The sequence below is a fragment of the Paracoccus simplex genome, from assembly GCF_042648325.1.
In the GTDB taxonomy this organism is placed as follows: domain Bacteria; phylum Pseudomonadota; class Alphaproteobacteria; order Rhodobacterales; family Rhodobacteraceae; genus Paracoccus; species Paracoccus simplex.
The window spans coordinates 54,816-112,486 of record NZ_JBHRXE010000013.1; the positions used below are offsets into that span (position 1 = coordinate 54,816).

General features: G+C 69.7%; 44 protein-coding genes (2 of these 44 cut by a window edge). 20 read left to right on the forward strand and 24 right to left on the reverse strand.

Features of this window, described 5'->3' with window-relative positions:
- Window positions 1–640: the 5' portion of a DMT family transporter gene (locus ACFOMP_RS06415; RefSeq protein ID WP_379028664.1), read on the reverse strand. It extends 221 nt beyond the left edge of the window; 640 of the gene's 861 nt are visible here — the first part of the coding sequence; its start codon is at window positions 638–640; its stop codon lies off the left edge, out of view.
- Between the two features lie 123 nt (window positions 641–763).
- On the opposite strand from ACFOMP_RS06415, the gene ACFOMP_RS06420 reads away from it, so the two are divergent.
- Window positions 764–2,161: an aminotransferase-like domain-containing protein gene (locus tag ACFOMP_RS06420; protein WP_379028666.1), complete on the forward strand. Its 1,398-nt coding sequence runs from the start codon at window positions 764–766 to the stop codon at window positions 2,159–2,161.
- Window positions 2,162–2,357: 196 nt separating this feature from the next.
- On the opposite strand, the gene ACFOMP_RS06425 is transcribed toward ACFOMP_RS06420, so the two are convergent.
- Window positions 2,358–4,136, reverse strand: a complete 1,779-nt coding sequence (locus ACFOMP_RS06425) for an amidohydrolase (RefSeq protein WP_379028668.1) — start codon at window positions 4,134–4,136, stop codon at window positions 2,358–2,360.
- 574 nt (window positions 4,137–4,710) lie between these two features.
- Window positions 4,711–5,391, reverse strand: a complete 681-nt coding sequence (locus ACFOMP_RS06430; protein ID WP_379028670.1) for a TetR/AcrR family transcriptional regulator — start codon at window positions 5,389–5,391, stop codon at window positions 4,711–4,713.
- Between the two features lie 227 nt (window positions 5,392–5,618).
- Here ACFOMP_RS06430 and ACFOMP_RS06435 point away from each other — a divergent pair, with 227 nt between their 5' ends.
- Together ACFOMP_RS06435 and ACFOMP_RS06440 are read left to right on the forward strand one after the other, a co-directional pair.
- Window positions 5,619–6,839, forward strand: a complete 1,221-nt coding sequence (locus ACFOMP_RS06435; RefSeq protein WP_289896055.1) for an HlyD family secretion protein — start codon at window positions 5,619–5,621, stop codon at window positions 6,837–6,839.
- Between the two features lie 3 nt (window positions 6,840–6,842).
- Window positions 6,843–8,438, forward strand: a complete 1,596-nt coding sequence (locus ACFOMP_RS06440; protein ID WP_379028672.1) for a DHA2 family efflux MFS transporter permease subunit — start codon at window positions 6,843–6,845, stop codon at window positions 8,436–8,438.
- 3 nt (window positions 8,439–8,441) lie between these two features.
- On the opposite strand, the gene ACFOMP_RS06445 is transcribed toward ACFOMP_RS06440, so the two are convergent.
- The 3 genes from ACFOMP_RS06445 to ACFOMP_RS06455 are packed head-to-tail and all read right to left on the reverse strand — an operon-like array spanning window position 8,442 to window position 19,260.
- Window positions 8,442–9,707 (reverse strand): MgtC/SapB family protein, encoded by a 1,266-nt coding sequence (locus ACFOMP_RS06445; RefSeq protein ID WP_379028674.1) that lies wholly within the window; start codon window positions 9,705–9,707, stop codon window positions 8,442–8,444.
- Between the two features lie 55 nt (window positions 9,708–9,762).
- Window positions 9,763–10,893 (reverse strand): DJ-1/PfpI family protein, encoded by a 1,131-nt coding sequence (locus ACFOMP_RS06450; RefSeq protein ID WP_379028676.1) that lies wholly within the window; start codon window positions 10,891–10,893, stop codon window positions 9,763–9,765.
- Window positions 10,894–10,917: 24 nt separating this feature from the next.
- Complete coding sequence (locus ACFOMP_RS06455; protein ID WP_379028678.1) at window positions 10,918–19,260, reverse strand: GH36-type glycosyl hydrolase domain-containing protein; 8,343 nt, start codon at window positions 19,258–19,260, stop codon at window positions 10,918–10,920.
- A gap of 528 nt (window positions 19,261–19,788) precedes the next feature.
- On the opposite strand from ACFOMP_RS06455, the gene rnk reads away from it, so the two are divergent.
- The 5 genes from rnk to ACFOMP_RS06480 all read left to right on the forward strand — a co-directional run bounded on the left by rnk (window position 19,789) and on the right by ACFOMP_RS06480 (window position 26,203).
- Complete coding sequence (gene rnk, locus ACFOMP_RS06460; protein WP_289896060.1) at window positions 19,789–20,202, forward strand: nucleoside diphosphate kinase regulator; 414 nt, start codon at window positions 19,789–19,791, stop codon at window positions 20,200–20,202.
- 231 nt (window positions 20,203–20,433) lie between these two features.
- Entirely contained in the window at window positions 20,434–21,156 is a 723-nt protein-coding gene (locus ACFOMP_RS06465; RefSeq protein WP_379028680.1) for a spermidine synthase, read from the forward strand.
- Between the two features lie 132 nt (window positions 21,157–21,288).
- Window positions 21,289–22,359, forward strand: a complete 1,071-nt coding sequence (locus ACFOMP_RS06470; protein ID WP_379028682.1) for an HlyD family secretion protein — start codon at window positions 21,289–21,291, stop codon at window positions 22,357–22,359.
- A complete protein-coding gene (rbbA, locus tag ACFOMP_RS06475; RefSeq protein WP_379028684.1) occupies window positions 22,356–25,094 on the forward strand; it encodes a ribosome-associated ATPase/putative transporter RbbA in 2,739 nt (912 codons plus the stop codon). Before ACFOMP_RS06470 ends, rbbA begins: the two co-directional genes overlap by 4 nt.
- A complete protein-coding gene (locus ACFOMP_RS06480) occupies window positions 25,091–26,203 on the forward strand; it encodes an ABC transporter permease (protein WP_379028686.1) in 1,113 nt (370 codons plus the stop codon). Before rbbA ends, ACFOMP_RS06480 begins: the two co-directional genes overlap by 4 nt.
- 22 nt (window positions 26,204–26,225) lie before the next feature.
- Here ACFOMP_RS06480 and ACFOMP_RS06485 read toward each other — a convergent pair whose 3' ends face one another.
- Window positions 26,226–26,828, reverse strand: coding sequence for a YdeI/OmpD-associated family protein (locus ACFOMP_RS06485; protein WP_379028688.1), 603 nt, complete (start codon window positions 26,826–26,828; stop codon window positions 26,226–26,228).
- Window positions 26,829–26,983: 155 nt separating this feature from the next.
- Here ACFOMP_RS06485 and ACFOMP_RS06490 point away from each other — a divergent pair, with 155 nt between their 5' ends.
- Entirely contained in the window at window positions 26,984–27,193 is a 210-nt protein-coding gene (locus tag ACFOMP_RS06490; RefSeq protein ID WP_289896066.1) for a hypervirulence associated TUDOR domain-containing protein, read from the forward strand.
- A gap of 71 nt (window positions 27,194–27,264) precedes the next feature.
- On the opposite strand, the gene ACFOMP_RS06495 is transcribed toward ACFOMP_RS06490, so the two are convergent.
- Genes ACFOMP_RS06495 through ACFOMP_RS06515 form a run of 5 tightly spaced genes read right to left on the reverse strand, consistent with a single transcriptional unit; the run spans window position 27,265 to window position 32,939 of the window.
- A complete protein-coding gene (locus ACFOMP_RS06495; protein WP_379028690.1) occupies window positions 27,265–28,200 on the reverse strand; it encodes an ABC transporter substrate-binding protein in 936 nt (311 codons plus the stop codon).
- Window positions 28,201–28,227: 27 nt separating this feature from the next.
- Window positions 28,228–29,235, reverse strand: a complete 1,008-nt coding sequence (locus ACFOMP_RS06500) for an ABC transporter permease (protein WP_379028692.1) — start codon at window positions 29,233–29,235, stop codon at window positions 28,228–28,230.
- Window positions 29,232–30,743 carry a sugar ABC transporter ATP-binding protein gene (locus ACFOMP_RS06505; protein ID WP_379028694.1) on the reverse strand — a complete coding sequence of 504 codons (1,512 nt, stop codon included), beginning with the start codon at window positions 30,741–30,743 and terminating at the stop codon, window positions 29,232–29,234. Before ACFOMP_RS06505 ends, ACFOMP_RS06500 begins: the two co-directional genes overlap by 4 nt.
- A complete protein-coding gene (locus ACFOMP_RS06510; protein WP_379028696.1) occupies window positions 30,740–31,879 on the reverse strand; it encodes a Gfo/Idh/MocA family protein in 1,140 nt (379 codons plus the stop codon). Before ACFOMP_RS06510 ends, ACFOMP_RS06505 begins: the two co-directional genes overlap by 4 nt.
- A gap of 1 nt (window position 31,880) precedes the next feature.
- On the reverse strand, window positions 31,881–32,939 hold the full coding sequence (locus tag ACFOMP_RS06515; protein ID WP_289896071.1) for a sugar phosphate isomerase/epimerase family protein: 1,059 nt from the start codon (window positions 32,937–32,939) through the stop codon (window positions 31,881–31,883).
- A 135-nt stretch (window positions 32,940–33,074) separates the two neighbouring features.
- Between ACFOMP_RS06515 and ACFOMP_RS06520 the strand changes: the two genes are divergently transcribed.
- Entirely contained in the window at window positions 33,075–34,094 is a 1,020-nt protein-coding gene (locus ACFOMP_RS06520; RefSeq protein WP_379028698.1) for a LacI family DNA-binding transcriptional regulator, read from the forward strand.
- Window positions 34,095–34,156: 62 nt separating this feature from the next.
- Here ACFOMP_RS06520 and ACFOMP_RS06525 read toward each other — a convergent pair whose 3' ends face one another.
- The 5 genes from ACFOMP_RS06525 to ACFOMP_RS06545 form a co-directional block, all read right to left on the reverse strand.
- Window positions 34,157–34,894, reverse strand: a complete 738-nt coding sequence (locus tag ACFOMP_RS06525) for a calcium-binding protein (RefSeq protein ID WP_379028700.1) — start codon at window positions 34,892–34,894, stop codon at window positions 34,157–34,159.
- Between the two features lie 108 nt (window positions 34,895–35,002).
- Window positions 35,003–36,172 (reverse strand): glycerate kinase family protein, encoded by a 1,170-nt coding sequence (locus ACFOMP_RS06530; RefSeq protein WP_289896074.1) that lies wholly within the window; start codon window positions 36,170–36,172, stop codon window positions 35,003–35,005.
- Window positions 36,173–36,304: 132 nt separating this feature from the next.
- On the reverse strand, window positions 36,305–38,011 hold the full coding sequence (locus ACFOMP_RS06535; protein WP_379028702.1) for an SLC13 family permease: 1,707 nt from the start codon (window positions 38,009–38,011) through the stop codon (window positions 36,305–36,307).
- Window positions 38,012–38,062: 51 nt separating this feature from the next.
- Window positions 38,063–38,779, reverse strand: coding sequence for a hypothetical protein (locus ACFOMP_RS06540; protein WP_379028704.1), 717 nt, complete (start codon window positions 38,777–38,779; stop codon window positions 38,063–38,065).
- Between the two features lie 43 nt (window positions 38,780–38,822).
- Entirely contained in the window at window positions 38,823–39,314 is a 492-nt protein-coding gene (locus ACFOMP_RS06545; protein WP_379028706.1) for an RNA polymerase sigma factor, read from the reverse strand.
- Window positions 39,315–39,407: 93 nt separating this feature from the next.
- Here ACFOMP_RS06545 and ACFOMP_RS06550 point away from each other — a divergent pair, with 93 nt between their 5' ends.
- Window positions 39,408–40,703, forward strand: coding sequence for a S8 family serine peptidase (locus tag ACFOMP_RS06550; protein ID WP_379028708.1), 1,296 nt, complete (start codon window positions 39,408–39,410; stop codon window positions 40,701–40,703).
- A gap of 69 nt (window positions 40,704–40,772) precedes the next feature.
- Here ACFOMP_RS06550 and ACFOMP_RS06555 read toward each other — a convergent pair whose 3' ends face one another.
- From ACFOMP_RS06555 to ACFOMP_RS06580, 6 genes are all read right to left on the reverse strand, one after another.
- A complete protein-coding gene (locus tag ACFOMP_RS06555) occupies window positions 40,773–41,744 on the reverse strand; it encodes a Bug family tripartite tricarboxylate transporter substrate binding protein (protein WP_289896079.1) in 972 nt (323 codons plus the stop codon).
- Window positions 41,745–41,762: 18 nt separating this feature from the next.
- Complete coding sequence (locus ACFOMP_RS06560; RefSeq protein ID WP_379028709.1) at window positions 41,763–43,271, reverse strand: tripartite tricarboxylate transporter permease; 1,509 nt, start codon at window positions 43,269–43,271, stop codon at window positions 41,763–41,765.
- Between the two features lie 7 nt (window positions 43,272–43,278).
- Window positions 43,279–43,743 carry a tripartite tricarboxylate transporter TctB family protein gene (locus tag ACFOMP_RS06565; protein WP_289896081.1) on the reverse strand — a complete coding sequence of 155 codons (465 nt, stop codon included), beginning with the start codon at window positions 43,741–43,743 and terminating at the stop codon, window positions 43,279–43,281.
- 55 nt (window positions 43,744–43,798) lie between these two features.
- A complete protein-coding gene (locus ACFOMP_RS06570) occupies window positions 43,799–44,773 on the reverse strand; it encodes a tripartite tricarboxylate transporter substrate-binding protein (RefSeq protein WP_379028711.1) in 975 nt (324 codons plus the stop codon).
- Window positions 44,774–44,966: 193 nt separating this feature from the next.
- On the reverse strand, window positions 44,967–46,310 hold the full coding sequence (locus ACFOMP_RS06575) for a sigma-54-dependent transcriptional regulator (RefSeq protein ID WP_379028713.1): 1,344 nt from the start codon (window positions 46,308–46,310) through the stop codon (window positions 44,967–44,969).
- Entirely contained in the window at window positions 46,307–48,160 is a 1,854-nt protein-coding gene (locus tag ACFOMP_RS06580) for a sensor histidine kinase (protein WP_289896084.1), read from the reverse strand. The genes ACFOMP_RS06575 and ACFOMP_RS06580 overlap by 4 nt, the downstream gene beginning before the upstream one ends.
- Before the next feature lie 114 nt (window positions 48,161–48,274).
- On the opposite strand from ACFOMP_RS06580, the gene ACFOMP_RS06585 reads away from it, so the two are divergent.
- Complete coding sequence (locus ACFOMP_RS06585; RefSeq protein ID WP_289896085.1) at window positions 48,275–49,741, forward strand: aldehyde dehydrogenase family protein; 1,467 nt, start codon at window positions 48,275–48,277, stop codon at window positions 49,739–49,741.
- A 19-nt stretch (window positions 49,742–49,760) separates the two neighbouring features.
- Here ACFOMP_RS06585 and ACFOMP_RS06590 read toward each other — a convergent pair whose 3' ends face one another.
- Window positions 49,761–50,276 (reverse strand): PQQ-dependent catabolism-associated CXXCW motif protein, encoded by a 516-nt coding sequence (locus ACFOMP_RS06590; protein ID WP_379028715.1) that lies wholly within the window; start codon window positions 50,274–50,276, stop codon window positions 49,761–49,763.
- Between the two features lie 176 nt (window positions 50,277–50,452).
- Here ACFOMP_RS06590 and pedF point away from each other — a divergent pair, with 176 nt between their 5' ends.
- From pedF to ACFOMP_RS06630, 8 genes are all read left to right on the forward strand, one after another.
- Window positions 50,453–51,139, forward strand: coding sequence for a cytochrome c-550 PedF (gene pedF, locus ACFOMP_RS06595; protein ID WP_289896087.1), 687 nt, complete (start codon window positions 50,453–50,455; stop codon window positions 51,137–51,139).
- Between the two features lie 4 nt (window positions 51,140–51,143).
- Window positions 51,144–51,923: a quinoprotein dehydrogenase-associated SoxYZ-like carrier gene (locus ACFOMP_RS06600; RefSeq protein ID WP_379028717.1), complete on the forward strand. Its 780-nt coding sequence runs from the start codon at window positions 51,144–51,146 to the stop codon at window positions 51,921–51,923.
- Window positions 51,920–52,867: a quinoprotein relay system zinc metallohydrolase 1 gene (locus tag ACFOMP_RS06605; protein WP_379028719.1), complete on the forward strand. Its 948-nt coding sequence runs from the start codon at window positions 51,920–51,922 to the stop codon at window positions 52,865–52,867. The genes ACFOMP_RS06600 and ACFOMP_RS06605 overlap by 4 nt, the downstream gene beginning before the upstream one ends.
- Window positions 52,868–52,931: 64 nt before the next feature.
- On the forward strand, window positions 52,932–54,782 hold the full coding sequence (locus ACFOMP_RS06610; RefSeq protein WP_379028721.1) for a PQQ-dependent methanol/ethanol family dehydrogenase: 1,851 nt from the start codon (window positions 52,932–52,934) through the stop codon (window positions 54,780–54,782).
- A 70-nt stretch (window positions 54,783–54,852) separates the two neighbouring features.
- Entirely contained in the window at window positions 54,853–55,473 is a 621-nt protein-coding gene (locus ACFOMP_RS06615; RefSeq protein ID WP_289896090.1) for a pentapeptide repeat-containing protein, read from the forward strand.
- On the forward strand, window positions 55,455–55,862 hold the full coding sequence (locus ACFOMP_RS06620; RefSeq protein ID WP_379028723.1) for a hypothetical protein: 408 nt from the start codon (window positions 55,455–55,457) through the stop codon (window positions 55,860–55,862). The genes ACFOMP_RS06615 and ACFOMP_RS06620 overlap by 19 nt, the downstream gene beginning before the upstream one ends.
- Before the next feature lie 87 nt (window positions 55,863–55,949).
- Window positions 55,950–56,684: a response regulator gene (locus ACFOMP_RS06625; protein WP_379028725.1), complete on the forward strand. Its 735-nt coding sequence runs from the start codon at window positions 55,950–55,952 to the stop codon at window positions 56,682–56,684.
- Between the two features lie 42 nt (window positions 56,685–56,726).
- Window positions 56,727–57,671 carry the 5' portion of an FIST signal transduction protein gene (locus tag ACFOMP_RS06630; protein WP_379028727.1) on the forward strand. It continues 210 nt past the right edge of the window, so 945 of the gene's 1,155 nt are visible here — the first part of the coding sequence; its start codon is at window positions 56,727–56,729; the stop codon falls past the right edge of the window.

The following is a 57,671-nucleotide window of genomic DNA, read 5'->3' on the forward strand; positions in this document are numbered from 1 at the left end:
GGCCGATCCAGGCCGGCGCGGTGATCGGGGACCAGGCGCCGGGCAAGGTGAACAGCGCGATCGCCGCCATGACCGGCAGGGACAGCAGCAAGGCCCAGGAGATGACCTGCCAGCCGCCGAGTCGGCGCGACAGCGCGGCGCCCTCGGCATAGCCAAGGCCGCAGGCCAGGATCGCGGCGATCATCAGCAGGTCGCCCGCCGGCGTGCCGCCGCCGCTGCCATGAAGCGCGAAGCCCGCGACCGCCACTGCGCCGATCACCGCGAAGACCCAGAAGGCGGGCTCGGGCCGCTCGCCACCCCGCAGAACGCCGAAGATTGAGGTCGCCAGCGGCAGCATTCCGACGAAGACGATGGAATGCGCCGCGGTGATGTGCTGCAGCGCCAGCGCGGTCAGCAGCGGAAAGCCCAGAACGACGCCGAAGGCGACCAGCGCCAGCGAAAGAAGGTCGCGGCGTTCCGGCAGCGGCTGACGGAACGCGGCCAGCAAGGCCGCCCCCAGCAGCGCGGCGATCACCGCACGGGCCGAGGTCAGGAAGATCGGCGAGAAATCCGCCACGGCGACGCGGGTGGCCGGCAACGACCCGCTGAAGATGATGACGCCCAAGAGGCCGCTGCCCCAACCCGCCGTTCCGCGTTCCATGTGATCCCCTTGCTTTTTCAGTGTCGTGCATAGCGATCCGGTGCTGGCCAAGACAGGAACAGCACAATACAATTCATGAAAACCGTATAGGCGGCATGACCGATACAGTTGGGGGCAAGGCGGATGGCGAAGGATCGGGGACTTACGCGGACCGAGGCGCTGATGGATGCCGTCCGCGCGCGGATCGCGAACCGGGCTCTGGCGCCCGGTGATCGCCTGCCCTCGGTCCGGGGCTTCGCGAGGACCATGGGCGTGTCGCCCTTTACCGTGGTCGAGGCTTACGGCCGGCTAGAGGCCGAGGGGATCATCCGCGCCCGGCGCGGCTCGGGCTTTTATGTGACCGGGGCCGACCTGCCGCCGATGGCCCTGGCCGGGATGGGGCCGACCCGCGAACGCGACGTCGATCCCTTCTGGGTCTCGCGTCAGTCGCTGGACGCCGACGCCTCGGTCCTGAAGCCGGGCTGCGGCTGGCTGCCGGCGGACTGGATGCCGCAGGGCGCGATCCGCAAGGGGTTGCGGGCGTTGGCCCGCACCGATGACGCCGCGCTGGCTGATTATGGCAGCACGCGCGGCGCGCCCGCCTTGCGGCGGTTGCTGTTGGGCCGCTTCGCCGACGAGGGCATCGCCGCCACGATGGATCATGTCCTGCTGACCGGCTCGGGGACGCAGGCCATCGACCTGATCTGCCGGCTGCTCTTGCGGCCCGGTGATACGGTGCTGGTCGACGATCCCTGCTATTTCAATTTCCAGGCTCTGCTGCGCGCGCATCAGGCGCGGGTGGTCGGCGTCCCCTTCACGCCCTCGGGGCCCGACGTTTCCGCCTTCGAACACGCTCTCGTCCGCGAAAATCCGCGCCTCTACATCACCAATTCGGCACTGCACAACCCGACCGGCGCCAGCCTTTCGCCGCAGACCGCGCATCGGGTGCTCAGCGCGGCCTCGGCCCACGGGCTGACCATCGTCGAGGACGACATCTTCGCGGATTTCGAGCCGGCGCCGTCGCCGCGTCTTGCGGTGCTGGATGGGCTGAACCGCGTCACCAGGATCGGCAGCTTCTCGAAGACGCTGTCGGCTTCCGTGCGCTGCGGCTATATCGCGGCGCGGCCGGACTGGATCGAGGGGCTGGCCGATTTGCAGGTCGCAACCAGTTTCGGCGGTCCCAGCCCGGTTGCGACCGAACTGATCGCGGGCGTCCTGGCCGGCGGCACCTATCGCAAGCATATGGACGAGTTGCGCCAGCGGCTGGCCCGCGCCCGGAAGGATGCGGCGGACCGGCTGCAACCGCTGGGCCTGGTGCCCTGGACCATGCCGCGCGGCGGCTTCTACCTGTGGTGCCGCCTGCCCGGCGGCCATGATTCCGCCGCCATCGCGCGGCGTTGCATGGCGGAAGGCGTCGTGCTGGCGCCGGGAAATGTGTTCAGCGTCTCGCAATCGGCCGGCGGCTTCCTGCGCTTCAACGTCGCGCAATTGGACGCCGCGCGGATTTTCTCAGTGCTTCAGGCGGCTATCAGCGAAAAATGACACGAGGGCGGTGAAGAAACCTCGTCCGCGATGCCTGGGGTCAGGGCCCATTGATCTGTCATATCCAGAAGATGACGGTTGCAGCGAGGGCTGAAGTCGACGGATCCTGACCCCAGGCGCGCGGAACGGCCTGTGGGCCGGCGCGGCGACAATTCCGGGGATGGCCCCGGTTGTTGCCGCCGTGCCGGGTGGGCCGTCAAAGATGCGAATGGGACACCGTCAGGGCGTGCTCCAGTGCCGCGCGCATGAAGGCCGTATCGTCGGCGGGCCGCATGTTCCGCTGTGGCATCAGTGAGGCCCGTTTTTCCGGCTGCCCGGCGGGCAGCACTCGGCCTTCCATCACCGTGCCCCAGACGCCGATGTCCCTGAGGGCCTTCGGCTCGACCTCCAGCGGGTTCGCGTCGAGGATCGTCAGGTTCGCGCGCTTGCCGGGGACGATGCTGCCGATCTCGTCCTCCATCTTCAGCGAATAGGCTGCTTCGATGGTCACGCCACGCAGCGCATCCTCGACCGAAACGACTTGCTCGGGTGCTGCGACGCGCCCCGAAGCGGTGATGCGGTTGACCGCGCACCACATCAGGAACAGCGGGTCGCAGGGCGCCATGGGCATATCGGAATGAAGCGACCACCGGATGCCGGCTTTGGTCAGGTCGCCCAGACGAACCATGGAATCCGCCCGCTCGGGGCCAAGGCCCACCTTGGAATACTGGTCCGACAGCGCGGTGACGTAATAGGGATTGCCGCTGACGATGGCGCCCAATGCCTTGATCCGCTGCACCTGATCCGGGGCGCTGACCGCGAAATGCACGATGACCGTGCGGTGGTCGTAACGCGGGTTGCGGCGCAGGTTCGCCTCAAGCGTGTCGAGCACCCGGTCAAGCCCGGCATCGCCATTGACATGGACATGGATCTGATAGCCCGCGTCCCAGAAGATCCGGAAGGCGCGATTGAACAGATCCTCATCCATCATCCATTCGCCATGATGGTCGTCGAGATAGGGATCGCGCACCTGCATGAGCTGCGAATAGATCGCGCCGTCGGCGAACAGCTTGGCCTGCCGGGGCGCCAGGCTGGTCATGCCGCCATACCAGGGCGCCATCGCCTCGGCCGCCGCGACGACCTCGGCATCGTCCTCATGCGCGGCGGTGACGGTCTTGGCATCGACGATGAAGGACCAGCGGAACGGCATGTCGGGGCTGGAGAAGATCGCGTTCACGCCGTCCTGAACCGCTTTCGAGACGATCCCGCCCGGCTCGTTGCCGAAGGTGATCCCCTTGCCGTGCATGTAGTCGCGCGAGATTTCCAGCCCCGCCTGCAGCCGCTCGGGCGAGGCGGCAAACGAGGCGATGTTCGGCAGGACGGCGAACACGCCCTGTTCCCAGAAATGCCCTTCCTCGAAATTGGACTGCTTGCGTGCGGATTCGGCGAAGCCATCGACCAGTTCCTGGGTTACGCCGCCCTCCTCGAGGGCCGCGCTGTTCATGAACATCTCGTGGCAGGACCGTCCCCAGACGAAGATCGGGCGGTCCTTGCTGATCGCGTCAAGCTCGGCCCTGGTGAGCGGTCCGTAGAAAGCCGGATGATAGCCCCAGCTCAGCACCGGCTCCTTGGGATCGGTGCGTGCGTTCACCGCCTTCGTCAGCCGGTCGACGAAATCCTGCTTGTCCTTCACGGCCGGGACGGTGCCAGAGGGCAAAGCCCAGTCCTCGATCGAGAGGATTTCCGACGACATCGTCAGAGCGGCAAGGACGGGATGGTCATGCTGGGCGATGAAGCCGGGGACGATGACCTTGTCGGCAAAGCGGTCATCGACCCGATGAGGCCGATCTCCGACGGTCTGTTGGACCTCGTCCAAAGAGCCGACGGCAAGGATACGGCCGCCCACCACGGCGATGGCCTTTGCGCTGGGACGGTCTGGGTCGAGGGTGACGATCTCACGCGCCTGGTAGATCGTCGCCTCGGGCGCGGAGTTCATGAGGAGCCCCACATCCGTCAGAGATTTTGTCTGACCGAAGGCTCGGGCGACAGGGCCCAGCAATGCAATGCCAGCGACGCCCCCCAACAGGATGCTTCTACGCGTAACGAGGGTCATACTGATGCTCCTTCTCGCACCCTAAATGCGGCGAGCGTAACACAGGCTTTAACCGAATCAACGATTGTGCGCGGCCCTCCAAGCGGTCCCAAGAAACCTGCTGAGCGCTCGCTGGCCTGGAAAGGCCAGCCAACGATCCTGCCCGGCAGTTTCGCTGGTCCGTCTCCGATCTTGGAGACAGGTGCTGGGAGGACGCAGACCGCATTTGCGGGGACGGTCGGCAGTAATATGCCTTGCAGAGCTGCACCGAATGACGGGTTCGACCGCATGGCTGCCCCCGGGCTGCTTGCGCCGCCGTCCCCATCCCCGTCCCTGGGGCCCTTCGAATGGAAAGCGGGGCGGCTCAGCGCCTGGTGCGACCGCCCTGCCCCAAGACGACATTTCCAGATGGTTCCGGGGTCGTCATTTTATACTGGTGACACCATGCGCCGCCGGCGTCGCCAGCGGATTCGCGGATTCACTGCCGGGGTTCGGGCGCCGTGGCATTCGGCGCGTACACGGCCAGGAAGCGCGCCACCCGACGGCGCACGAAGGCGTCGGTCCCGGCATCGGAAAGCGGCGGCATCATCAGCAGCGCCCGGCGCTGCAGCCCGGCCAGCACCAGATCGACGAATTCGGCACCCGCCTCGCGGCAGTCCTGCATCGCCAGGTCGCCCCGGGTGACGCGCAGCGCGAAATACTCGGCCAAGGTCTCGATCGAGCGCATGGGCCCGGCCTCGTAGATCTTCCGGGCCAGGTCGGGGAATTTTTCGCCGGCACCGATCATCATCCGCATCGCTGCCATCACCTCGTCCTGCAGCAGCGTGTCGATCATGCTGCGGGCGATCTGGCGCAGCTCGTGTTCCACCCCCTCCACCCCGGCGCCAAGCTGGCGGATGGTCCGCTGCAGCCGGCCGCATTCGGTCAGCACCAGCGCCTCGAACATCGCCTCCTTGCTGTCGAAATAGACGTAGAGCGTGCCCTTGGACACCCCGGCCGCCCGCGCCACGTCCTGCATCGAGGCGCCCTCGAAGCCCTGGGCCAGGAACATGCGCCGCGCGCCGTCCAGGATCTGCCGGCGCTTCGGGTTGTCCTCGGGTTCGGGCGGGCCGCATCCGCCCGGGTCGCGGGATGCGCGCTGGCTGCTGGGATCGCTCAACTGGGCCTCCTGTCGCTGTGCCCTCGAGGTTATGCCGCATGCGGCCGACGGGTCCATCCCCGACCTGCCGCCCGTCCCTGCGCCCGTTCGCTGAATGGCATCAGAATATATTGACCGAACGGTTCGGTCAATACTATAAGCAGGACAAACCCCCTTTCCGACTCGCGCCCGGCTGTGCTGCGGCTCCGGCCGCCTGCCCCGGCAGCCCCATATCGAAAGGCCTGAACATGGCATCGACCGGCAAAGATGCGTCCGCGGCACCGGCGCAGAAATCCGGCTCCGGCAAGGCCAAGCGCATCCTGGCCGGGCTGGCATTGGTGGCGCTGGCGGCGATCGGCTACCAGGGCTGGCACTGGTTCAGCTTCGGCCGGTTCCACGAGGAAACCGACGATGCCTATCTGCAGGCCGATCTGGTGCAGCTGCAGGCCCGCGACACCGGCTATATCGCCGAGATCCTGGTGGCGCCGAACGCCCCAGTAACCAAGGACCAGGTGATCGCCCGCATCGACCCCGAGGATTACCGGCTGGCGCTGGAAACCGCCCGGAACGGGCTGGCCGCCGCCGAAAGCGCGGCCCGCCAGCTCGAGGCGCAGATCACCGCCGGCGAGGCGGCGATCCAGCAGGCCCAGGCGGCGCAGGTCGCGGCCGAGGCGACGAATGACGGCGCGCAGAAGGCGTTTCGCCGCGCGCGCGAGCTGCGGACCAGCTCGGCCGGCACCCAGGCCGCGGTGGACGCGGCCGAGGCCAGCGCGAAATCCGCCGCCGCCCAGGTTCAAAGCGCCAAGGCGGCGCTGGCCGAGGCGCGGGCGCAGCTGGTCGTGCTGAAGGCGCGGCTCGACAGCGCCCGGCTGGATGTGCAATCCGCCCATACCGATATGCGCAAGGCGCAGCGCGACCTGGACTTCACCCAGATCCGCGCCCCCTTCGACGGCATCCTGACCGAGCGGCAGGTCGAGATCGGCTCCTATGTCGCGCCGGGCAGCCGCATCGGCACGCTGGTGCCGGTCGGGAACCTGTATGTCGGGGCCAATTTCAAGGAAACCCAGATCGCCGGTATCCGGCCCGGCGCCCGCGTCTCGATCCGCATCGACGCCTGGCCGGACGAGATGCTGCACGGCACGGTGGAAAGCCTGACCGCCGGCACCGGGCAGGTGTTCAGCCTGCTGCCGGCCTCGAACGCCACCGGCAATTTCACCAAGGTGGTGCAGCGTGTGCCGGTGCGCATCGAGATCGACGCGCAGGACCGCGCCCGCCTGCCCCTGCGCCCCGGCATGTCGGTCATCGCCGAGGTCGATACCCGCACCGGCGAGGACCGGCCGCTGATGCCGGCGCCCGCGCCCACACAAAGCGCCCCGGCCCCGGCGGCCGATCCCGGCGCGGCCGCGACCAGCGCGCTGGACGGCACGGCCGCCGAAGGCATCCGGCAGGCCGCGCGGAACGGGGGCTGAACCATGCCCGCCGACAGCGCGGCGGCGCTGGCCCCGGCATCGGCAGCGCCCGATCAGGACCGCATCGACCCGCGCCGCCTGATCACCTTCCTGCTGATGGTGCTGGGCATGTTCATGGCGATCCTGGACATCCAGATCGTCTCGGCCTCGCTGTCCGAGATCCAGGCCGGACTCGCGGCTTCCAGCGACGAGATCCCGTGGATCCAGACCTCTTACCTGATCGCCGAGGTCATCATGATCCCGCTGTCGGGCTATCTGTCGCGGATGCTGTCGACACGCTGGCTCTTCACCATCTCCTCGGGCGGCTTCACGGTGATGAGCCTGCTCTGCGGATTGTCGAACTCGATGTCCGAGATGATCGTCTGGCGGGCATTGCAGGGCTTCATCGGCGGGGCGATGATCCCGACGGTCTTTGCCTGCGCCTTCACCATCTTCCCGCGCTCGAAGATGCATATCGTCTCGCCGATGATCGGGCTGGTGGCGACGCTGGCGCCGACGGTCGGGCCGACGCTGGGCGGCTACCTGACGGAATACATGAGCTGGCACTGGCTGTTCTTCATCAACGTCATTCCCGGCATCATCGTCACCAGCGCGGCCTTCCTGCTGATCGATTTCGACAAGCCGGACCTGAGCCTGTTCCAGCGCTTCGACTGGTGGGGCTTCCTGGGGCTGGCCTTGTTGCTGGGGGCGATGGAATACGTGCTGGAAGAAGGCGCGGGCGACGACTGGTTCGCCGATGGGCTGATCGTGGCGATGACCGGGGTGATGATCGCCGGCGGCTTCCTGTTCTTCTGGCGCGCCTTCACCGCCGAGGAGCCCATCGTGCGGCTGGACGCCTTTGCCGACCGCAACTTCACCATGGGCTCGGTGTTTTCGTTCGGCCTGGGCATCGGGCTTTACGGGCTGATCTACATCTTCCCGCTCTACCTGTCGGGGATCCGCGGCTACAATTCGCTGCAGATCGGCGAGGCGATGATGGTTTCGGGCATCTCGATGTTCCTGACCGCCCCCATCGCCGGGCGGCTGTCGCAAAGCGTCGATCCGCGGCTGATGATGGGCGCGGGCTTCGCGGTCTTCGCGCTCAGCTGCTGGATGATGACCGGGTTGACCGAAGACTGGGACTATTGGCAGATCTTCCTGCCGCAGATCCTGCGCGGCGTGTCGCTGATGATCTGCATGGTGCCGGTGTCGAACATCGCCCTGGGGATGCTGCCGCCGGAAAAGGTCAAGAACGCCTCGGGCCTGTTCAACCTGACCCGCAACCTGGGCGGCGCGGTCGGGTTGGCGCTGATCAACACCGTTCTGACCAATCGCGAGGATGTCCACTATGCCCGCATCGCCGAAAGCGTGACCGGCGGCAACGACGCGGCGGGACAGGCATTGGGGATGCTGGAACAGGCCTATTCCGGTCTGGGCGATGCGGCCGGCACCGCGGCATTGGCCACGCTGACCAACATGGCGCGGCTGCAGGCGGTGGTCATGTCGCTTGCGGACATCTTCGTGCTGCTGACCGGGCTTTTCGCCGCGCTCGCTTTGCTGCTGTTCTTCGTGCAGAAGCCGGCGCCCGGGGCGGGCGGCGGCGGCGGCGGCGGGCACTGAGCTTCAAGGCAGCAGCGCCCGCGACAGGGCCATCGCCAGCCCGGCCGCGCCGATCCCCAGCCCGCTGACGGCGCCGACGATCAGCCCCAGCCTGGGCCCACCGACCCAGGCTGCAAGAACCGCCTTGGACACGGTGTTGACCGCGACCGCGATCAGGATCGCCTGGGCCGCGGTATCCAGCGCCAGCGTCCCGCCGCCCATCCGCGCCATCGAGATCGAGACCGCATCGACATCGGCGAGGCCCGAGATCGCCGCCACGATCAGCACGCCGATATCGCCCAGCCATTGGCGCAACCCCGCCGCGGCCAGCATCACCACGGCGATGAACCCCGCCAGTTTCAGCGCCGTTCCCACGGCCAGCGGATTGTCGATGGCGAGGACCGGCCGCGCCTCGCGCCGGGCGCGCCGCATCAAAAGCGCGGCGCCGCAGGCGGTCACCGCCGCCATCGCCGCCAGCGGCGGCGCCAGCCCGGCCAGCAGCGCCGGCTGCAACCCGATGGCGATCACGCCCACCCGCAAGACCATCACCACCCCGGCCAGCAGGATCCCCGCGCTCAGCAGCCGGGCCGAGTCCGGGCGATCCTTGCCCAGCCGCGCAAAGGCCAGCGTGGTCGCGGTCGAGGAGGCAAGCCCGCCGGCCGCCGCCATCACCATGATGCCGCGCCGTTCTCCGAACGCCCTGACCGCCATGTAGCCGGCGAAGGAAATCGCCGCGATCAGGATGGCCAGCAGCCAGATCCGATAGGGGTTGACCGCGCCCCAGGGGTCGATGGTGCGGTCGGGGATGACCGGCAGCAGCAGGAAGGACATCGCCGCCAGGGTCAGCCCGGCGCGGATCTCGATCCAGCTCAGCATGGCGACCCAGCGGTGCAGATGCTCGCGCAGCGCCAGCAGCAGGGTCATCGCCACCGCCGCCGCCACGGCCGGCCCCAGCTCTCCGCTGACGGCCAGCGCGCCGAGCAGGAAGACCAGCATCCCGGCCACGCAGGAGGTGGCGCTGACATCCTGGTCGAGCCGCGATTCGAGCCATTGGAAGGCGGCGAAGACCGCCGAGAAGGCGCAGAATACCAGCCCGATCAGCAGCCCGCCGAACTGCGCCGCCAATGCCCCGGTCACCCCGCCCAACAGCCCGGTCAGCGCAAAGGTCCGCAGCCCGGCGGCGCGACGATGGTCCCCTTCCGCGCGGCTCTGCCAGCCGCGTTCCAGCCCGACGAGCAGGCCGATGGCCAGCGACACGGCAAGGCGGGTCAGGATGTCGGTCTGCTCCATGCCGCCACTTTGCCACCGGCCCGGCCCTTGGGCCAGAGGCCAGCGCCGCGGCGGTTCAGCGCGGATATTCCAGTTGCATGGCGACGATCCGCGCGGTCCGTTCGCCATGGCGCGCGGCGATGGCCCGCAGGGCCTGGTCCAGCGCCACGGCCGGGCTTTGGCCGGCAAGGTCGTAACGCCACCGCTTCTGCGGCCATTCGGCCGCGGTGGTCTCGGGCAGCAGGCGGATGCCGTTCCGGCCTTCGACCGCCGCCGTCGAGGCCGCGAAGGTCACGGCCCGCGACCGATAGGTTCGCGACCAGGCATCGGCGACCAGCGCCAGCGCCACCTCGTCCATGCCGGGGCGAAGCTCCAGCCCCACCCGCTCGCGCTTCCAGAAGGCCAGCCGGTTGCCCAGCACCGTCGCGGCAAAGGGCCGGGTCAGGCCGAAGGCGGCGCTGGCATGGCGGGCATCCCAATGCGCCAGCCCCAGATCGCGGGCCACCGCCTCGGCCTTGGCGCGGCCGGAAATGGCCTCGACCAGCACCAGCATCGTCGGCATCGAGGCGGTGATGCCGGTGGTGGTGGCGACGCGGCCGTCGATCACCATGCGCCGGTCGGGCACATAGGCGATCGAGGGGCTGCGGTCGAGCAGCTGCTGCCGGTAATACCAATGCGTCGTCGCCCGCTTGCCGTCCAGCAGGCCGGCGGCGGCGACCACCTTAGCGCCGGCGCAGATGCCGATGATGATCGCCCCGCCTGCGGCCTGCTGCCGCAGCCAGCCGATGACCGCCGGGTCGTCGTCGCGGCTCATGGCCGGAACGATGACGTAATCCGCGCCCGCGGGGTGGCGGGCGTCGAATTCCGCCAGCGTCGCGTCGGGCAGCGCCGCCAGCGCCGGGTAAAGCCGCACCGGGCCGGGCCCGGTCGCCAGCATGGCCACATCGCCGATCCCGGCGCGGCGCAGGATGCCGGCGGGTATCAGGTAGTCGGTGGTTTCGGTGGCGTCGTTCAGGCCGACGATCGCAATCAGCGGCCGCTCGCGTTTCGGAGGCTTCAGCGCCGCCAGCATCGCCCTGGCCTCGGCCTGCGGCACCGGCGGGGGCTGCAGGGCGGCCGGGCCCGGCGGCAGGCTGTAGAGCCAGGCGCCAAGGCCCGCGAGGGGCAGCGCCAGAAACACCAGGATGCCGATCATCAAGCGCCGCATGGGCCGCCCTCCCCTGCCTCGTCGTCAGCCGGACCGGATCTGCAGCGCGCCGGCCTTGTCGCGCGTCACCTCGACCTCGTGCCGGCGGTTGCCGATCATCACGCTGGCGCGGAAGCCCGGCCAGTGCGCGGGCAAGGCGGGCTCCACCTCCAGCCTGTCGCCGCCCTTGATGCGCAGGCCCAGGATATGCTCGACCGCGACCCGGTGCAGCCAGCCGGCCGAGCCGGTATACCAGGTCCAGCCGGCGCGGCCGGTCTTTTCCTCGGCGCCGTAGACATCGGCAGCGACGACATAGGGTTCGCCGCGATAGACCTGCAGCGTGGCCGCGTCGCTGGCATGGGTGATCGGGTTCAGCAGCCGGAACACCCGCCAGGCATCGTCGGCGCGGCCGGCCATGCACAGCGCCTGCACCATCCAGATCGCGGCATGGGTATATTGCCCGCCATTCTCGCGCACGCCGGGCGGATAGCCCTTGATATAGCCGGGATCCTGCGGCGCATCGGCAAAGGGCGGGGTGAACAGCCGCAGCAACATGCCGTTTTCGTCCAGCAGATGCCCCAGCGCCGCGTCCAGCGCCGGGTTGCGCCGCGCCGGCCGCCCGGCACCCGAGATCACCGACCAGCTTTGCGCGATGGAATCGATGCGGCATTCCTGCGACTGGGCCGAGCCCAGCGGCGTGCCGTCGTCATAGAGCCCGCGCAGATACCAGCCGCCGTCCCAGCCGTGCCGGTCCAGCGTCCGCGACAGCCGCGCGGCATGGGTGCGCCAGCGTTTGGCGCGCTCGGCCTCGCCCCGCGCCTCAGCCAGCGGCGCCAGCATGGCGATGGTGCGGGCCAGGAACCAGCCCATCCAGATCGACTGGCCGCGCCCGGCCTCGCCCACCCGGTTCATGCCGTCGTTCCAGTCGCCGCCCAGGAACAGCGGCAACCCCTCGGCCCCGGTGCGGGTGATGGCCAGCTCCAGCGCCAGCGCGGCATGTTCGTAAAGCGTCGCCCGGCGGTCGCTGATCTCGGGCCGGTAGAAGGCATCATGCTCGCCCGGCTCCAGGGCCCGGCCGAGGATGAAGGGCAAGGGCTCGTCAAGGATGCTGCGGTCGCCCGTCACCTCGACATAGCGGGCCAGCGCATGGCCCAGCCAAACCACGTCGTCGGCGATCATGGTGCGCACGCCGGCGCCGGTGCCGGGCAGCCACCAGTGCTGCACATCGCCTTCGGGGAACTGGCGCGAGCCGGCTTCCAGCAACTGGTCGCGGGCCAGCGCCGGGTCATAGACCAGCATGGCCGAGGTGTCCTGCAACTGGTCGCGGAAGCCATAGGCGCCCGAGGCCTGATAGAAGGCCGAGCGCGCCCTGATCCGGCAGGCGATGGCCTGATAGGGCAGCCAGCGGTTCACCATCAGGTCGAAGGCCGGGTCGGGGGTTTCCACCTGCAGCCGGCCGAAGACATGCTGCCAATGGTCGGTCTGGGCGGTGGCGGCCTGCCGGGCGGTCTCGGTCCGGGCCAGCAGCGGCCGGGCGGTTTCGCCGGGCGCGGCGGCCAGCCGGAAGGTGACGGTGCGGCTTTCGCCCGGCTCGATCTCGATCCGGGTCTCCAGCATCATCACCGGGTCGCCGTCATGGCGATGCACGAAACGGTGGCTGAGCGTGGAATCGAACCAGGCCGGCAGGCCGGCATCGCGGTTGCGGCCCTGCCAGATCGGCCGCGACAGGCACAGGCCCGTCACCTCGCTGTCCACCGACAGGACCATGCGCTGGCCGGCATAGTCGATGGAATAGGGATTGTCGCATTGCAGGGCCCGGGCCTCGGGCAGGTAGCGCAGCTGCAGATAGGGCGCGGTCTTGGCGCGCGCGCCGCCCATCACCGGCTCCAGGAACTGCGCCACGTCCAGCGTCAGCCGCCGCGTGCCGCGATTGACCAGCCGCAGCCCGATCACCCGCAGGGGCGCGTCGGGAAGCAGGCTGTGCAGGGCGGTGATCTCCAGCTCGCCCGACCAGGCGGCGAATTCGGAAAAGCCGGCGCCGTGGCGGCATTGGTAAAGCGCCTCGCGCTGGCTCGACAGCGCCGCATAGGGGGTATGGATGGCGCCGGTGCCGACATCGCGGATCAGGATCCCCTCGCCCGGCGGATTGCTGACCGCGTCGTTCGACCAGGGCGTCAGCTGGTGGTCGCGCGAATTGGCCGACCAGGAAAAGCCCGCGCCCTCGGCCGAGATGTGGAAGCCGAAATCGCTGCGGGCCACGACATTGATCCAGGGATTCGGCGTCGCCTCGCCATGGCGCAGGCGCACGACATAATTGCCCTGCGCGTCGAAGCCGCCGGTGCCGTTCCAGAACTGCAACTCCTCGGCCGGGAAGTCGGGATGCAGCGCCGGGCGCTGCAGCGGGCGCGAGGGCGGGCGGGTGATGCCGCGCCGCAGTTCGGCCGGTTCGAGCCGCTGGACCTGCTCGGCCAGGTTGCCGTTCTGGGCATAGATCACCACGCGGGCCACGGCCAGCAGCGTGTCGCGGGTCTCGGGCGACAACCCGTTGGCATCGACGGCAAAGACCGAGGGGCGCGAATGCAGCAGCTGCATGCTGTGACACAGGTTGTTCAGCGCCTCGTGCAGATGCGCGGCGTAGCTGACGCGCTGCTCGTTCAGGATCACCAGGTCGCAGTCGAGGCCGTGCATCCGCAGGTATTCCTGCATGCGGATCGCCTGACGGGCCACCGGCAGCAGGTCGGGATCGTTGATGCGCAGCACCATGATCGGATTGTCGCCCGAGACCGACATCGGCCACAGCGCCGATTGCGAGCCCATGGCATGCTCGGTCTGCGAACTCAGCGCCTCGTTGGGATAGACCAGCAGCGCGGCATAGCGGCGGAACAGCGCCGCCTCCTCGGGGGTGATGTCGGCGTGATGCAGCTGCACCTGGCTGCGGGTCCAGGCCATCTGGTGCTCGTTCTCATAGGCGGATTCGTCGCTCAGCCGGGCATGCGCCTCCTCCAGCGCCGCGCGGCTGGCGGCGGCCGCGGTCCAGAAGGTCACCACCGCCTCCTTGCCCGGGTCGATGGTCAGCCGCCGGGTCAGCGAGAAGATCGGGTCGAGCGTGTAGCTTTCCCCCGGCGCCAGCCCGGCCAGGACGCCCGGATCGTCCAGCGCCTGCGGGGCGCGGATCGTGCGGCCGCGGCCGACGAACAGCCGCCGGTCGGTGGCGGCGCCCGCGGGCACGCCGGCGCCGGTCGCCATGTGCATCAGGTGGCGGTCGGGATCCTGCGGGTTGCGCTTGTTGCGCCGGGCGAAGATGCGGCCCTGGTCCGGCTGCGCCTCGGTGGCGACGAACATGCGCGAAAACGCGGTATGGGCGCGGTCGGCATCGTTGTTGTCCAGCACGATCTCGCCATAGCTGGTCAGTTCGATCTGGCGCGGCCGGTCCGAGCTGTTGCGCAGCTTCACCCGGGCGCCGCGCGCGTCCAGGTCGTCGGACAGGATCACCTCGGTTTCGCAGAAGATGCCCTCGCCGCTGGCGATGAAATTGGCCTTGTAATCGAACAGGCGCGCGGAATAGGCGATGCCGGGGTCGAAGCCGGGCGCCGCCGTCGCCGACCACCAGCGCCCCGAACCGGCATCGCGGATGAACAGGAACTCGCCCCAGGCATCCGCCGCCGGGTCGGGCCGCCAGCGGGTGATGGCGGTGCCGTCCAGCCGCAGCCGGCCGGCACCGCTGGCATCGAGCAGCATCGACAGCCGGCCGTTCGACATGACCGCGACGGTATGCGGGGCCGAGGCGGCATCCGCGACCTCGACGATCTCGGTCTGGCCCAGCTCGGACGGGCCGGGCAGCCGCCGCCGCACCGTCTCGCGCCGCAGGGGCGAGACCTCGCGCGGGGTCTTCTGCTGCAAGAGCGTCGAGACGCTTTCGATCACCGGGTCGGCGTTGAAGCGGTCGCGGTGCAGCCCGTCCATCAGGCAATTGGCGATGGCCAGCAGGCTCATGCCCTGGTGATGCGCCATGACGCTGCGCACCACGGCGGATCTGCGTCCCTCGGGCAGCCGCGAGGGGGTGAAGTCCACCGCGTCGAAAAAGCCGTATGCGCCGCGCGCGCCCAGCCGCGCCAGCCGGCGCAGGTTCTTCAGCGCGCTGCGCGGGCGGAAAGCGGCGGCGATGAAGCTGGCATAGGGCGCCACCACCTGATCGTCGCGCAGCCAGCGCCGCAGCGCCAGTTCCGGCACGCCGAAGGCGTAATACTGATAGTTCATCTGCGCGTCGCGGGCGTTGTAGGCGCTTTCCGACACGCCCCAGGGCCGGCCGGCACGCCAGCCGTCGCGGATCTGCGCCTCGACCGCCACATCGCAGGAGCTGTAGAGGATCGAGCCCGGCGGCTCGTCCATGATCAGCGGCGCCATCAGGTATTCGAACATCGAACCCGACCAGCTGACCAGGGTCGAGCCATAGGGCATGGCGGTCATCGGCCGGCCGAGCCGGTTCCAGTGCTCGGTCGGCAGGTCGCCCTTGGCGATGGCGAAAAGCGAGGCCAGCCGCGCCTCGGAAGCCAGCAGGTCGTAGAAGGACTGGTCCAGCGCGCCCTCGGCGCAGTTGTAGCCGATGGCGAGCAGCTGGCGCTCGGGGTCGTAGAGGAAAGCGAAATCCATCTGGAAGGCGACGGCCCGGGCGCGCTCGGCCAGCGCCGCCATGCGCCGGGCCGAGACGGCCACCTCGTCGGGGTCGATGCGGCCCAAGCTCTCCATCTCGTCGCAGGTGCCGACCAGCCGGCTGGCCCACCAATCCAGCTCGCGCGCGGCGTCGGTCGGCACCTCGGTCACCAGGCCCTGGATCAGCACCTGCAGGTTGGCGGCGGCGCGGGCATAGCTTTGCACATGCAGCGGTGCCAGATGCGGTGCGTCGGCGCAGGCCATGCTGCGCCACAGGCCGGTGATGCGCTCGTCGATGCGGTCGCGCAGCGGGTTCAGGCTGCGCCGCTCGCGCGGGATCGCCGCATGCAGCCGGCGCATCACGGAGAGGATGTCGACGGCGCCCGACAGTTCGGGCAGCAGATACAGCGCCGGGCTGCGCGCCCATTCCTTCAGCGTCGAGGACAGGGTGATCAGCTGCCCGGCCAGGTTGCCGCTGTCCACCGCCGAGATGTAGCGCGTGCCCAGCGGCTCCAGCGTGTCGGTCGCATACCAGTTATAGAGATGGCCGTGGTGCCGCTCCAGCCGCTCGACGGTCGAAAGCGTCGCCTCGATGCGGTCCAGCGCCTCGCCCAGGGTAATCCAGCGGAATTCATGCGCGGTGACGGTCGAGAGCAGGTAGAGCCCGATATTGGTCGGCGAGGTGCGCTCGGCCAGTTTGGGCTGCGGATCGTCCTGATAGTTGTCGGGCGGCAGGTGGTGGGTGCGCCCGGTCACGAAGGTCTCGAAGAAGCGCCAGATCAGCCGCGCCTCGGCCCGCCATTCCAGTTGCTCGTCGCCGGTCAGGGCGCGCGCGCCCTCGTGCTTGATCGGGCGGGCGCTGACCCAGGCGATCAGCGGCGCCCCCAGCCACAGGACGCCGAGCGCCAGGGCCGGCGCCAGGTTCTCGGGGCGCAGCAGCGCCACCAGCGCCACGAAGCCCAGCCCCAGGACCAGCCCGCCGCGCATCAGCGCCAGATAGCCCAGCGGCGTCTCGTGCCCGCGGCTGGCCACGGCATCGGTGGTGGTCCATTCCAGCAGGCCGCGCCGCGACAGATAGACCCGGCACAGGCTGCGCACCGTGGCGTCCACCATGCTGAAGGCCATCTGGGGCAAGAGCGTCAGCCGCATCATGAAGGCCATGACCTGGTCGATCAGCTCGTTGCCGATGACCAGCATGTGGCGCAGCGGCGCCACCCCGGACTGGCGCGGCATCAGCCCCATCAGCCAGCCCAGAAGCTGCGACAGGCCGGCCGAGACGCCCAGCAGCCCCAGCCAGAACATCGCGTCGGCATGCGGCAGGCCGATCAGCGCCACCAGCGCCGCCAGCATCAGCCCCACCGGCAAGAGGCTGCGGCGCAGGTTGTCGACGATGCGGAACCGCGCCAGCGCGTCCAGCCCGTTGCGCAGATCCAGAAGATAGGGCAGCAGCTGCCAGTCGCCGCGCGCCCAGCGGTGCTGGCGCGACAGGTCCACGTCGAAGCGCTTGGGATAGTCCTCGATGAAGTTCACGTCGGTGGCCAGCGCCGCGCGCAGCCAGGCCCCCTCGATCAGGTCGTGGCTCAGCACCGAGTTCTCGCGGATGCCGTCCTGCGCGGCGGCGATGAAGGCATCGACGTCATAGATGCCCTTGCCGGTATAGGTGCCCTGGTCGAACAGATCCTGATACAGGTCCGAGACGGTAAAGACATAGGGGTCCAGCCCCTTGTCCTGCGACAGGATGCGCTGGAAGGGCGAGGTCTGGCTGCCGTGTTTCAGAAGCGAGGTCACGCGCGGCTGGATCAGCCCGTGGCCGCGGGCGATGCGCTGCCGCGCCGGGTCATAGACCGGCCGATTGACCGGATGCGCCATCATGCCCACCAGCATCCGCACGGTGTCGCGCGGCATCCGGGTGTCGGCGTCCAGCGTCACCACATAGCGGATGGCCTCGGGCGGGCGCGGGCCGGTATCGACGAAGCTGGTGTCGTGGCTGCCGCGCAGCAGCGCGTTCAGCTCGACCAGCTTGCCGCGCTTGCGCTCCCAGCCCATCCAGATGCCCTCGGCCTCGTTCCATTGCCGGCGGCGGTGCAGCAGGTAGAAGCGCTGCCCGGTATGGGCATATCGCTCGGACAGCGCGGCGATGCCCTGGCGGGCATAGGCCAGCAGTTCGGCGTCGCGCGGCGTCGTTTCCTCGGCCGCGTCGGTGAAATCCGCCAGCAGCGCGAAGCTCAGCGTCGGGTCCGGGTTGGCCAGGTAATGCACCTCGAGATTGCTGAGCAGGTCGTCGATGGTGTCCAGGCTGGTCAGCAGGCAGGGCACGGCCACCAGCGTCGCATGTTCGGGCGGGATGCCGTCCTTGAACCCATAGGCGGGCAGTTGCGACGGCGCGATCAGCCGGCTGGCGACGAAGCGCAACAGCGCCAGCGATGCGTCGAGGAACGGCGCCAGCGACAGCAGGATCAGCGCGGCGGCCAGAAAGCCCCCGGTCTGCGAGGGCACATAGGCCAGGCACAGCCCCAGGGCCAGCGCCATCAGCGCCGCCAGGGGCACCACCAGGGCAAGGACGCCCTGGTGGCGCAGCAGCCGGGCCAGCCGCTCGCGCCAGACCGGGCGATAGCCGCATTCGGCCTCGAAGCGGGCCGCGTCGTCGCCCAGCAGCACGACCGAGGCCGGGATGCCGCGCCGCGCCGCCGCCGCCAGCGCCCGCTCGGCCACCTCGGGTTCGGACAGCTCCGAATGGCGCGCGATCATCTCGATGCGGTTGCGGGTGGCGTTGCGGCTCTGCGGGGCCAGCCGCCGGTGGTCGGGATCCTCGCGCAGGATCGCCTCGGTGCGGCTGGTGGCCTCGAACCATTCGCGCCAGTTGATCTCGTCCAGCCGCTTCAGCGCCCGGATGACATGCGCGGCGGTGACGTTGTTGGCGGTCTGGCGCAGCTGCTCGCCGGTCATCATCTGCTCGGCGGTTTGGCCCTGCGCCTCGAGCCGCCGGGCCAGTTCGGCGGTGATGGCATGGGTGCGGTCCAGCCCGGCATGGATGCGATAAATCACATGCGCCACGAAGGCCGGATTCTGCAGCGAGGCGCCGGGCACCACCAGGTCGAAATCCGCCGGGCCGGGATCGTCCTTGGCCATCAGCCGGTCCATGGCGGCATTGGCCTCGCGCCGGCCACGGCGGGCCTGCTCGGCCTCCTCGCTCAGCCGCAGCATCCGCAAGAGCAGCGCATAGCGCAGCATCGAGGGCAGCGACCACAGCTCGCCGATGGTCAGCCATTCGACCTGCTGCGCGCCGGCGATGAAATCGGCGAAGCTGCGCTCGCGCAGGTCGCCGTCGGTCATCGCGACATAATCCCAGGCCAGCGCCAGCACCCGCGGAATCGGCTCGGCCGCCGGCCGGAAGCGGCCGCGCGGCAGCGAGCGCAGGAAATCCGGACGCAGGTCGCGATGCAGGTGGCGATAGGTCTCGGCGATGGTGTGGTAATTGTCGAGCAGCCAGCGCGTCGCGGTGGTGATGTGCTCGTCCTCGGCCTCGGCCCGCAGCGCGGCCTGGTAAAGCATGCGCTGGTCGCTGTCGACCTGTTTCAGGTCGAAGCGCGCGGCGCGTTCGTCGAAATGCGCCGCCTGCAGCGCCCCCCGCCGCAGCACCTCGCGGCCCGCGGCCTCGAAAACCGAGGCGGCGGTCATGCCGGTCCGGCCGCCTTCCGCGATGCCACCCCCGTCGGGCGCGCCCCCGTCTGGCTGCATGGTTTCGCTCTCCCCTTGCCGGGCCCCCTTCATGAAAAGGCTGCGGCCGGGCAGAGGTTCCCAAAAACTCGCGCCGTCTCTTTCGCCGGTTTCCGGGCGCCGGCCTGTCGGGTCTGGGTCTGGGCCGCGGTCAGGCCCCGCGTGGCCGGCCGATCCGCGGGGGACGGCCTGGTGTTCATCCTTTCTCCCCTGGCTCCTCCGCGCGGCCGGGGCGGGCCGACCCTGCCGCCGGGCCGGATGCTCCAGCTTTTGCCGCGCGTCGGACCCATGGCGGTGTCGGGATGCGCGGGCATGGACGCCGCCCTCGACTCGTCCCGCCCCGACGGCTAGACTGCCGCCATGACCAGTTGCTTCCCCCCGCGCAGGAGCCGGTGCCATACCGGTGTGCTGCTGACGCGCCTTCTGCCCCGGGCAGAGGCGTTGCCGCGCTGACCTCGCGCCCGGGGTTCCCCCATCCAGCCCCCCCCCCTTGCCCGAACGGCCGCATTCCGGCCGGGGCGCCGCATGAGATTGCCTGAAGGAGCCGACATGGCCAAAACATCGCGACCGCCGGTCATCATCGCCAGCGAAACGCTCGACCGGCTGGAACGCCTTGCCGAGGCGGCAATGGCGCGCAACCCCGAGCTTGCCGACCGGCTGCTGACCGAACTGGCCCGCGCCCGCACCCTGCCGCAGGCGCGGATGCCCGAGGACGCGGCCGGCATCGGCAGCGCCGTCACCTTTCGCGACGAAAGCACCGGGCGCGAGCAGACGGTGGTGCTGGCATGGCCCGAGGATGCCGACATCGCCGCCGGCCGCGCCTCGGTGCTGACGCCCATCGGGGTGGCGCTGATCGGGCTGCGCACCGGCGCGCGCTTCACCTGGGACACCCGCGCGGGCGAAACGCGCGAGTTGACGGTGCTGGCCGTCGATCCGGCCGCGCCGGCAAGCCCCGCCGCGTGACGGAGCCGGCAGGATGCGACGGAACCCCAGGTTTTCGCTTCCGGACCACGGCCCCGCGCCGCGACCGGCGCTGCCGCATCCTTCGGCGATCTTTCCCCTGCTGATCGGTTTCAGGGCCAACAATGTGCCGGGGTTGTCCGCGCGCTGACGCCGGGCAACCCGAGGCCATCTTCCGAAACCGTCACGCAATCGCCGGGCGGCCGCCGGCCGGCCCGCTGTCAGGGAACGATCATGCCCCTCTGGAATACTCTGGCCCGCGCCGCGACGGCGGCGGGCGACGAAATCCTGCTGCGCCAACGCGGCGCCCTTTACGAGATCCGCTTCAACGGGCTGGAGCTGATGTCGAATCTCAACCACCAGTCCGAGACCGTGCTGGCCGAGCGCAGCCTGCGCCTGCATGGCCGCCCCGAGGCGCGCGTGCTGATCGGCGGGCTGGGCATGGGCTTCACCCTGCGCGCCGCGCTGGAGCTGCTCGGGCCGGCGGCGCGGGTCACGGTCTGCGAGCTGATCCCCGAGGTCGCCGCCTGGAACCGCGATCGCATCGGCCACCTGGCCGGCGATCCGCTGCGCGACCCGCGCGTCGATCTGCGGGTCGCGGATGTGATGGAGGTGCTGCTGGAGCATCGCGCCGGTTTCGACGTGATCCTGATGGACACCGACAACGGCCCGGATTTCACCGTGCGGCCGGCGAATGGCCGGCTTTACGGCGATAGCGGCCTTGCGGTGTTGCGCCGGGCGCTGCGGCCCGATGGCCTCGCCGCCTTCTGGTCCGCCACCGCCTCGGAGCCGTTCGAGCGGGTGTTGGACGCCCAGCCCTGGCATTGGCGGCGCGACGACATCCAGCTGATCGGCGGCCGGGTGGATGCCTTCCACCACATCTACCTGGCCAGCGCCGTGCCGGAACGGGTGGACGCGCGTCGGGCGGCGCCCGTGCCTGCGCTGGCCGCGCCCTGACCGCATAGGCGGGGCGCGCGGGTGCGCTGCCCCGCGGCATGCGGCATTTTCGTCGCGGCGCCCCGCCGGCATGGCGGCTATGGTGGTGCTGCGCATCGATTCGCGCCGCCGTTCCCATCGCGGAGGTCGTCCATGGCAAGCAAGGCAGGATCCTGGTGGGGCATCGCCGCCGCGGCGGCGGTGCTGGCCGTCATCGGCTGGCTGGCCTGGCAGGGCTTCGCGCGCGAGGATCGGCTGGTCGGCATCGCCTCGGGCAACGGCCGGATCGAGGCGACCGAGATCGACATCTCGGCCCTGTCCGCCGGGCGCATCGCCCGCATCCATGCCGCCGAGGGCCAGGTGGTGCGCAAGGGCGAAATGCTGGTGCAGATGGACACGCTGCAGCTCGACGCGCAGAAGCGCCAGGCCGAGGCGCAGTTGCGCCGCGCCCGCATCGGGGTCGAGACCGCGCAGAGCCTGGTGACCCAGGCCGAGGCGCAGCACCGGGCGGCCGAGGCTGCGGTCGAGCAGGCGCGGGCGGCGGCGGATGCGGCCTCGGGCCGGCTGGCGCGCACCGAAAGCCTGGCGCGCAGCAATGTCGCTTCGCAGCAGGCGCTGGACGACGTGCGGGCCTCGGGGCGCGAGACGCAGGCGGCGCTGGCCTCGGCCGAGGCCAATCTGGCCGCCGCCGAGGCCGGGATCGGCACCGCCCGCGCCCAGGTCGTCGATGCCAAGGCGGCGGTGGACGCGGCCCGGGCGGCGATCGAGGCCATCGAGGTGCAGATCGGCGACGCCACCCTGGAATCGCCGCGTGACGGCCGCGTGCAATACCTGATCGCGCAAGAGGGCGAGATCGTCGCCGCGGGCGGGCGCATCCTGAACCTGATTGATCTGGAGGATGTCTACATGACCTTCTTCCTGCCCACCTCGCAGGCCGGTCGCGTCGAGGTCGGGGCCGAGGCGCGGCTGGTCATGGACGCCGCCCCGCAATCCGTGATTCCGGCGCGCATCTCGTACGTCGCGGATGTGGCGCAGTTCACGCCCAAGACCGTCGAGACCGCCGAGGAGCGCGAAAAGCTGATGTTCCGCGTCCGCGCCCAGGTCGATCCGGGGCTGCTGCGCAAATACAGCAATTACGTCAAGACCGGCCTGCCCGGCACCGCCTATCTCCGCATCGACGCCGAGGCGGGCTGGCCCGACAGCCTGTCCAACCTTGTGGAATGACCGCCCTGCCCGACCTTGCCGACGACCCGCCGGTGGCCGAGATCGCCGGCGTCTCGCTGCGCTATCGCCAGGCGGTGGCGCTGGACGGGGTGACGCTGGCCGTGCCCGCCGGCCGCATGGTCGGGCTGATCGGGCCGGACGGGGTCGGCAAGTCCAGCCTGCTGTCGCTGGTCGCCGGGGCGCGGGTGATCCAGCAGGGGCAGGTCCGGGTGCTGGGCGGCGACATGGCCGACGGCCGCCACCGCGCCCGTCTCTGCCCGCGCATCGCCTATATGCCGCAGGGGCTGGGCCGGAACCTTTATCCCACGCTTTCGGTGGCCGAGAACCTGGATTTCTTCGGCCGGCTTTTCGGCCACGGCCCGGCCGAGCGCGCGCGCCGCATCGACACGCTGCTGGCCGCGACCGGCATGTCGCCGTTTCGCGACCGCCCCGCCGCCAAGCTCTCGGGCGGGATGAAGCAGAAGCTGGGCCTGTGCTGCGCGCTGATCCACGATCCGGACCTGCTGATCCTGGACGAGCCGACCACCGGCGTCGATCCGCTGTCCCGCCGCCAGTTCTGGGAGCTGATCGGCCGCATCCGCCGCGACCGCCCGGGCATGAGCGTGATCGTCGCCACCGCCTATATGGAGGAAGCCGCCGGTTTCGACTGGCTGGTGGCGATGGATGCGGGCCGGGTGCTGGCCACCGGCAGCCCGGCCGAGCTGCTGGAGCGCACGGGGGCCGAGGATCTCGACCGCGCCTTCATCGCGCTGTTGCCCGACAGCGAAAGGCGGGGGCATGAGCCGGTCCGGATCCCGCCGCGCCGGGCCGACGACGGCGAGACCGCCATCGAGGCGCGGCACCTGACCATGCGCTTCGGCGATTTCACCGCCGTCGATGACGTCAGTTTCCGCATCGGCAAGGGCGAGATCTTCGGCTTTCTCGGCTCGAACGGCTGCGGCAAGACCACGACGATGAAGATGCTGACCGGCCTTCTGCAGCCCAGCGAGGGCACGGCGCAGCTGTTCGGAATGGAGGTCGATCCGTCCGACATGGCGGTGCGGCGCCGGGTCGGCTTCATGAGCCAGTCCTTCTCGCTTTATGCCGAGCTGACGGTGCGGCAGAACCTCGACCTGCACGCACGGCTGTTCGGCATGGCGGCCGGGGCGATCCCGGATCGTGCCCGGCAGATGATCGAGCGGTTCGGGCTGGCGGGCGTCGCGGACGAATTGCCCGACGCCCTGCCCCTGGGCATCCGTCAGCGCCTGTCTCTGGCCGTGGCGATGATCCACGGTCCCGAGATCCTGATCCTGGACGAGCCGACCTCGGGCGTCGATCCGGTGGCCCGCGACGCCTTCTGGCGCGTCCTGGGCGAGCTGTCGCGCCAGGACGGGGTGACGATCTTCGTCTCGACCCATTTCATGAACGAGGCCGAGTGGTGCGACCGCATCTCGCTGATGCATGCCGGCCGGGTGCTGGTCAGCGACACGGCCGGGGCGATCAAGCGGGTCAAGGGCGCGGCGACGCTGGACGACGCCTTCGTCGCCTATCTGCAGGAGGCGATCGGCGACGAGCCCGCGCCCGCCCCGCTTGCCGATGCGGCCGAGACGGCGGCCCCGACCGGTGGCTGGTTCAGCCTGCGGCGGATGCTCAGCTATTCCCGGCTGGAATCGTTGCAACTCGGGCGCGATCCGATCCGGCTGACGCTGGCGCTGGTCGGCAGCCTGATCCTGATGTTCGTCATCGGCTACGGCATCAACATGGATGTCGAGGATCTGAGCTTCGCCGTGCTCGACCGCGACCAGACCGCGACCTCGCGCGACTATGTTCTGGACATCGCCGGCTCGCGCTATTTCACCGAAACCGAGCCGCTGGCGGATTACGACCAGATGGACGCGCGGATGCGCGGCGGCAACCTGGCACTGGCCATCGAGATCCCATCCGGCTTCGCCCGCGACCTGGCGCGGGGCGGCGCGGTGCAGGTCGGCGCCTGGATCGACGGCGCCAACCCGACCCGGGCCGAGACGGTGCGTGGCTATGTGCAGGGCATGCATGCCGACTGGATCATGCGCAAGACCCGCGAGGCGCAGGGCGATGCCGCCGTGCAGGGCAGTTTCGAGCTGGTGACGCGGTTCCGCTATAACCCGGACGTGAAAAGCCTGGTCGCCATGGTGCCGGCGGTGATTCCGCTGCTTCTGCTGCTGATCCCGGCGGTGCTGACCACGCTCAGCGTGGTACGCGAGAAGGAGCTGGGCTCGATCATCAATTTCTACGTCACGCCCGTCACCCGGCTGGAATTCCTGATCGGCAAGCAGCTACCCTATGTGGCGTTGGCGATGCTGAACTTCGCGCTGATGACGGCTTTCGCGGTCTTCGCCTTCCGGGTGCCGCTGACCGGCAGCCTGCCGGCGCTGACGCTGGCGGCGGCGCTTTACGTCACCGCCACCACGGCGATGGGGCTGCTGATTTCGTCCTTCATGCGCAGCCAGGCGGCGGCGCTGTTCGCGACCGTGCTGCTGACCATGATTCCCGGCGCGCAATTTTCGGGGCTGCTGGACCCGGTCTCCTCGCTGCAGGGCGTCGGCCGCGCCATCGGCGAGGTCTATCCGACCGCGCATTTCATCACCGCCTCGCGCGGGGCCTTTTCCAAAGGGCTGGGTTTCGGCGACCTGGGCATGGCCTTCGCGGCGCTGGCGGCGGCGGGGCCGCTGATCCTGGGGGTGAGCGCGCTGTTGCTGAGGAAACAGGCGAAATGAGGCTGCGCAACGTCTGGAACCTGGGCATCAAGGAGCTGCGCGGGCTGTGGCGCGACCCGGCCATGCTGCTGCTCATCGTCTATGCCTTCTCGCTGTCGATCTATACCGAGTCGAAGGCGATGCCGGAAAGCCTGTCCAACGCCGCCATCGCCGTGGTGGACGAGGACCGCTCGGCTCTGTCCGGGCGCATCATCGGCGCCTTTGCCCCGCCCTATTTCGGCACGCCGCGCCTGATCACCACCACCGAGATGGACCGCCGCATGGATAAGGGGCTGGACACTTTCGCGCTGGACATCCCGCCCGATTTCCAGCGCGATCTGCTGGCCGGCCGCCATCCGGCGATCCAGCTGAACGTCGACGCCACCCGCATGAGCCAGGCCTTCACCGGCAGCGGCTATGTCCAGCGGATCGTCGGCGCCGAGGTGGCCGAGTTCCTGGCCGGCCACCGCGCGGAAACCGCCCCGCCGGTCGAGCTGGCGCTGCGGGCGCGCTACAATCCGGCGCTGGACGCAGGCTGGTTCGGCGCGATCAACAGCGTCATCGACGCCGTGACCATGCTGTCGATCATCCTGACCGGCGCCGCGCTGATCCGCGAAAAGGAACATGGCACCGTCGAGCACCTGCTGGTCATGCCGGTGACGGCGGCCGAGATCATGCTGTCCAAGATCTGGTCCATGGGCCTGGTGGTGCTGCTGGCGTCCAGTTTTGCGATCACCGTGGTGGTGCAGATGGCCTTGCAGGTGCCGGTGGCGGGCTCGGTGCCGCTGTTCATCGCCGCGGCGGCGCTGATGCTGTTCGCCACCACCTCGATGGGCATCTTCCTGGCCACGGTGGCCGGGTCGATGCCGCAATTCGGCCTGCTGCTGATGCTGGTGCTGTTCCCGCTGCAGGTGCTGTCCGGCGGCATGACCCCGCGCGAGAACATGCCCGACATCATCCAGGCGCTGATGGCGCTGGCGCCCAACACGCATTTCGTCATCCTGTCGCAGGGCATCCTGTTCCGCGGCGCCGGGCTGGGCGTGGTCTGGCCGCAATTCCTGGCGCTGGCGGTGATCGGCAGCGCGCTGTTCTGGCTGGCGCTGCGGCAGTTCCGCCGCTTCCTTGCCTGAAAGCGGGCTTGCCGGAAACGCCTCAGCGGTCCTGCATGCCCTTGCCGGCCAGGATGCGCGGCGCGGCCTTTTCGATGCGCGCGGCCCGGGTCGCCGATTGCTTGGCCTGCGAGAAATGCAGCACCCAGCCGCGCCTGCGGCCCGGCGTCAGCGCCTCGAACGCCGCCTTGAACCCGGAATCGCCGTCCAGCCGCTGGACCAGTTCCTCGGGATAGTCCAGGTCGTCCTTGGGGAAATCGACCTTCAGCCCGGCCTTCTCGATCTCGATGGCCTCGTCGATATAGGCGCGCAGCACCGGCGCCAGCTTCCTGACCCGCGCCGGATCGGTGAAGTCGATGGTGCGGGACGAGCGCGAGTTCTCGCCCGGCGGCTCCAGGACGCCCTCGGGATCCTTCAGCAGCACGCCCTTGAAGAAGCCCAGCGTCGCGCGGTCCTTGAAGCCCCAGATGATCGCGACATTGTGGCCGTGCCAGGTATAGACCGGCGAACGCCACTTGAATTCCTCGGTCAGCGGGCTGGCCAGAAGGATCGCCCGCAGGGCCTCCAGCTCCTCGCGCCAGTCGGTGAGTTCGTCGAACAGCGCATCGACCTCGGGGTGCCTGGCGGCGGTCTGCTTGTCGGGCATCGTCGGCTTTGCCTTGCTGGTCCGGTCGGCGGCGATTGTGGCGCGGTTCGGCCCGGCTGTCGAGGGGGTGGGGCACCCCGCCCAAGGGCCGGGGCGACGGCGCCGGCGGACTGGGCTATGATGGCTGCCGATGCAACCAACCAGGAGAGCGGAAGATGTCCAGGAAATTCGCGATCGGCGATCATGTCCGCTGGAATTCCGAGGCCGGCCGCGTCTCGGGCACCATCATCGCCATCCATACCAGCGATTTCGACTACAAGGGGTACCGTCACCGCGCCTCTGAGGACGACCCGCAATACGAGATCAAGAGCGACAAGACCGATCACATCGCCGCCCACAAGGGCAGCGCGCTGGATCCTGCCTGAACACGCCAGCGGCAAAGGCCGCGGCCTGAAACCGGCGGCGCGACACGGCCGCGCCGCCCGGGGTCAGCCGATCAATAAGGGCTGTCCTCGAAATAGAACTTATCGGCGTTCTCGGGGGTGATGAGCTCCGAGGTCAGGATGAACTCGCCGCTCATCGGCGCCGCGCCGGTCAGGCCAAGCGCGGTCATCTCGATCGCGGTCGAGATCATCGAGGGCGGATAGGTCACGTTCACCGGCACCGCCTTGTCGCCATTGCGGATGCGGTCGACCATCTCCTTCATGCCGGCGCCGCCGACGACGATCATCTCGCCCTCGCGCCCGGCCTGCTCGATGGCGGCCAGCGCGCCGACCGCCTGGTCGTCGTCAGCCGCCCAGACCGCGTCGATTTCCGGGAAGCGCGACAGGTAGTCCTGCATCAGGTTGAAGGCGTTGTCGCGGTTCCAGTTGGCGTGATCCATCGCCAGCACCTCGATGCCCGAACCCTCCAGCGCCGCCTGGAAGCCCGCCACCCGCTCGTTGTCCACGGTCGAGGCGATGCCGCGCATCACCACCACCTTGGCGCCCTCCTCCAGCGTGTCGGCGAAATACTTGCCGGCGGTGCGGCCGAAGCTGTCATTGTCGCCGGCGACATACAGGTTCTCGATGCCCTCCTGGCTCAGGCCGCGGTCCACCACCGTCACCCAGACGCCGCTTTCGGCGATGCGCTGCACCGGCGCGGTCAGCGGTTCGGATTCGAAGGGCAGCACCACCAGCGCGTCGATGTTGCGCGTGGCCACCATGTCCTCGAGGTCCGAGACCTGCTGGCCCGGGTCCGAGGTGGTGGTCAGCACGAAGTCGAGGTCGGGATTGGCGGCCTTGAGCCGCTCGACCGTGCGCTCGGCATGGAAGTTCAGCGCCCCCGCCCAGCCATGCGTCGCGGCCGGGATCGAGATGCCGATGGTCTCGGCCAGCGCCGGCCCGGCGCACAGGCCGATCAGCGCCGTGGTGGCGATCAGGGTTTTCTTCATGATGGTTATCCCTCCCTCAGGTTAAGTTCAGCGGGCCGCGCCGGTATTGCGCTGCAGCACGACCGCAAGGATGATGACGACGCCCTGGATGGCCCCGTTCAGATAGGGGCTGACGAAATCGGTCAGGTTCAGCAGGTTGCCGATCAGCGACAGGATCAGCACGCCGACCACCGTGCCCCAGACCCGGCCGAAGCCGCCCTTCAGCAATGTGCCGCCGATGATGACCGCGGCGATGGCCTCCAGTTCCCACAACAGGCCGGTGGTGGCCGAGGCCGAGCCGAGCCGCGGCACATACATCACCACCGCGATGCCGACCAGCAGGCCCAGGATCGCATAGGTGGCGAGCTTCACCCGCGCCACCGCGACCGAGGAATAGCGCGCCACCTTCTCGTTCGAGCCGATGGCGGCGCAATGCCGGCCGAAGGCGGTGTGGCGCATCACCACCTCGCCCAGCACCGCCAGCAGGGCGAAGACGATGATCGGCCAGCTGATGCCGAACAGCCCGCCGTAATAGACCGGGCGGTAAAGCTCGCGCAGCTGATAGCCCAGCGACAGCGTGCCGCCATCGGCCAGCCAGGTGACCAGGCTGCGATAGATGCCCATGGTGCCCAGCGTCAGGATGAAGGCCTCGATCCCCGCCCGGGTGATCAGGACGCCGTTGATGAACCCGGCCGCCAGCCCGGCCAGCAGCGCCAGCGCGACGCCCAGCAGCAGCACCGCCAGCCCGTCGCCCATGCTGCCGGCCAGCAGGTTCATCACCAGGATCATCAGCCCGGCGACGAAGGCCGCCATCGAGCCCACCGACAGGTCGAGCCCGCCCGCCGTGATCACGAAGGTCATGCCGATGGCGATGATGCCGATGAAGGCCGAACGCGCCAGCACGTTGGTGATGTTGGCATAGCTGAGGAAATTCGGGTTCAACGCCATGCCGATCAGCACCAGCACCACCAGCGCCACCAGCGGGCCGATGACCCGCAGGTCCGGTCGGCGGGCGCCCCTCGCCCGGTTTTTCGAGATGCTGGCGGTGCCGCTCATGCCGCATTGTCCTTTGCTGTCTGCTCCATGCCCATCGCCAGGCGGACGATGCCGCCTTCGGTCACCGCCTCGCCGGCCAGCTCGCCCGCCTTGCGGCCGGCATGCATGACCACCACCCGGCTGGCGAGGCCGATGAGTTCCGGCATCTCGGACGAGATGACGATGATGCTGCGGCCCTCGGCCGCCAGCCCGGCGATCAGGCCGTAGATCTGCTGCTTGGTGCCGATGTCGATGCCGCGCGTCGGCTCGTCGATGATGATGACGTCCGGGTCGCTCAGCAGGGTCTTGGCCAGCAGCAGCTTCTGCTGGTTGCCGCCCGACAGGTTGCCCACCGCCATGCCGCGTTCCGGGGCGCGGATGGCGAAATCGGCGATGGCGCGGTCCAGCGCCGCCTCTTCGCGCCTGCGGTCGATCAGCGGCCAGCCGAAGCGTTCCAGCAAGGGCAGGGTCAGGTTCTCGCGCAGGGATTTTTCCAGCAGCAGGCCGGCGCCCTTGCGGTCCTCGGTCAGGTAGACCAGCCCGGCCCGCATCGCCTCGGCCACGCGCTCGGGCGCCAGCTCGCGGCCCTTCAGCCGCACCGTGCCGCTGCGCGGACGCAAGCCGGCAATGGCCTCGGCCAGCTCGGTCCGGCCCGAGCCGACCAGCCCGCCGATGCCCAGAACCTCGCCGCGGTGCAGGGTCAGGCCGACCCCCTCGACCAGGCCGGGCACGGCCAGATCCTCGACCTCCAGCACCGGCTCGGCGCCGGCGCCGCCGGCGGCCTTGGCGGGGTAAAGGTCCGCAAGCTCGCGTCCGACCATGGCGGCGGCCATGTCGTCCTGGGTCAGGTTGGCGGCCAGATCGGATCGCACCATGGTCCCGTCGCGCAGCACCGTCACCCGGTCGGCGATGCGGCTGACCTCGCCCAGCTTGTGCGAGGTGTAAAGGATCGCCACGCCCTCGGCCCGCAACCGCTCGATCTGCTTGAACAGCACCTCGGTCTCGCGCTCGGTCAGCACGGCGGTCGGCTCGTCCATGATCAGCACCCGCGCCTGGCGCGACAGCGCCTTGGCGATCTCGACCATCTGCTTGTCGGGGACCGAGATGCGCCAGACCGGCTCGGCCGGATCGACGCGGCATTCCAGACTGGCCAGCAGCTCGGCGGTGCGGGCGCGCATGGCCTTGTGGTCCAGCAGCCAGCCCCGCTTCAGCTCGCGGCCCAGAAAGACGTTCTGATTGACGGCAAGATGCTCGGCCAGGTTGAATTCCTGGTGGATCATGATGATGCCCAGATCCTCGGCCTGGTCCGAGCCGGCAAAGCGGATCGGCTTTCCGTCCAGCAGCACCTCGCCCCCGGTCGGGTCGAGATAGCCCGAAAGAATCTTCATGGCGGTGGACTTGCCGGCGCCGTTCTCGCCGATCAGGGCATGGACCTCGCCGGGATGCAGGGCGAAATCGACGCCGTGCAGCACCTCGATGGGGCCGAAGGACTTGGTCACGCCGCGCAGGGCCAGGATCGGGGCGGTCACGGCATCACCTCGACGAAGGCCGCGTCCCGGGCGTGCGAGCGCAGGCAGGCGTCGATGAAGCAAAGCCCCTCCAGCCCGTCCTCGATCCCCGGCAGCGCCAGATGCCCGGGCAGCGGCCGGCCGGCCTGCCGGGCGCGGATCGCCTCGGCCGCCTCGGCATAGAGATTGCCGAAACCCTCCAGATAGCCTTCGGGATGGCCGGGCGGCACGCGGCTGAGGCGGTCGAGCCCGGACGCGGTACCCGGCCCGGCGCGGCGCAGCTTCTGCGCCGGCTGGCCGAAGCGGGTGAACCACAGCGTCTCGGGCGTCTCATGTGCCCATTCCAGGCCGGCCTTGTCGCCGTAGACGCGCAGCTTCAGCCCGTTTTCGGTCCCCGGCGCTACCTGAGAAACCCACAGCATCCCCTTGGCGCCGTTGGCATAACGCATCAGGACATGCGCATTGTCGTCCAGCCGGCGACCGGGCACGAAGCTGGACAGGTCGGCCGCGATGCGCTCGGGCCGCATGCCGGTGACGAAGCGTGCCAGTTGGAAGGCATGGGTGCCGATGTCGCCGATCGCGCCGCCCGCCCCGGCCCGTGCCGGGTCGCCGCGCCATTCGGCCTGCTTGCTGCGGCTTTCCTCGGTCAGCCAGTCCTGCGCATATTCGACCTGCACCAGCCGCAGCCGGCCCAGGTCGCCGCGCGCGATCATGGCGCGGGCCTGACGGATCTGCGGATAGGCCGAGTAATTATGCGTCAGCACGAACAGCGCGTCCGAGCCGCGCGCCAGTTCGGCCAGCTCGCGGCCCTGCTCCAGCGTAGCGGTCATCGGCTTGTCGCAGATCACATGGATGCCCTGGGCCAGAAAGGCGCGGGCGACGGGGAAATGCAGGTGGTTCGGCGTGCAGATCGCCACCGCCTCGATCCCGTCCGGACGCGCCGCCTCGGCCCGCGCCATCTCGTGGAAATCGTCATAGCTGCGGGCGATCCCGGCCTCGGCGGCGCTGGCCGCCGCCTTTTCGGCGGTCGAGGACAGCGCGCCCGCCAGCAGCCGGAAGCGGTTGTCGAGCCGCGCCGCGATGCGATGCACGTTGCCGATCATGGCGCCGGCGCCGCCGCCGACCATGCCCAGCCGGATGGGGACATGCTGCCGCATTTCAGCCCCCCAGCCCCAGCATCCGCAGGTTGGCGGCCCGGTCGGCGCCGCCATCGGCGAAATCGTCGAAGCTGCGGTCGGTGACGCGGATGATGTGGTCGCGCACGAAGGCCGCCCCTTCGCGCGCGCCGTCCTCGGGATGCTTCAGCGCGCATTCCCATTCCACCACCGCCCAGCCGTCGAAATCCATCGCGGCCAGCTTGGAGAAGATCGCCCTGAAATCGACCTGGCCGTCGCCGGGACTGCGGAAACGCCCCGCCCGGTTCAGCCAAGGCTGATAGCCGCCATAGACGCCCTGCCGGCCGGTCGGGTTGAACTCGGCATCCTTGATGTGGACCATGCCGATGCGTTCGGCATAGATGTCCAGATTGGCAAGGTAATCAAGCTGTTGCAGCAGGTAATGCGAAGGATCGTAAAGCATCTTCGCCCGCGGGTGCTGGTCCACGCGGTCCAGGAACATCTCGAAGCTGGCGCCGTCGTGCAGATCCTCGCCGGGATGGATCTCGAAGCAGATGTCGACCCCGCGCGCATCGGCATGGTCGAGGATCGGCCGCCAGCGCGCCGCCAGCGCGTCGAAGGCCGCCTCGACCAGCCCCGCCGGGCGCTGCGGCCAAGGGTAGAAATAGGGCCAGGCCAGCGCGCCGGAAAAGGCCGCCATCCGGTCCAGGCCCAGATTGGCCGAGGCGTCGATGGTCTTGCGGACCTGATCCACCGCCCATTCCTGCCGCGCCGCCGGATTGCCGCGCAGCGCCGCCGGGGCGAAACCGTCGAAAGCCTCGTCGAAGGCCGGATGCACCGCGACCAGCTGGCCCTGGATATGGGCGGAAAGCTCGGTGATCTCGACCCCGTTCTGCGCCGCCCTGCCCCGCAACTCGTCGCAATAGTCGCGCGAGGACGCGGCCCGCTCCAGGTCGATCAGCGCCTCGGCCCCCGACGGCAGCTGCACGCCCAGAAAGCCGCAATCCGCAGCCCATGCGGTGATGCCGGCAAAGCTGTCGAACGGTGGCGCACTGCCGACGAACTGGGCCAGGAACAGCCCGGGCCCCTTGATTGTCCTCATCTTCCCCCCAGACGGATTCGCTCGGGACCGACCACGATGTAATCGGTTTCAGATGAAGGTCTCACAAGATGAAATGGTTTACAACGGGGTTTTTTGCGCTATCCATCAGGGAAAATCGCGATTGCGCAGGACCGAGTGACCAGAACCGGCAGACCGCCCCGAATCCAGGATGTTGCAAGGCTTGCCGGGGTTTCGGCCGCCACGGTCAGCCGCGTGCTGTCGAATCCCGCCATCGTGGCCGAGACCACCCGTCTTGCGGTCGAGGAAGCCATCGCCGAAACCGGCTACACGCTGAATGTGACGGCGCGGAACCTGCGCCAGCAGCAGGTGGGCGGCGTGCTGGCGCTGGTTCCCAACCTGGCCAATCCGTTCTTTTCGCAAATCCTGTCGGGGATCGCCGAGGTGCTGCGCGGCAACGGGCTGAACCTGCTGGTGCTGGACACCACCGCGCGCGGCAGCGCCGGCCCCGAGGCGATCGGCGCCTATCTGACGCGGTCGCACTCGGACGGGGTGATCGTGCTGGACGGCAACCTGGATGCGGCGCTGTTCCGGCAAACCAGCTGCCCGCCGGTGGTGCAGGCCTGCGAATGGATCGGGGGGTTGTCGGCGCCAAGGGTGCTGGCCGACAATGCCGAGGGCGGGCGGCTGGCGATCCGGCACCTGACCGGGCTTGGCCATCGCCGCATCCTGCACCTGACCGGCCCCGAGGGGAATTCGCTGACCGTCTCGCGCCGTGCCGGGGTTCTTGCGGGGCTGGAGGCGGCGGGCGTGACGGCCGGTATCGCGCTGTCGGGGGATTTTTCGCTGCGCTCGGGCCATGCGGCGGCGCAGCGCATTCTGGCGCTGGCCGAGCCGCCGACGGCCATCTTCTGCGACAATGACGAAATGGCCATCGGCCTGATCAACGGGCTGGTGCAGGGCGGGTTGCGGGTGCCCGAGGACATCTCGGTGGTCGGTTTCGACAATATCGAGATGTCCGCCTATACCCTGCCGCCGCTGACCACGATCCGGCAGCACCGGGCGCGGCTGGGCCGCCATGCCGCCAACGCGCTCTTGGCGCTGATCGACGGCCAGCCCTGCCCCGAGGAGGAGATCCTGCCGGTCGAGCTGCTGGTCCGCGCCAGCACCGCCGCCCCAATGGCCGCCCCCGCCTGACCGACCTTCCATGACAAGGCGGCCGGCTGTGACGCCGGCCGCCCGTTTCGAGGAATCGCGGCTTACCAGTTGAAATCGTCGCCGCTAAGCTGGTTCAGCCGGGTGTTTTCGATCACCAGCTGGTCGGCGCCGGCCCGGATCACCACGTTGTCGCCGACCTGCACCGCAGCGCCGCGGATATCCGCCCAGCTGTCGAACCGGGCATAGGCCGACAGGTCGATCACGTCGTCGTCGCGGTCGAAATCCGTCACCCGGTCGCGGCCGCCATTCCAGACGAAGACATCCGCGCCCTCGCCGCCGGTCATGGTGTCGTTGCCCAGGCCGCCGTTCAGCGTGTCGTTGCCCTCGTGGCCCCACATCCGGTCCGCGCCGGCTTCGCCGAAGATGCGATCGTCGCCCTCGCCGCCATAGACGATGTCATTGCCGGCACCGGCGCGAACGGTGTCGTTGCCCTCGCCCGCCGCGATGGTGTCGCGGCCGGCCCCGCTGACCGAGAGATCGTTGCCCTCGCCCAGAGCGATCGAGTTGTTGCCGTGCCCGGCGCGCACCACGTCGTTGCCCGAGCCAGCGGCGATCACATCATTGCCGCCGCCGGCGTCGATGACGTCGTTGCCTTCGCCGCCGAAGACGCGGTTATGGCCCTGGCCGGCATTGATGCGGTCGTTGCCCTCGCCGCCGTCGATGGTGTCGTTGCCCTGGTAGCCCAGGATGGTGTCGTCGCCGGACATGCCCCAGATGCGATCCGCAAGGCTGGTGCCGTTCAGGCGGTTGTCGTCGTCATTGCCACGAATGTTGGCCATGGTTCTTCTCCGTCACTTTCGTTGCACCGGCATGGTGTGGAAACGGCCCCCGGGGGCCGTGCCCCGCACTCCGGCTGCCGGTTCGGCCGGGGCGGAATGGCGCGCGCCTCAGGCGCGGGCGCGGGTGGCCAGGCGCTCGCCGACCAGCAGCATGCGCATGGCGTTCTCGGCCGCGGCGCGCAGCAGCTTGGCGCCCTGATCGATGGCCTTGTCCAGCGAGCAGGGCCGGCGCATGATCGAGGCATAGGCGCCGATGCCGTGTTCATAGGTCTGGCGGGCGCCCTTGCCGATGCTGCCGGCCAGGGCGATGGTCGGGATGCCAAGCGCCTCGGCGCGGCGCGCCACCTCGCAGGGCACCTTGCCATAGGGGCTTTGCCCGTCCAGCGCGCCCTCGGCGGTGATGACCAGATCGGCGCGCGACAGCAGCCGGTCGAACTCGAGGTAATCCAGCATGATGTCGAAGCGCGGATGCAGCGTGGCGCCGGCCAGGCCCGCCAGCCCGGCCCCGAGTCCGCCCGAGGCGCCGGCGCCCGGCATCCCGGCCACGTCGCGGCCGGTCGCCGCCAGGATCGCGGCGGCATGGCGGGTCATGCCGCGGTCCAACTGCTCGACCTGTTCGGGCGTCGCGCCCTTTTGCGGGCCGAAGATCCGGGCCACGCCGCGCGGCCCCAGCAGCATGTTGTGCCAGTTCACCGCCGCGTCGATCCGCACCCCGGCCAGCCGGGGATCGAGGCCGGTCACGTCGATGCGGTCCAGACGCTCCAGCGCGCCGCCGCCCTCGGGCAGCTCGCGCCCCTCGGCATCCAGCAGCCGGGCGCCGAGCGCCCGCACCATCCCGGCGCCGCCATCGTTGATGCCGCTGTCGCCGCAGCCGATCAGGATGCGCTCGACACCATGGTCCAGCGCCTGCAGGATCAGCTCGCCCACGCCGCGGCTGGTGGTCAGCGTCGGGTCGCGGCGGTCGCGGGGCACCAGCGACAGGCCGGCGGCGGCGGCCATCTCGATCACCGCGCTGCGCGGGCCGTTGCCGCCCATCAGGCCCCAGAAGCTGGCGACGGGCTCGCCCACCGGTCCGGTGACGGTGGTGGCGATCATCCGGCCGCCGGTGGCGGCGACCAGCGCCTCGGTGGTGCCCTCGCCGCCATCGACCATGGGGGCGGTCAGGATGGTGGCATGGGGCGCGGCCCGGCGCACGCCGCGGGCGATGGCGTCGGCCACATCCTTGACCGAGAGCGATTCCTTGAAGCCCGAGGGCGCGATCAGAACGGTCAGAGACATTTCGCATATCCTTTCCTGCTATCTGATGGGATTACGACCCCGGCCCCGGCCTTATTCCCGCCCGAGGCGAAAAATTTGCGACGCGGATGAAAAAAGGCGGCAGAAGCCGCCTTTTTTGCTGTTTTTCGTGGTTTACCGAATGATGATGCGAAACCCCGCCGGTCGCAGGATGCGGTTCAACCCCTGCAGTTCCTGCGCGGGCCGGCGCTGCGGCTGGGCTTTGCGCGGCTGGGCCGGCGCGGCCAGGCGGCGTTCCGGGCGGGGCAGCGGCCGGGCGGCCTCCATGGCGGTTTTTGTGGCGGTTTTTGTGGCGGCCTCGGCCTCGGCGGCGGCGGGTGGCGCCGGCGGGCTCAGCGCCACGGCCGGGGCGACCAGCATGGCGGCGGGGACCAGCCGCGGCGGCGCCTCGGCGCGCATCCTTTGCAATTGCGCCGGCCAGACCAGCAGCGCAAAGCCGATCAGCAGCGCGGCGACCAGCGGCGCCAGCGGCAGCGCCAGCCGCATCAAGTCGGCCTGCACGAAACCCGCGCCCTCGGCATTGCCGAAGATCGCCACCGGCTTGGCCGAGGCCATCATGCTTTGGCAAAACCCGGTGCCCATGACCGCGACCAGGATCAGCAGCGCCGGATCATGGCCCAGCCCGGCCAGCGGCAGCGCCACGGCCGGGATCAGCACCGCCGCGCGGGCCGAACGCGAGGTGATCGCCAGATGCGCCGCGACCGCCACCACGGCCAGCAGCGCCACGACCGCCGGCAGACTGCCGGCCAAGCCCGGCGGCAGCGCAGAAAGCGCATGGCCGGCCAACCAGCGGTCGGCGCCGGTTGCGGTCATCGCCTCGGCGATCAGCACCGTGGCGGCCATGTAAAGCAGCAGCTCCACATCGACGGCGCGGAAGATCTCCTTGGGCTTGCGGTGGGTAAAGGGCGGGGTCAGCAGCAGCAGCGCCCCGGCCAGCGCCACCAGCGCCATGCCGATGCCGTGCAGGTCCGCCGTCAGCCACAGCCCAACGACCAGCGCCAGCACCATGCCGATACGGCGTTGACGGCGGCGGGTGGCGGCGTCCGGCATCGGCGTCTCGATCCGCGGCAGCGGCGCCATCAGCGCCGCGCGCGGCACGAACAGCCACAGGATCAGCCCCGCCCCCGCCAGGCTTGCCGCCAGCGAGAACGGCAGGCCGAGCGCCGCCCAGCCGAGATAGCCCAGATGCAGCCCGGTGGCGCTGCGGATCGCCTCGGCCGCCAGCAGATGCGCCCCGGCCCCGATCAGCGAGGCGCCGGCGGACAGCAGGATCACCGTGGGAAACAGCAGCGCCAGCGGCCGTGCCAGCCTCGGATCGGGCAGCACGGCGGCGATGGCGGCAAAGACCGGCAGCAGCAAGGCCGCCCGCCCCGAGGTCGAGGGCAGGACGAAGGCCGTCGCCGCGATCGCCAGCGTCAGCACCAGCGCGAAGGGCGCGAAGCGCATACCCCGGCGCAGCAGCGGCGCGACCAGCCGTTCGGTCAACCCGGCCTCCTTGGCGACGGCGGCGATGACGAAGGCCGAGAGCAGCAGCCAGATCAACTCGTTGCCAAGCGCGGCAAAAAGCTGCGCCTCGCTCAGCACGCCGCCCAGCACCAGCGCCAGCACGGCCGCCAGCGCCACCAGGGATTCGGGGACGCGCGTGCCGACCCAGCCCAGGATCGCCAGGGCCGAAACGGCCAGCGCCACGCGCGGCGGCTGCGTCAGGGCGCCCGGCAGGCAGGCGGCGGCGACGATCATCCCGGCCAGCGCCGCCAGCACGACATGGCGCCGGCGCGGCAGCGGCAGGGCGGGGATCGGTGCAAGGGTTCGGGCGGTCATCGCGGTTCTCCTGTGGCGGTTTCGCGACAGGATTACGACGCAGCGCCGGATCTATTCCCGCAGCGCCTGCGCTTCTTCCTCGGGGGTCATCGGCGCGCCGGCGCCGATTGCCGCCAGTGCCGCGTCGATCGAGGTCTCGCCCGAGGCGGGGCGGTAGTCCGCGCCGGCGCCGGTCGCGGTGGCGGCGAACCGCTCCTGCCAGCCGGCGGTGCCGCGGCAGGCCAGGACAATGCGCTGCGCCTCGCCCCGCACGGTTTCGTATTCGCGGCAAAGCGCGCCACCCTCGGCCCGGAACGAGGCGATCATCGCCAGTTCCCCGCCATCCGCAAGCGGCTGGACCTGCCCCGAGGCCATATTGTCCAGCGCCGCCAGTTCAGCCTCGGCCAGCCCCGTGGGCGCGTGCTCGGGCCATTGCCACCAGCCGAGGCCGATGGCCACCACGGCGACCGAGGCCGCCGCCGCCATCCACGGCCGGCGGTTGAGGTTGGCGGGTTGGGGTGCCGCAGCCGGCGGCGCCTTGGCGGCGGCGGCACGGATCATCGCGGCCAACGGATCCTCGGTCCCGGTGCCGGTGCCGGACCCTCTGCCGGTCCCTGCCCCGCCGCCTTGGCCGCGCAGTCCCGCCAGCAGGCGGCGGGTCTCCTCGAAGCGGCGCAGGCGGGCCTGCAGCTCGGGGTCGGCGGCGACCGCGCGCCGCACCGCCTCGGCCCGGCCGGGGTCCAGTTCGCCGTCGGCCAGCGCCATCAGGGTTTCGTCGTCGATCTGCATGGGCCCATCCCTTCGCGGTCTTTCCTGCAATACGCGCCGGCCGTCATCTTATTCCCAACCGATCCGCCAGCGCGAGCCGTGCCCGCGACAGCCGGCTCATCACCGTGCCCATGGGAATGCCGAGAATGCGCGCGGTCTCGGCATAGCTCATCTCCTCGACGCAGACGAGATGCAGGATCTCGCGCTGCTCGGGGGGCAGTTCGGCCATGGCCGCCTCGACGCTTTGCAGCATCAGCCGCGCTTCCAGCGCCGGGCCGGGATCGGTCGGCAGCGCCTCGGGCATGTCGTGGATATCCACCTGGACCCCGGCGCTGCGCTGGCGCCGGGTCTGGTCGATGAAGGCGTTGCGCATGATGCGGAACAGCCAGGGCTCCATCCGCTGCCCGGAATCGAAGCTGGCGGCATGGGCGATGGCGCGCTCGACGGTGATCTGGACCAGATCGTCGGCCTGGTCCGGGCGTCGGGTCAGCGACAGCGCATAGCGCCGCAGGTTCGGCAAGAGCGCGATCAGAGTTTCGCTGAAAGCCGCATCCATGGAACCTCCGCGACGGATGATGTTGACGACAAGCGGGAATAATAGAATCTGCCTGACGTAGAATGTCCAGAAACGCTCTGGAAGGAGAATGTCGTGCCGACCCGCCTGTTTGTGTTCCTGATCGTCGCCCTGGCCGTGCTGAGCGCCGACCTGCGTCCCGATGCGCCGGGCTGGGCTGGCTCGGCCGCCTGGGCGGATGACGATGATGACGGCGACGACGGCGACGACGATGATGACGACGACGACGACGACGCGCCGCGCCGGCGTCGGCCGGCGCCGCAGGCCCGCGTCGCACCGCTGCCGCTGCGCGCCCCGAACGAGGTCATCGCACAGGGCCTGGGGCCGCAGGACCTGCAGGCGCTGCGGGCCGAGGGCTTCCGGGTGCTGCGCGAGACCCGGCTCGCCTCGGGCACGCCGCTGGTGCGGCTGCGCAAGCCCGATGCGATGACCATGGATGCGGCGCGCGACCGGGTGCGGGCCCTCGGCTCGGCCGATGCGGCGGATTTCAACCATTTCTACCGCCCCGGCAACGCGCCGGCGGCGGCATGCCTGGGCGCCGACTGCCCGGCCCGGCAGATGATCGCCTGGCCGGCGCGGACCTTGGGCTGCGGCAATCCGCCGCGGATCGGCATGGTCGATACCGGGCTGAACCCCGGCCATGACGTGCTGAAGGATTCGCGGATCACCGTGCATCGCATCAAGGCGGGCAAGGGCGTCGCGCCCTCGGACCGCCTGCATGGGACGGCGGTGGCGGCGCTGCTGGTCGGCCGGGCCGACAGCCGCACTCCCGGGCTGGTGCCGCAGGCCGAGCTGATCGCCGTCGACGCTTTCCACAAGCAGCGCCAGGATGAACGTGCCGATGCCTTCGCGCTGGTCGAGGCGCTGGACCATCTGGCGGCGCAGGATGTCGATATCGTGAACCTGTCGCTGGCCGGTCCGCCGAACCAGGCGCTGGCGCGGCAGATCCGCCGGATGGACCGGCAGGGCGTCGTGCTGGTCGCGGCGGCCGGCAATGGCGGGCCGGCGGCGCGGCCGGCCTATCCGGCCGCCTATGATCCGGTGATCGCGGTGACGGCGGTGGACCGCCGGGCGCAGGTCTATCGCCGGGCCAGCCGCGGCGGTCATATCGACCTGGCGGCGCCGGGCGTGGATGTCTGGACTGCCGCCTCGATCAGCGGCGCGCGGACCAAGACCGGCACCTCGTTTGCGGCGCCCTTCGTCACCGCCGCCGCCGCGCTGCTGCTGCAGGCCGAGCCCGAACTGACGCCGGCCGAGGTGCGGCGCCGGCTGCAGAGCTCGGCGCGGGATCTGGGCAAGGCCGGGCCGGACGAGGTCTTCGGCCATGGCCTGGTCCGCCCCGACGATCCCTGCGCCGCCACCCGGCCCTGAGCGGCTTGTCGCCGCGATGCCGGGCGGCGCGTCCCGCGCCCCGCCCGGCCTGGCATCAGGCATCAGGCGTCAGTCCAGGCTGACATTGGCGTCCTTCACCACCGGCTCCCATTTCGCCATCTCGGCCTTGACATGCTCGGCCAGTTCCTCGGGCGTCGAGGCGACGATGGTGGCCGAGAACTCCTGCATCCGCTCGGCCACCGCCGGGTCGGCCATGGCGGCGATGGCGGCCTTGTTCAGCGCCGCGATGGCCTCGGGCGGGGTGCCGGCCGGGGCGAACAGCGCGTTCCAGCTATAGGTCTCGTAGCCCGGCAGGGTCTCGGCGATGGCCGGCACGTCGGGGAAGCTGGGCGCGCGCTCGGTGGTGGTCACGCCCAGGGCGCGCAGCTTGCCGCTGGAGATGTGGCTGGAGGCCGAGGGCAGATTGTCGAAGATGATCGGCACCTGGTTGCCCAGCACGTCGGTCAGCGCCGGGCCCGAGCCCTTGTAGGGGATATGGGTGATGTCCACGCCGGCCATCGACTTGAACAGCTCGCCCGACAGGTGCAGCGGCGTGCCGTTGCCGGAGGAGGCATAGGCCAACGCCCCCGGATCCTTCTTCGCCATGTCGATCAGTTCCTGCACGCTGTTGACCGGCAGTTCCGGGTTCACTGCCAGCACGTTCGGTACCAGCACCAGAAGCGAGACCGGCGCGAAATCCGCCACCGGGTCATAGGGCTTCTGCTTCAGGATCAGCGGGTTCAGCGCATGGGTGGCGACCGTCGCCATCAGGATGGTGTAACCGTCGGGATCGGCCTTGGCGACCTGGGCCGCGCCCAGGCTGCCGCCGGCGCCGCCGACGTTCTGCACGATGACCTGCTGGCCCAGTTCCCGGCTCATCCGGTCGGCGACGATGCGGCCGACCACGTCGGTCGAGCCGCCGGCGGCGAAGGGGATCACCAGGGTGATCTGGCGTTCCGGAAACTCGGCGGCGGCGGCGCCGGCCAGGCCAAGCGCCATGGCCGCGCCCAGCAGCAGGCGGCGGGTGATGGATGGTGTCATGGGTTTCCTCCCTGTTGGTCAGGCGTCGCTTTCGGTGAAGACCTCGTCGCGGCGTTTGCGGATCTGCGGCATGAAGACCAGCACCAGCACCCCGACCGACAGCAGAAGCAGCACCAGGCTGATCGGACGGGTGACGAAGGTGGTGGGATCGCCCCGCGACAGGATCATCGCCCGGCGCAGGTTCTCCTCGAGCAGCGGGCCAAGCACGAAGCCCAGAAGCAGCGGCGCCGGCTCGCAGCGCAGCTTGGACATGATATAGCCCAGCAGCCCGAAGGCGGCGACCGCGAACAGGTCATAGGTGTTCGAGGCCACCGAATAGACCCCGATCGAGCACATGGCCATGATGATCGGGAACAGCACATAATAGGGCACGGTCAGCAGCTTCACCCACAGCCCGATCAGCGGCAGGTTCAGGATCACCAGCATCAGGTTGCCGATCCACATGCTGGCGACGATGCCCCAGAACAGCTGCGGCTGCTCGGTGACCACATTGGGCCCCGGCACGATGCCCTGGATGATCATCGCCCCGATCATCAGCGCCATCACCGGGTTGGCGGGAATGCCCAGCGTCAAAAGCGGGATGAACGAGGTCTGCGCCCCGGCATTGTTGGCGCTTTCGGGGCCGGCCACCCCGGCCAGCGCGCCCTTGCCGAATTCCTCGGGGTGTTTCGAGAGCTTCTTTTCCACCGTGTAACTGGCAAAGGCGGCCAGGATGGCGCCGCCGCCGGGCAGGATGCCCAGCACGGAACCCACGCCGGTGCCGCGCAGCACCGGGCCGATCATCTGCTTCAGTTCGGCGCCGGTCGGGAACAGGCGGTTGATGTTCTTGGTCATCACCTCGCGGTCATGCTCGTCCTCGAGATTGCGCAGGATCTCGGCGATGCCGAACACGCCGACGGCCACGGCGACGAAGTTCAGCCCGTCGGCATAGTTGGTGATGCCCATGGTGAAGCGCGGCGTGCCGGTATAGATGTCGGTGCCGACCAGGCCCAGCAGCAGGCCCAGCACCACCATGGCCAGCGCCTTCAGCACCGAGCCATGCGCCAGCGCCACCGACATCACCAGGCCCATGACCATCAGGCTGAAATATTCGGCCGCGCCGAATTTCAGCGCCACCTCGGTCAGCGGCGGGGCGAAGATCGCCACCAGGAAGGTGGCGACGGTGCCGGCGAAGAACGACCCCAGCGCCGCCACCGCCAGCGCGGTGCCGGCCCGGCCCTTGCGCGCCATCTGATAGCCGTCGATGGCGGTCACCGCGGACGAGCTTTCGCCGGGCATGTTGATCAGGATCGCCGTGGTCGAGCCGCCATATTGCGCACCGTAATAGATCCCCGCCAGCATGATCAGCGAACTGACCGGTTCGAGCTGGAAGGTGATGGGCAGCAGCATGGCGATGGTCGCGGTGGCACCGATGCCGGGCAGCACCCCGATCAGCGTGCCCAGAATGACCCCGATCAGGCAGAAGGCCAGGTTCGCCAGCGACGAGGCGACCGAGAAGCCCATGGCGAGATTGCCGAGCAGATCCATGGCGGCCTCACATTCCCAGCCACGGGCCGAAGCGCCGGAACGGCAGCCCCAGACCGTAGCTGAAGATCAGGGTGGACAGGACGGTGACCCCGACCGCCAGCGCCAGCGCCGCCAGCGGCCGCATCCGCACCGACGCCTGCGAGGCGATCAGCGTGGTCACGAACAGCGCCGGCACGAAGCCCAGGCCGCGCACGGTCAGGCCGAAGAAGATCGGCGCGGGCAGGATGAACAGGATGCCGCGCCAGGCGATGGCGCCGAAGGGCTCGTCATCCTCGCGGCCGAAGGCGCGCAGCAGGATGATCGCCCCCAGCAGGAACAGCAGCCCCGACAGCACCATCGGGAAATAGCCCGGCCCCATGCGCAGCGAGCTGCCGATCTCGAGCCCGGTGGTCTGCCAGCCGAAAAATCCCGCCGCCGCCATCAGCAGCAGCCCGGCCGCGATGTCGGTCTTGTCCTTGGGTTTTGTGGACATGTGTTTCCCCCGCTTGAAGCTGCCCCGCCGCGGTCGCGGCGGCGGGGCCGCAGGATCAGTCGGCGTAGACGCCGGCCGCCTCGATCACCGGCTTCCAGCGCGCGATCTCGGCCTCCAGCTTGGCCTTCAGCGCCGCGGGGGTCGCATCCTCGGCCGAGGAGGGCGCGGTGCCCAGATCGGCCATGGCCTTGATCACGCCTTCGTCCGCCAGCGCCACCTGCAGGGATTTCGACAGCCGTTCGTTGATCGCGGCCGGCGTGCCCTTCGGCGTATAGATGCCGTGCCAGATGCCGAATTCCAGCGTCTCGAGCCCGCTTTCCTTGGCGGTCGGCAGGTCGGGGAACAGCTTCAGCCGCTCGGGCGAGGTCACGGCATAGGCCTTGATCGTGCCGCCCTTGATCTGCTGGGTGGTGTTGGTGGTCTGGTCGCACATGATGTCGGTCTGGCCGCCCAGCAAGTCGGTCATCGCCGGGCCGGTGCCCTTGTAAGGCACCGTCACCAGCGGCGTTTCCAGCGCCTGCATCAGCAACATGCCGCACAGGTGGCTGGCCGCGCCGATGCCGGCATTGGCCAGCGTCAGCTCGTCGCCATGCGCCTTGACATAGTCCATGAAGCCCGCGAAATCGGTGGGCTCGAAATCCTTGCGCGCCGTGACCACCATCGGCACCTCGGTCACGAGGCCGACATATTCGAAAGCGTTCAGCGTGTCATAGGCCAGATTGCGGTACAGCGTGGCCGAGGTCGCCATGCCGATATGGTGCAGCAGCACAGTATAGCCGTCCGCCTCGGCCTTGGCGACCTGACCCGCGCCCAGCGTGCCGCCGGCGCCGCCGACGTTCTCGACCACGATCTGCTGGCCGAGGTCGGCCGACATCTTCTCGGCCACCAGCCGCGCCACGGTATCGGTGGGCCCGCCGGCCGAGAAGGGCACGACCATGGTGATCTGCCGGTTGGGATAGTCCTGCGCATAGGCAGCGGTGGTGAATGTCAGCGCCGCGGCAAGCGCGGCCACAAGCTTCGGATAAGCCATCTTTCCCTCCCTGATTCATGAACCTTGGGCCGCGCGCTCCTCAACGCGCAGCCGATGGCCTCAGGTTGGGCGCGCAAAGGGGTTTCAGACAAATGCTAATGCGCCGGCCCGGCGCGGATTCGAAACCGGCCGGCGGAAAATGGGTGGAAAAGGTGACAATGGCGGCAAGGGATGGGCGGAAATCCACCCAGGATCAGGATTCCTCATCCGCCGCCTCGACGATCAGCCGCCGGTCCAGCCCGTATTTCTGCATCTTCTCGTAAAGCGTCTTGCGCGAGATCCCCAGCGTCTCGTAGACGGCGCGCAGCCGTCCGCCATGGGCGGCGATGGCGCCGGCGATCAGGCTGCGCTCGAATGCCGCCACCCGGTCGGCCAGCCGCGCGCCCTGTGCCGGGCCGATCTCGGCGCCTTCCAGCCCCAGCACGAAACGCTCGGCCAGGTTGCGCAGCTCGCGCACGTTGCCCGGCCATTCCCGCGCCGCGAGACCGGAGAGGAAGGCCGGCGGCGCCTCGCGCTCGGCGATGTTGTGCCGCGCGGCGGATTCGCGCAGAAGCTGCAGGAACAGCAAGGGAATGTCCTCGCGCCGGGCCGAGAGCGGCGGGACATGCAGCACCGCGACGTTCAGCCGCCAGTAAAGATCCTCGCGGAAGGCGCCGCGCGCCACCAGATCGGCCAGATCGACCTTGCTGACGGCGATGAAACGCACGTCCAGCGGCACCGGATCGTTCGAGCCCAGCCGGGTGATCACCCGTTCCTGCAGAACCCGCAACAGTTTCGCCTGCAATTCCAGCGGCATCGAGCCGATCTCGTCCAGAAGCACCGTGCCGCCGCGGGCATGTTCGAACTTGCCGAAGCGCGGGCGCAGCGCGCCGGGAAAGGCCCCGGCCTCGTGGCCGAACAGCTCGCTTTCGATCAGCGCCTCGGGCAGGGCGGCGCAGTTGATGGCGATGAAGGGCCGGCCGGCGCGGGTCGAGATGTCGTGCAGGGTGCGGGCCGCCACCTCCTTGCCGACGCCGGTCGGGCCGATGATCAGCGCATCGGCATCCGAGGCGCCGATGGCCCGCAGCCGGTAGCGCAGCTCGACCATGACCTGGGTGCGGCCGGGCAGCCGCACCTCGACATCGTCGCGCTTGCCGGCGACGGCGCGCAGGCGGCGGTTCTCCAGCACCAGGGCGCGATGGTCGATGGCGCGGCGGATGACGGTGGCCAGCTCCTGCACGACGAAGGGCTTCTCGATGAAGTCATAGGCGCCGCCGCGGATCGCCTCGACCGCCAGCGGCACCTCGGCATGGCCGGTGACCAGGATGACCGGGATGTCGGGATCGACCTCGCCCAGCCGGCCCAGCAGGGTCATGCCGTCCATGCCGGGCATGCGGATGTCGCTGACCACCGCGCCGGCGAAGCCCGGCCCGGCCAGCGCCAGCGCCTCCTCGCCCGAGGCCAGCGGCTCGACCGCGAAGCCGGCCAGCTCCAGCGCCTGCGCGGTCGAGCTGCGCATCTGTTCGTCGTCGTCCACCAGCAGGACACGGGCGGTCATGCGGCGGTCTCCCGGGCGTCGGCGGCGGTGGCCGCGGGCAGGACCACGCGGAACTCGGCGCCCGGCCCGGCATCCTGCACCGAGATCTCGCCGCCGAAATCGCGGACGATATTGGCGGTGATCGACAGGCCCAGCCCCAGCCCCGCACCCATGCCCTTGGTGGTGAAGAACGGATCGAAGATCCGCGGCGCGACCGTCTCGGCCACGCCCGGGCCGCGGTCGCGCAGGGCGATGGTGACGCGCCCGCCCTGCGCGCGGGCGGAAAGCGTGATGCGGCGGTCCTGCGCGGTCTCGACCGCATCGGCGGCATTGGTGATCAGGTTCACCAGCACCTGCTGCAGCCGCGTCGGCCCGGCGCGCAGCGCCGGCAGGTCTGCGGGGATGTCGCATTCCAGCACCGCGCCGCTGGCCGCCAGCCGGGCGCCGACGATGGTCTGCGTCTCGCGCAGCAGCGGGGCCAGCGCCACCGCGCCCAGCTTGTCGTCGGGCTTGCGCGCCGCCTGCCGCAGGTGCTTGCCGATGGCGGCCATGCGGTCCACCAGCGCCAGGATCTCGGCGATGTTGTCGCGGGCGCGGGCATAGTCGCCGCGTTCGATCAGGATGGCGGCGCTGTCGGCATAGTTGCGCGCCGCCGCCAGCGGCTGGTTGATCTCGTGGCTCAGCGAGGCCGACATCTGCCCCAGCGCCGCCAGCTTGCCGACCTGCACCAGGCTGGTCTGGGCAGCGCGCAGCTCGACCTCGGTGGCGCGGCGCTCGGCGATCTCCTGCTCAAGCTGGCTGTTCACGCGCGCCAGGTCGGCGGTGCGCTCGACCACGCGGCGCTCCAGCTCGGCGGTGGCGGCAAGGCGCTCGGCGATGCGGGCGCGGCGCTGGCGCAGCATCAGCGCCCCGAACAGCGCCGCCGACAGCAGCAGCACCAGGCTCAGCACCATCAGCCGCGCCTCGGCCCGCAAATCGGCGCTGTCCAGCAGCACATGCACCGTCCAGCCGGCATCGGCCATGTTCTGCGAGGCGGCGATATAGTCCCGCGTCCCCGCCGCCGCATCGCTCAGCGAGGCGGGCAGGCGCAACAGCTCGACCCCGCCGCCGTCCAGCCGCTGTAGCGGAAACTCGGCCAGCGGCGTCTCGGCATAGCGGCGCGAGGCCGCGGTCCGCGCCAGCCGGTCGGCGGTCAGCGGATAAAGGCTGTGATAAAGCCAGCTCGGCTCCGAGGACAGAAAGGCGGTGCCGTCCGGGTCGGTCACCAGCACCCGGTATTCGCCGCCGCGCCAGCCGGCCTCGATCCGGTCCACGCCGATCTTGACCGCCACCACGGCGATGATCCCGCCCGCCGCGTCCCGCACCGGGGCCGAGAAGAAATAGCCCCTGACCCCCGAAGTGGTGCCCACGCCGTAGAACCGCGCCGGCCGGCCCCGCATGGCGTCGATGAAATAGGGCCGATAGCTGAAATTCTGTCCGACGAAGCTGAGTTCCTGGCCGTGGTTCGAGGCGGCGATGGTCTCGCCGTCCGGCAAGATCAGATAGATGTCCGAGGCATGCAGCGCCGCGTTCTGCGCCGCCAGCCAGCGGTTGGTGGCATCGCGCAGCGCCATGTCGCTGGGATCGGCGGCCAGTTGCCGGATCAGGTCCAGGTCGCCGATCAACTGCGGCATGACCTCGTAGCGCGCCAGATCGGCGGCCAGCGCGTTCACCGTCAGCCGCAGCGCCGTCTCGGCCCGCGTATAGCCCTGGGCCAGCGAATGCCGATGCGCCAGCACGCTGCCCACCCAGACGATCAGGGCAATGGCGGCACAGGCCAGCGCCGAAAGCGCCAGCCTGCGCGGGGCCCAGGCGGTTCTCTGCATCCTCATGGACAAAATCTGACAGCAAGCGGGCCGCGGCGCAACGGGCCTCGGTCGGCGCGCGCTCTTGCGCATCGGCCGCGAAAAGGCTGTCCTGCAGCCACCGGCAGACCGGAGGCGAGCATGGCACTGACACTGACCGACGTGATGACGCTGGACACCACCCGGATCTTCATCGGCGGGGCATGGCGGGCCCCGGCCGGCGAGGGCACGATCCCGGTCGAGGATCCCTCGGTCGGACAGGTGATCGGCGAGATCGGCCGCGGCACCCCGGGCGATGTCGATACGGCCGTCGCCGCGGCGCAGGCGGCGATGGAGGGGGAATGGGGCCGGATGCCTGCCGCCGAGCGCGGCCGCCTGCTGATGCGCATGGCGCGGATCGTACAGGACCGGGCGGCGGAACTGGCGATGATCGAGACGCTGGATGTCGGCAAGCCGCTGCACCAGTCGCGCAACGATTCACGCGCCCTGGCCCGCTATTTTGAGTTCTATGCCGGCGCGGCCGATATGCTGATGGGCACGACGATCCCCTATCAGCCGGGCTTCACCGTCTACACCCTGCGCGAGCCGCACGGCGTCTGCGGCATCATCATCCCCTGGAACTATCCGATGCAGATCCTGGGCCGCGGCCTGGGGGCGGCGCTGGCGGCGGGCAATGCGGTGGTGGTGAAGCCGGCCGAGGACGCCTCGCTCTCGACGCTGGCCATCGCGCAGATCGCCGCCGAGGCCGGGCTGCCGCCGGGGGTGCTGAACGTCGTGACCGGCTATGGCGCCGAGGCGGGGGCGGCGCTGGCCGGGCATCCGGGCATCCAGCACCTGTCCTTCACCGGCTCGGTCGGAACCGGCGTCGCGATCCAGACGGCGGCGGCAAGGAACGTGGTCCCGGTCACGCTGGAACTGGGCGGCAAGTCGCCGCATGTGGTCTTCGACGACGCGGATCTTGAACAGGCGATGCCGGTGCTGGTCGGGGCCTGCATGCAGAACGCCGGCCAGACCTGCTCGGCCGCCTCGCGGGTGCTGGTGCAGCGCGGCATCTATGACGAGGTCCGGCGGCGCATGGTGGACATCTATCGCGGGCTGGTGGCGGGACCGGCGGTCGATTCGCATGACCTGGGCCCGCTGGTCTCGGCGAAGCAGCAGCGGATCGTCTCGGGTTTCATCGACCGCGGCAAGGCCGAACTGACCCTGGCGGCCGAGGGCCGGCTGCATCCCGACGCCGCGCCGGGCGGACATTTCGTGCTGCCGGCGCTGTTTTCGGATGTCGATCCCGGCCATGCGCTGGCCCAGCAGGAGATCTTCGGCCCGGTCCAGGTGCTGATCCCCTTCCGGGACGAGGCCGAGGCGATCCGCATCGCCAACGGCACCGAATACGGGCTGGTCGCCGGCATCTGGACCCGCGACGGCGCGCGCCAGCTGCGCCTGGCCCGCAGGATCCGCAGCGGCCAGGTCTTCGTGAACAATTACGGCGCCGGCGGCGGCATCGAGCTGCCCTTCGGCGGGGTCGGCAAGTCGGGCCATGGCCGCGAGAAGGGCTTCGAGGCGCTTTACGGCTTCACCCGTGTCAAGACCGTGACCGTCGCGCATGGCTGACCCCGGCTGAGGCCGGCACTCAGCGCGACCAGTCGCCCCGATGCGGCTCGGGCCGGATCTCGGCCAGCGGCAGGCCGGCATCCTCCCAGGCCTCGACCCCGCCGGGAAACCAGCCCAGGTTGGCATAGCCGCGCCCGGCGATGCGCTTGGCGGCATTCCAGCTGAGCCAGCAATCCACCTTGCAGAACAGGATCAGTCCCGTCGCGCGGTCGCCGCCGGTGATCCGCTCCAGGCTGGCGTCCAGGTAATCGCTCTGCCAGGGTTTCAGCCGGCCCCAGCCCACCACCGGCAGCCAATGCGCGCCGGGGATCGAGCGGTGCCGCTCGGGCAGGATCCATTCGCCGTCGGCGCCGATATCAAAGGCACGGGCGCCCATCACGTCGACCGGGATCCAGCCCTGGCCGATCAGCGCCCGCACCTGGGGCAGGTCAAGCGTCCTTGCCCCCGGAGCCGTTTCGGGAACCGGAGCGCGATAGCTGTCCAGACGATAGCCGCTCTGGTCGAACAGCACCGGCTGCTCGGCCGCGACGGCCATGGGAAAAACCCCTGCCAGAAGCAGGAGAAATGCCCCGATTCCGGGGCGGCAACGCAGGCTTCGGGCCCTGCGGAGGGTGCGCAATACGACCATGGCACAATTTACCCTTTCTCGATCTCAAGGAAATTTGACCAGGACGGAATGCACACCGGAAACGCGCGGAAGGACTTTGGAACATGACCAGCAGGATAAGCAAGACATTTCCTCTTGCCGTCTCACTCGCCCTCTGGGCACCGATGGCGCTCGGCCATGGCGACACCGCACCGCAGGCGGTGGATACCACCGGCCTGCCGGAACTGCCGGCCGAAATGGCCAGCGAGAACCCCTGGCGCGAGGCGGATGGCGCGGTGCTGTTCAAGGCCGTCGAGATCGGTGCCAAGGGCTTCAACAGCAATTGCGCGCGCTGCCACGGGCTCGAGGCGATCTCGGGCGGGCTGGCGCCCGACCTGCGCTTTCTCGAGGCCAGCGACTTCGGCGACGAATGGTATCTCGACCGCATCCTGCACGGCTATGAACAGAACGGCGCGGTCAAGATGCCGCCCTTCGAGGGCATCCTGAACCAGCAGGCGATCTGGGCGATCCGCACCTATATCGAGACCCGCCCCGATGCCGATGAACTGGCGGCGCAAGGCACCGAGATCGCGGCGCTGCACGACAAGGTCAAGGCGCTGCCGCCCGATGCCGGCGCCGACGAGGCCCAGGCGCTGGCTGCAGAGCTGGAAAGCGCCGGCAGCGGCTTCGAGGCGCTTTCCGGCGCGCCGCGCGCCGTGACCGTGCTGGACCAGGCGGCGCACATGCTGCGCAGCGGCGCCTCGCACGCGCCGGCCGCCGCCGAGCTGATCCATGGCGTGCTGAGGAAATAGGGCGATGGCGCTGCTGACCGATAGCTTGCCCGGCGCCGCCTCGCCGCCGCTGCTGACCGGCAGGACCGGATCGGCGGCGGTGGGGGGCGATGCGTTCGACAGCGGCATGTGGCCCTCGCACCGGCAGGAATTCCTGGGCGATCCGGCGGTCTGGCGCAACGATCCGGCCGTCACCGTGCTGGCGCCGCGCGCGGCCGAGGATTCCAGCCATGTGCCCTTCCTGATCGACGCCACCGCCGTCGCGCAGCCGATCCGGCGCATCGTTGTCACCATCGACTACAGCCCCTTTCCCAAGGCGATCGTCTTTCGCCCCGGTCGCGCCCTGCCCCTGCTGGGCTTCGGGGTGAAATACGAGGTCGGCGGCGCATTGCGCGCCTCGGCCGAGACCGGGGCGGGCGAATGGCTGGTGGGCGCGGCCTATGTCAGCGCCCTTGGTGGCGGATGCAGCGCGCCCTCTGCCACGCATCAGCGGCCGGACTGGCAGCAGGGTTTCGGCGAATTGCGCGCCCGGCTCTGGCCCGAGACCGGGCGGCTGCGACTGCGGCTGCGCCACCCGCAGGATACCGGCCTGGCGGACGGGGTTCCGGCGCATCACCTGACCGAGCTTGCGCTGCTGGATGCGGCCGGCGTCGAGATCGCCGCACTGGAACTGCACGAGCCGCTGGAGGAGAACCCGACGCTGACCTTCCTACTGCCGGCCGATCTGGCGCGGGGGCCGGTCGCGATCCGGGCGCGCGACAATCTTGGATACGCCTTCGAGGGCCGGGTGGAGGGCGCGACATGACCGCCCTGACCCGCCGGGGGCTGCTGGCCGGGGCAGCTGCCTTGGCGCTGCCCTTGCCGACCTTTGCGCAGGCTCGCAAATATGATCTGCAACCATTTGAAGTCGCTGATGGCGTCTGGATGATCGAGGGGCGGCGCGAGGTCTTCACCCGCGAGAACGGCGGCGACATCGTCAACGTCGCGCTGCTGGCGACCGATCAGGGCGCGCTGGTCGTCGACAGCGGCTCGACCGCCGCGATGGGGGCCGAGATCCGCGCCTTCGCCGACCAGCGGCTGGGCGGGCTGGCGGCGACGATCAACACCCATCACCACCCGGATCACTGGTTCGGCAATGCCCCGCTGGCCGACCGGCCGGTGTTGGCGCTGGCGGCCACGGCCGCGACCTGCCGCGAATACGCCCAGGACTATGCCGAGACGCTGTATTCGATCCTCGGCAGCTGGATCTCGGCCACCAAGGCCGTGCCGGCCACCGGCAGCATCGAGGCCGGCGCGCGCGCTTTCGGCGGCCGGGCGCTGCGAATGATCCCGCTGGCCGGGCACACCGCCGCCGATCTCGCCATCATGGACGAGGCGACGGGCGTGCTGATCGCCGGAGACCTGGTGTTTCTCGACCGCGCGCCCAGCCTGCCGGACGCGGATTTCGCGACCTGGCTGGCGGCGCTGGACCAGTTGGAAGGACTTGGTGCCGCCGGGGTGGTGCCGGGGCATGGCCCCTTCCACCGCGCGGGCGAGGGCATCGCGCAGACCCGCGCCTATCTGCGGGCGACGCGCGACCGGCTGGCGATGGCGGCGGATCTGGGGCTGACCGCCATCGAGGCGATGGCCGCCGGGCCGGTCCCGGAATTCGCCGGGCTCGGCGCCAATCCCGAGGAATACCTGCGCTCGGTCGTCCGACGTTTCGGCGACCATGAAACCGGGGCGCTGCCGGTCGTCGGCGGCGCCTGAAGCAAGGACCGACAAGGCATCAGACGCGGGCAACCCCGTCGTTCATGTATATGGAGGAGACTGCATGAATCGCTTTCTGAAACTGACCTCGGCCAGTGTTCTGGCCCTCGCCTGCGTCGCGGCGATGGGCCATGCCGAGACCGGCCCCGTCACCTGGGAGGACATCCTCAACGACGCCGAAACCACCGACGACGTGCTGATGTATGGTCTGGGGGTCGACGCGCAGCGCTATTCCTCGCTCGACCAGATCAATGCCGAGACGGTCAAGCATCTGCGTCCGGCCTGGTCGTTCTCGTTCGGGGACGAAAAGCAGCGCGGCCAGGAAAGCCAGGCGCTGGTGCATGACGGGGTGATCTACGTCACCGGCTCTTATTCCCGGATGTGGGCGCTGGACGCCAAGACAGGCAAGCGGCTGTGGAAGTTCGAGGCCCGGCTGCCCGAGGACATCCGCCCCTGCTGCGACGTGGTGAACCGTGGCGCCGCGATCTATGGCGACAAGGTGTTCCTCGGCACGCTGGACGCCAGCATCTATGCGCTGAACAAGGACACCGGCAAGGTGGTCTGGCGCCAGAAGTTCGAGGACCACAAGATCGGCTATACCATGACCGGTGCGCCGACCATCGTGAAGGACAAGGAAACCGGTCGCGTCATGCTGATCCATGGCAGCTCGGGCGACGAGTTCGGCGTGGTCGGCAAGCTCTATGCCCGCGACGTCGAGACCGGCGAGGAAATCTGGATGCGCCCCTTTGTCGAGGGCCACAAGGGCACCCTGGCCGGGGCGGACGGCACGGCGACCGGCGATCCCGCCGCGCCGAGCTGGCCGAACAATCCCGACGGCAGCAAGGTCGAGGCCTGGAGCCACGGCGGCGGTGCGCCCTGGCAATCGGCCAGCTTCGATCCCGAAACCAATACCATCGTCGTCGGTGCCGGCAACCCCGCGCCCTGGAACACCTGGGCGCGCACGCCGGGCGACAGCCTCTATACCTCGGGCCAGGCCTATGTCGATCCCTCGAACGGCGAGCTGATCGGCTTCTACCAGCACACGCCGAACGACGCCTGGGACTTCTCGGGCAACAATGAGATCATCCTGTTCGACTACAAGGACAAGGACGGCAAGACCCATCGCGCCGGCGCCCATGCCGACCGCAACGGCTTCTTCTACGTCACCGACGTCGAGGCGCTGTCGAAGCGCGGCGGCGAGATCAACCGGCCGACGGCGCTGCTCAACGCCTTCCCCTTCGTCGACGGCATCACCTGGGCCAAGGGCATCGACCTGGAAACCGGCCGGCCGATCGAGAACGAGGGCCAGCGCCCGCCCCTGCCCGCCGAGGGCGAGACCAAGGGCGCCAGCATCGAGGTCTCGCCGCCCTTCCTGGGTGGCAAGAACTGGAACCCGATGTCCTATAGCCAGAAGACCGGGCTGTTCTACGTCCCGGCGAACCACTGGACCGAGGATTACTGGACCGAGAACGTCACCTATCAGGCCGGCGCCGCCTATCTGGGCCAGGGCTTCCGCATCAAGCGGCTTTACGACGACCATATCGGCACGCTGCGCGCCTTCGACCCGACCACCGGCGAGAAGAAATGGGAGCACAAGGAGGAATTCCCGCTTTGGGCCGGCACGCTGGCCACGGCCGGCAACCTGGTCTTCACCGGCACCTCGGACGGTTTCGTCAAGGGCTTCAACGCCGAGACCGGCGAGGAGCTGTGGAAGTTCAACACCGGCTCGGGCATCGTCTCGTCGCCGATCACCTGGGAAATGGACGGCAAGCAATATCTGGGCATCGCCTCGGGCTATGGCGGCGCGGTGCCGCTTTGGGGCGGCGACATGGCCACGCTGACCACCCAGGTCAGCCAGGGCGGCTCGTTCTGGGTCTTCGAGATCCCCGACGACCTGCTGACCGCCTCGAAGTGAGGCGGCGCTGAACCGGACGGGCGGGGCCGGCCCCCGCCCGGCCTTCACCCTCGATCCAAGGGAACCCGAGATGCTCAGAAGCCTGACCATCCTTGCCGCCCTGGCCCTCGCCTCCGGGGTCCATGCGGCCAATTCCGAACAGACCGGCGGCGGCTGGCCGGTCATCGTCGATGAACCCACCCCGCGCGAGGGGCCGCTGGTCATCGGCGGCTGCGAGATCAAGCCGGGCGCGGCCTGCCCCGGTGCCGATCTGCGCCATGCCGACCTGCGCGGGTTGAAGCTGAACGGCATCGACCTGAAGGGCGCGAACCTGATGCGGGCCAATCTGTTCGGGGCCGAGCTGAAGGGCGCCGACCTGACCGGGGCCGACCTGCGGGGCGCGACTTTCCGGATGGGGCAGTTGCAGGGCGTGGTCATGCGCGATGCCGACCTGACCGGCGCCGACCTGGACTATACCCGGCTGGCCGGCGCCGACCTGTCGGGCGCGGACCTGACCGCCGCCTCGCTCGAGGCGGCCATGGCGCCGAAGTCGAAATTCGTCGGCGCGAAGCTGGTCGGCGCGAACCTGATGGAGGCCAAGTTCTACAACGCCGATTTCGCCGAGGCGCTGCTGGAGGGCAACCACGCCCCCTATGCGATCTGGGAGGGGGTGCATATGGAGAACTGCACGGGATGCCCCGTGGACTGGTGATCCTGGCGGCGGCGACGGTGCTGGCGGGCACGCCGGCGCCGGGCTTCGACCTTGCCGCCGCGCTCGGCGCCTGCCGGGCCGAGGCGGACGGAACCCGGCGGCTGGCCTGCTACGACCGGCTTGCGGCCCGGAAACCGGCGGTGGAACATCGCGGCGCCGGCAACCGGGTGCTGCCGCGCTTCGACCTGAACGGGCCGACGCGGCTGGTGTTCGAAAGCATGGATGCGATCATGGTGGTCTATCTGCTGGACGCATCGGGCGCGGTGATCCAGAATTTGCATCAGGCCGGGGCCGGCTCGGGTTCGTTCCTGATCCAGGGGCCGGGTCGCTACGGCATCCAGGTCAATGCTTCGGGCGGCTGGCTGATCCGCCTGGAAGACCCGGGGTGACGGGCCGCGCCGCCGCGCTTCACAGGCCCGCCGCCCGCCCCTAGAATCGACCAACCTTCCAGCCGAGGCAGCGAGATGAGCAGAACGATGGAACAAGCCCAGCAACCCCCGCCGGCGATCCGCCCGCTGAACACCGCGCTGATCGTGGACGACCACCCGCTGTTCTGCGACGCGCTGTCGATGACGCTGACCGGCCCGGTGGGCATTGCCCGGGTCGAGGCCGTGGGCAGTCTGGCCGAGGCGCTGGACCGCATGGCGCGCGAGCCGGTGCCCGACGTGATCGTGCTGGACCTGCACCTGCCGGACGTGAACGGGCTGGAAGGGGTGGTGCGGATGCGCCAGGCGGCGGCCGAGCGGCCGATCATCGTGGTCTCCTCGATGGACGAGCGCCGGGTGGTGCGCGGCGCGCTTCTGGCCGGGGTCAGCGCCTATGTGCCCAAGCACGCCCCGCGCGAGGCGTTTCGCGAAGCCTTCGCCGCCATCGCCAGCGGCGAGGTGCATTCCAGCCGGCTGGCGCTGGACAACGCCACCCCCAGCCTGGCCGAGGAGGCGCTGGCGCGGCTCGCCTCGCTGACCCGGCAGCAGGCGCGGATCCTGCAGCTGATCAGCGCCGGATTGCTGAACAAGCAGATCGCGCATGAGCTGTCGATCGCCGAAACCACGGTCAAGGCGCATGTCACCGCCATCATGCGCAAGCTGCGGGTGCAGACCCGCACCCAGGCGGTGCTGTTCGCGCAGGACATCAGCTTCAACGCCATGACCTCCGAGGCGGGCGCAGGCCAGAACGCCGCCGGCCATGACAGCGGCGGAATGAACCGCTAAGCCTGACGGCAGGGAATGCGCAACATCGGAAGGGAGGCCGCGGTGAGTGCAGCGCAGGATTGCATCGCGCGGGCCAGCGCGCCGGCGCAGGATGCCGACGTGACCGGCCGGCTGGCGCAGGCGCTCGGGCCCGGCCCCTTTGCGCTGGTCATGCTGTTCGTCTCGCCCCGGGCCGATGTCGCGCGCATCGCCGCCGAGACCGCGGCGCGCCTGCCCGCCACCCATGTCGTCGGCTGCACCACCGCCGGCGAGATCTCGGAGGCCGGTTATGACGAGGGCGCGGTGCTGGCGCTGGGTTTCCCCGCCCGGCTTTTCGCGGCCGAGGTGCTGGAACTGACCGATCTGGACCGCCTATCTCGCAGCGCGGCGGCGGCGGCCTTCCTGCAGCTCCGCCAGGACCTGGCGGGCGCGCAGGCGCATCTGCCGCATGAATTCGCGCTGCTGCTGGTCGACGGGCTGTCGCTGTGCGAGGACGATCTGGCCTCGGCGCTCGCGGCCGGCTCGGGGCATGTGCCGCTGATCGGCGGATCGGCCGGGGACGGGACGCGCTTTCGCGAAACGCTGGTCATCCATCGCGGCCGGACGCTGCGCAACGCCGCGGTGCTGTCGGTGCTGCGTGGGCTTTGCCCGGTGCGGGCGCTGAACATGGACCATCTGCACCCGACCGAGCGGCGCATGGTGGTGACCCGGGCCGACCCCGCCGCCCGCGTCGTACAGCGCATCAATGCCGAGCCGGCGGCGCGGGAATATGCCCGCATCCTGGGCAAGGACCCGGCGCTGATCGACTACCTGACCTTTGCCTCGCATCCGCTCGCCGTGCGCGTGGGCGGTCGCTATCATGTGCGCGCGGTGCAGCGCGTGCTGCCGTCGGGCGATCTGCTGTTCTTCTCGGCCATCGACGCCGGGGTGGTGCTGGCGCTGACCGAACCCGAGGATCTGCCCTCGCATCTGGACCGGCGGCTGTCGCAGCTTGCCCAGCCGGTGCCC

What these genes read in the sequence shown, in the direction of transcription:
- ACFOMP_RS06420 (WP_379028666.1), top strand. Translation starts at nt 764, where the DNA reads ATGGCGAAGGATCGGGGACTTACGCGGACCGAGGCGCTGATGGATGCC.
- ACFOMP_RS06425 (WP_379028668.1), bottom strand. Translation starts at nt 4,136, where the DNA reads ATGAACTCCGCGCCCGAGGCGACGATCTACCAGGCGCGTGAGATCGTC.
- ACFOMP_RS06435 (WP_289896055.1), top strand. Translation starts at nt 5,619, where the DNA reads ATGGCATCGACCGGCAAAGATGCGTCCGCGGCACCGGCGCAGAAATCC.
- ACFOMP_RS06440 (WP_379028672.1), top strand. Translation starts at nt 6,843, where the DNA reads ATGCCCGCCGACAGCGCGGCGGCGCTGGCCCCGGCATCGGCAGCGCCC.
- ACFOMP_RS06445 (WP_379028674.1), bottom strand. Translation starts at nt 9,707, where the DNA reads ATGGAGCAGACCGACATCCTGACCCGCCTTGCCGTGTCGCTGGCCATC.
- ACFOMP_RS06450 (WP_379028676.1), bottom strand. Translation starts at nt 10,893, where the DNA reads ATGCGGCGCTTGATGATCGGCATCCTGGTGTTTCTGGCGCTGCCCCTC.
- ACFOMP_RS06455 (WP_379028678.1), bottom strand. Translation starts at nt 19,260, where the DNA reads ATGCAGCCAGACGGGGGCGCGCCCGACGGGGGTGGCATCGCGGAAGGC.
- rnk (WP_289896060.1), top strand. Translation starts at nt 19,789, where the DNA reads ATGGCCAAAACATCGCGACCGCCGGTCATCATCGCCAGCGAAACGCTC.
- ACFOMP_RS06465 (WP_379028680.1), top strand. Translation starts at nt 20,434, where the DNA reads ATGCCCCTCTGGAATACTCTGGCCCGCGCCGCGACGGCGGCGGGCGAC.
- ACFOMP_RS06470 (WP_379028682.1), top strand. Translation starts at nt 21,289, where the DNA reads ATGGCAAGCAAGGCAGGATCCTGGTGGGGCATCGCCGCCGCGGCGGCG.
- rbbA (WP_379028684.1), top strand. Translation starts at nt 22,356, where the DNA reads ATGACCGCCCTGCCCGACCTTGCCGACGACCCGCCGGTGGCCGAGATC.
- ACFOMP_RS06480 (WP_379028686.1), top strand. Translation starts at nt 25,091, where the DNA reads ATGAGGCTGCGCAACGTCTGGAACCTGGGCATCAAGGAGCTGCGCGGG.
- ACFOMP_RS06485 (WP_379028688.1), bottom strand. Translation starts at nt 26,828, where the DNA reads ATGCCCGACAAGCAGACCGCCGCCAGGCACCCCGAGGTCGATGCGCTG.
- ACFOMP_RS06490 (WP_289896066.1), top strand. Translation starts at nt 26,984, where the DNA reads ATGTCCAGGAAATTCGCGATCGGCGATCATGTCCGCTGGAATTCCGAG.
- ACFOMP_RS06495 (WP_379028690.1), bottom strand. Translation starts at nt 28,200, where the DNA reads ATGAAGAAAACCCTGATCGCCACCACGGCGCTGATCGGCCTGTGCGCC.
- ACFOMP_RS06500 (WP_379028692.1), bottom strand. Translation starts at nt 29,235, where the DNA reads ATGAGCGGCACCGCCAGCATCTCGAAAAACCGGGCGAGGGGCGCCCGC.
- ACFOMP_RS06510 (WP_379028696.1), bottom strand. Translation starts at nt 31,879, where the DNA reads ATGCGGCAGCATGTCCCCATCCGGCTGGGCATGGTCGGCGGCGGCGCC.
- ACFOMP_RS06515 (WP_289896071.1), bottom strand. Translation starts at nt 32,939, where the DNA reads ATGAGGACAATCAAGGGGCCCGGGCTGTTCCTGGCCCAGTTCGTCGGC.
- ACFOMP_RS06525 (WP_379028700.1), bottom strand. Translation starts at nt 34,894, where the DNA reads ATGGCCAACATTCGTGGCAATGACGACGACAACCGCCTGAACGGCACC.
- ACFOMP_RS06530 (WP_289896074.1), bottom strand. Translation starts at nt 36,172, where the DNA reads ATGTCTCTGACCGTTCTGATCGCGCCCTCGGGCTTCAAGGAATCGCTC.
- ACFOMP_RS06535 (WP_379028702.1), bottom strand. Translation starts at nt 38,011, where the DNA reads ATGACCGCCCGAACCCTTGCACCGATCCCCGCCCTGCCGCTGCCGCGC.
- ACFOMP_RS06540 (WP_379028704.1), bottom strand. Translation starts at nt 38,779, where the DNA reads ATGCAGATCGACGACGAAACCCTGATGGCGCTGGCCGACGGCGAACTG.
- ACFOMP_RS06545 (WP_379028706.1), bottom strand. Translation starts at nt 39,314, where the DNA reads ATGGATGCGGCTTTCAGCGAAACTCTGATCGCGCTCTTGCCGAACCTG.
- ACFOMP_RS06555 (WP_289896079.1), bottom strand. Translation starts at nt 41,744, where the DNA reads ATGACACCATCCATCACCCGCCGCCTGCTGCTGGGCGCGGCCATGGCG.
- ACFOMP_RS06560 (WP_379028709.1), bottom strand. Translation starts at nt 43,271, where the DNA reads ATGGATCTGCTCGGCAATCTCGCCATGGGCTTCTCGGTCGCCTCGTCG.
- ACFOMP_RS06565 (WP_289896081.1), bottom strand. Translation starts at nt 43,743, where the DNA reads ATGTCCACAAAACCCAAGGACAAGACCGACATCGCGGCCGGGCTGCTG.
- ACFOMP_RS06570 (WP_379028711.1), bottom strand. Translation starts at nt 44,773, where the DNA reads ATGGCTTATCCGAAGCTTGTGGCCGCGCTTGCCGCGGCGCTGACATTC.
- ACFOMP_RS06575 (WP_379028713.1), bottom strand. Translation starts at nt 46,310, where the DNA reads ATGACCGCCCGTGTCCTGCTGGTGGACGACGACGAACAGATGCGCAGC.
- ACFOMP_RS06580 (WP_289896084.1), bottom strand. Translation starts at nt 48,160, where the DNA reads ATGAGGATGCAGAGAACCGCCTGGGCCCCGCGCAGGCTGGCGCTTTCG.
- ACFOMP_RS06585 (WP_289896085.1), top strand. Translation starts at nt 48,275, where the DNA reads ATGGCACTGACACTGACCGACGTGATGACGCTGGACACCACCCGGATC.
- ACFOMP_RS06590 (WP_379028715.1), bottom strand. Translation starts at nt 50,276, where the DNA reads ATGGCCGTCGCGGCCGAGCAGCCGGTGCTGTTCGACCAGAGCGGCTAT.
- pedF (WP_289896087.1), top strand. Translation starts at nt 50,453, where the DNA reads ATGACCAGCAGGATAAGCAAGACATTTCCTCTTGCCGTCTCACTCGCC.
- ACFOMP_RS06600 (WP_379028717.1), top strand. Translation starts at nt 51,144, where the DNA reads ATGGCGCTGCTGACCGATAGCTTGCCCGGCGCCGCCTCGCCGCCGCTG.
- ACFOMP_RS06605 (WP_379028719.1), top strand. Translation starts at nt 51,920, where the DNA reads ATGACCGCCCTGACCCGCCGGGGGCTGCTGGCCGGGGCAGCTGCCTTG.
- ACFOMP_RS06610 (WP_379028721.1), top strand. Translation starts at nt 52,932, where the DNA reads ATGAATCGCTTTCTGAAACTGACCTCGGCCAGTGTTCTGGCCCTCGCC.
- ACFOMP_RS06615 (WP_289896090.1), top strand. Translation starts at nt 54,853, where the DNA reads ATGCTCAGAAGCCTGACCATCCTTGCCGCCCTGGCCCTCGCCTCCGGG.
- ACFOMP_RS06620 (WP_379028723.1), top strand. Translation starts at nt 55,455, where the DNA reads ATGCCCCGTGGACTGGTGATCCTGGCGGCGGCGACGGTGCTGGCGGGC.
- ACFOMP_RS06625 (WP_379028725.1), top strand. Translation starts at nt 55,950, where the DNA reads ATGGAACAAGCCCAGCAACCCCCGCCGGCGATCCGCCCGCTGAACACC.